The organism is Pseudonocardia sp. EV170527-09 (assembly GCF_008369905.1).
Classification (GTDB): Bacteria; Actinomycetota; Actinomycetes; order Mycobacteriales; family Pseudonocardiaceae; genus Pseudonocardia.
Map to the genome: position 1 here is coordinate 1 of NZ_VRMC01000037.1, position 54,895 is coordinate 54,895.

Here is a 54,895-nt window from a genome sequence, read left to right on the forward strand (position 1 = left end):
GTCGGCCATCCCCGCCGGCCCCTCGGCCCGGTAGCGGTCGGACCACTTCTTGGCGGTCCGCGCGGAGACCATGAACATTGTCGCGGCCGCGGTGTGGGTCCAGCCGTGCTCGACGACGAGTTGAGCGAGCCGCAGCCGGGCGCGCGGGGTCAGAGCGGCGTTAGCGTGGGACACGAAGGCCTCCGGTGGGTGAAGCGGTTCCTAGACAGCTCCACTTCACAACCGGAGGCCTTCGTCTGTCAGCCAGACTCACCGCCCCCGGACGGGACAACCTCCCTGGACATCACACCTAGTGCAGGGAGAGGTTCGCTGACCATGGACCGCATCGTCGAAGCTGACCGGATCATCGTCGGTCCCGTGGGCGAGGTTCTGGATCGCGCCGCCGTGCTCGTGCGCGGCGACCGGATCGCGGGGGTCGGCCCTGCGGATGAGCTCGCGATGCGCTGCCCGGGCGCCGAGCGATTGCGCTTCCCGGGGGCGAGCATCATGCCCGGCCTGGTCAACAGCCACGTGCATCTGGCAGCAGACCTCAGCCGTGAGCCCTTCGGCACGGTCCGACGAAGCCCTCGCGATGAGGTCCTCGCCCTGGTGCGAGCAAATGCGCAGGCCTGCCTGCGCTCGGGCTGCACCACGGTGCGGGACCTGGGCGATGCCCACGGCGTGGTCGCCGAGGTCCGCGACCAGGACCGGGCCGTCGCCTCATCCCCGACTCCCCGCATCCTTGCCGCTGGTGCTCCGCTCACCATCTCCGGCGGGCACTGCTGGTTCCTGGGCGGGATCGCCGACACCGACGCCGAGATCCGCGCAGCCATCGACGCGCGTACGGCGGCGTCCTCTGACCTGATCAAGGTGATGGCCGGGGGCGGTCAGATGACACCGGGCGGGCCGAGCGAGTTCGAGTCGCAGTACACCGTCGCGCAGCTCCGGCTCATCGTCGAGCACGCCGCCTCGCACGGGCTCACGGTCGCCGCCCATGCCCACGGCACAGCAACGATCCTGGACTGCATCGAAGCCGGCGTCGCGACGATCGAGCACTGCGGCTGGCGTTCCGGGCCCATGCAGCGGGACCGCCCCGAGGAAGCCGTCCGCCGCATGGCGGCCCAGGGCACGATCGCCGGCGACACCACGCCCCCACAATGGCGCCGCATGGTCGAGCGGATCACCTTCCCCGACGGGTTCCGGTTCGGCGACCAGATCAGCTGGATGACCGACCACGGCGTCGCTCACGTCATCGGGACCGACTCCGGCATGCCCAACGCCGTGTTCGATGAGTTCCGCACGAGCCTGGAGCTCTACGAGGAGCTGGGCTTCGACCGCGCCCGCATCATCGAGACCGCGACGACCGGAGCTGCACGCCTGCTGGGACTCGGCGCGAGCACTGGCGCGGTCCGCGAGGGCCTGGACGCAGACCTGCTCGTCGTCGACGGGAACCCTCTCGACAACCTCGATGTCCTGCACCGCCCGAGCCACGTGATCGTCCGCGGCCGCGGCTACTCCCAGACAGACCTTTCGCCCGCCGGCACAGCCACCGAACCAGTGGCATAGCAGCCCCGAGCCCGGACCTACGCATGTGAGGCAGCCGCGCAGGTCGGAGTGGCACAGCGGGCCCAGCTGACAAGAAATGTACTATCTACATGCCTGCAGGTAGTACAGTTAGTGTACGATTTGCCTGTGTCTGGCGGGCGAACGATGACGGCCTCGCTGCTCGTTGCCGCCTGCGCTCTGACTGCCCCAGGCACCCCGGTGGTCGACTGGCCGACCAGGCCGTCTGTGCACGAGGTAACGGCCTCACATCATGGATCCGGAGTAACGGCCAGGATCTTCGCCACTCAGATCGAGCGACAGCTGCCGTCTGATAGAGACACCATCTCGATCGATGGGGTGGAACTGCCCGACCCGTTGAAGTCGGACGCCGGGAACGTCGTGGGGTCTGCAGCGGCTTGGGAGCGTGAGCGGCGCCCTGAGCTGTTGAAGGCCTTCCAGGAGAACGTCTACGGCACGACCCTGCCGGCCCCGACCAGGACGACCTACCGCGATGCCGGCGGCGGCAACGGCTCGGCGAAGAAGGTCACGATCACGGTCACCGGGCCGGCGGGCAGCGCGAGTTTCACCCTGCGCCTGTTCGTCCCGTCCTCGGGTAAGCCGAAGGGCACGTTCCTGCTGATCGACCACCGCGGCTCGGTCGGTGACGATCCGAGCTCGGGCGGGTACGCCCCGGCCTCGAAGATCACCGGCGCCGGGTACGCGCTGGCCGCGCTCAACGCCAAGGAGGTAGCCCCGGACGACGCGGGCTCCTACCGCGACGGTGTGATCAACGCGTTCTACCCGGCAGGGCAGGATCTCCCGGCCGATGCGGGCCGGACGATCAGCGCGTGGGCCTGGGGGCGAGCCGCGCGATGGACTACCTGCAGACCGCCGACGCCGCGAGCATGGGTATCGCCCCGAGCAAGGTCGCGGTGCTCGGGCACTCCCGTGGTGGGAAGGCCGCGTTGTGGGCCGGCGCCCAGGATCCGCGGTTCCCGGTGGTCATCTCGAACAACTCCGGCTCCACCGGCGCGAAGCTCGCCCGCCGCGACTCCTCGGGCGAGTCGATCTCGGCGATCAACTCCCAGTTCCCGCACTGGTTCCCCGAGACCTACAAGCGCTTCAGCGGAAACGCCAGCGCCCTGCCGGTGGATCAGAACGAGCTGCTCGCGCTGATCGCGCCGGGCCGGGTCGTGGTCGCCTCGGCCGCTGACGACGGCAACGCCGACCCCCAGGGCGAGTTCCTGTCCTACCTCGGTGCCGCCCGGGTCTATGCGCTCTACGGGCTGGGGGACACCGGGCTCCCGTCGACGAGCTGGCCACCGACAGCTGGGAAGAGCTTTCGGGGGCCGAGTATGAGCTACCACCTGCGATCCGGGGGGCATGGCCTTGAAGACGCCGACTGGGACATCTACCTCGGCACCGATCTGTTCGAGCGCTAGCGCGACTCGGGCCAGCTTCGGTGGACCCGTGGCCCTTTCCGGCGCGCTGGCCACTGTTCCTCGAGGAGGAGATTCGTGCTGATCGACAGACGTCGGTTTCTACGTCGTAGCGGGCAGGTCGGTCTCGGCATCGCGGGGACCGGACCTGTCCATGGGCTGCTCGGCCGAGCGGGCGGCGCTGCGCGGCCTGTCGCGGCGGCCGGGTACGGGCCGCTCGTCGACGACCCGAAGGGCATGCTCGCGCTGCCCGATGGCTTCTCCTACCGGGTGGTCACCCAGGCCGGGAAGACCCGCCTGTACTCCGACCACGCCTCTCCCGGGATCCACGACGGCGCCGCGGCATTCGCCGCACCGGACGGGAACGTGCTCGTGGTGCTCAACCACGAGGTCCGCGGGGGCGCCGACGACGACGGCGCCGTCCCGCACCTGCGCGGCTACACCTGGCGCGACGACGCAGGCGGCGGCTGCACCGTCGTCAAGACCACCCCCGACGGCGAGCTCATCTGGGAGACCGTCGCCCTCGCCGGGACCTCCACCAACTGCGCCGGAGGTGTCACCCCCTGGGGAACCTGGCTGACCTGCGAGGAGACCGACAAGAACGGGCACGGCTACGTCTTCGAGGTCGACCCCGTCGACCTCACCGCGAACCGTGACCCGCGCCCGATCAAGGCGCTTGGCCGGTTCGTGCACGAGGCCTGCTGCGTCGACCCCGACACGCTGACCATCTACCTCACCGAGGACACCTCGAACCCCTACGGCACCGTCTACCGGTGGACCCCGCCCTCCGGATTCCGCGGCCGCAGCGGCGCGCTCAAGGCCCTCGACGCCGACGCGGGTGAGCTGGCCGCGATGGTGGCCACCGACCGGGCCGGGAAGCTCGTCGAGGATTTGGACCAGGCCGACGCCGTCGGCACCTCCTACGGCGTGAAGTGGGTGCCGGTCGCCGACCGCGACGCCACCCGGGGGGCGGTGCGCTCCCTCGATGGGATCACCCGGGCGAAGAAGCTGGAGGGCGCCTGGTGGGGCGACCACGCGGGTGTCGCCGGCGCGTACCTGGTGTCCAGCTACTCCGTCTCACACCGCGGCCAGATCTGGCACTACGACCCGGCCTCCTCCACGCTGACTCTCACGACAGTGTTCGCCGTCGACGTCGACGGCGAGAGCGTCGAGGCCCCGGACAACATCGTCGCCGCCCCGTTCGGCGGACTGATCGTGTCCACCGATGGAGACGGCGACAACCACCTCGCCGGCGTCACGGCCGACGGTCATGTGTTCGCGATCGCGCGCAGCCAGATGGGCTCGGAGTTCACCGGGCCCACCTTCTCTCCCGACGGGCGAGTGCTGTTCGCCGGTATTCAGCAGCCCGGCACCCTGTTCGCGATTACTGGACCGTGGTGAGGTTGGTGAGGAATCGGATCTGGTGGACCCTACGTCGCGTTCTTCCAAGGACCGTTGCTCGTCCCCTTGGCCTGCACGGCGGCGGGGCGTGCGGTTAGCCAGCGGCAGGCCCGTGGCGCTGTTCGCGATGACCGGCCCCCGGCAAGAGCCGACCGCAGAGTCTCGAGTTCGAAGAGAGTGGCGTGCAGCCGGTGGCGCGGATCGAGATTGCGGGCGGCGGCGGGGGCGCGTAGCGCCCCGAACAGGAGCCCAGCCAGGGCCATCGTCGCCGCGGTGATCTCGTCGACGGCGGGCTGGTCGAGGCCGAGGTTGCCGGTCGAGACCCATGCTCAGGCTGGGGGCGGAGATGGTGCCGGCGAGGCCGAGCCAGTTCCCCCCGGTCCTTGGTGGAGCTGGTGGAACAGGCAGAGGTGGGGGAGGGGCCGGAGGACCCCCGGGGGGGAACGCGCCGTGTTTGTAGCAGCGCACGCAGAATCCGGTCGTCGTTGCAGGTGAGCGGCCTGATTCTGGGCACGGCGAATTTGCCCCGTGTCTGTGGTGGTTGGCTCCCGGCCCAGGATGTATCCTGGACACGCGAAAGCGCCCCTTCTACGCAGTGGGGTAACGGCCCCGGTTCGCCGGGGCTACGGCGTCAGACGGATGCAGGTCCGGTCTGATGCGAGAACGAACCGAGGCGGCCCCCGGCCAGGGGGGCCGCCTCGTTCTCGTTTACGAGGCCTTGGTCAGAGGCCGCTCCGGAGTCGTGTACTGGGCGGGGATCTGCCCGGGGAACTCGTTGCGGTACCGCAGCCCGAGGTGGAGGAGTGCCCCCCGCCACGATGGAGATGCTGCGGTCGGGCTCGCTCGCGATCGCCCGGCCGGCACCGTTGTCGTCAAGCGGGATGCCCATGGTGAGCCCGGTGAAGTCCGTATGCGAGACGCGCCGTCGATCTCAATAGCACCACTGTCTTGCTCGCAGGGCGCCGGCGGACCTCGACGGCGAACTTCGACGTTTCTGCACCCGGGCTGGGCCATGGTTACAACCACGACGGGCCGGTCTTGAAGCTGGCAGCCCCGAGAGACTGGTCGAGATGATCAGGTCACGGACGATCGCTCGTTGTCCGCCTCGTTGAGCCGATAGAGATCGACGTCATCGCTACCGGCGCTTACCCCAGCTCTTCTCGCAGTTCGACGAGACGACGGCTGTAGCTGCCACGAACTGCGGCGAGGTCCCCGGGGTACTTCGGTGACAGGCTGCGCTGCTGGTGCGTGCAGTCAGCGATGCGCCCTCGCAGGTGCGAGATCCGCTCGCGGTCAGGCTCCGGCTTCTGGCCTTCTCGCTCGAGCAGAGCGACGTAGCAGGCGAGGACCTCGTTGATCGCCTCCTGCGCGGCCTCGTAGCTGACCGCGGCATCGCTGCTCCACTGCTGCCGCGGGAAGTCAGCATTCATGCGCGGTGCTCGCGGTCGATGACGCGGGACGGCAGGTCCTCGGAGGTCATGCGGGGCAGTGTGCCACCGTCAGCTCGTGGTGCCGACGGCCGCGACGCCCTTGGCGCGGGTGCCCTACGAGGTGGAGCACAGCGTGGCCACCGAGCGGATGCCTTTCCGAGCCGCGCGGTGATGCGTGCGGTCACGACAGAGTCGGGCAGGTCGCGGCGCCGTTGTCTCGGACCAACGAGGAAGTTGTCGTATCCGGGTGCCGTCACGGCTGTATGGCGGTAGCGTTGCGGGCAGAATCGGGAACGGCACGCGTCTGGTGGCTGGGTAGGCGCGTCTCTTCGCTGTGGCCAGGAGACGCCGATGTCCTACCGTAGATTCTTTCGTTCAGCGCGCCCGAGCTTCCTTGTTCTCGCTCTCATCGGGCGCCTCCCGTATGCGGTTGTGCCCCTCGGCACGATCGTGCTGCTGCAGGCCAGTTCTGGCAGCTTCGCCTTCGCTGGGCTCGCGGCGGGCGCGCAGAGCATCGCGATCGCTCTTGGCGGTCTGTGCGTAGGCGCGGTGGCCCGCTGGATCCCGCCGCGGCGGATCGGGTTCTGGGCTGCTCTGCTCAATGCAGCCAGCATCATGCTGTTGCTGCTCGCTAGCCGTAACGCCGGACCGCTCGTCATCGTCGCTGTGGCGGTCCTGGTTGGGCTGACTCAGCCCCAGGTCGGGCCCTTGGTGCGGGTGCACTGGTCTGGACAGCTACGCGGCGGCGACAACCACCTGGTCCGGACCGCGATGTCGTACGAGGGTGCCGCTGATGAGGCCAGCTTCGTGCTCGGGCCGGCGATGGTCGGTCTCCTTCTTCTAGTTCCTACCGCCGCGTGGGGGTTCCCGCAGGCAGGTCCGCTGCTTGGCGCCGCGGTCCTGCTCGTGGTCGCCGCCGCGCCGCTCGCTCGCCAGTACGCTGACTTGCCGCGCGAAGACACCACCTTCGGGACCGATCCTGGCGGGCGGACGACGGGTACGTCGGCCGCGGATGCCACGCCTGTGTCGGACTCGGCTGCGGCCGGACCCGGAGTCAGGTTGCATTGGCCGTCTCTGATGACGTTGACCGTGGCGATGGTGAGCGTCGGGGTGATCTTCGGGGTGGTGCAGACCGGTGTCGCTGCTTACGCCGAGGCTGAGGGCTCCCCGGAGCTGGCCGGTCTCTACTTCGCTGAGCTCGGGATCGGGAGTGCGGTCGCGGGCGCGGCGTGTGCCTGGTTGCCTCGCTGGTTCGGTCTTGCCCTTCGCCGCTGGCTGTTCCCGCTCGCTCTAGTGCTCGGGATGCTGGTGCTTCTCTGGGGCGCGGTGGCTGGTTCGCTGCCGGTCGCGATCGCGGTCGCCGGCCTGGCCGTCGGTCCCTACATGGTGACCTTGTACTCGCTGACCGAAGCCCAGACACCGTTGCCGTCCATGGCGACGGCGATGGCCGTGCTGTGCGCTGGCGGGCCTATTGGGACCGCCGCGGGCCAGTTCGGGGCCGGCCTGATCGCAGACCGCGTCGGCGCCACGTCGGTGTTTGTGATCGCCCCGATCGCCGCCGCTGTCGGGCTGGCCGCGTCACTCGCGAACACCCGTACCTTTAGCTCCCGCCTGCTCGAGGGGGGTACGGCCTCGGGCCGGGCCGTCGACAGCGAAGCCGACGTTGGCTCTCGTGATGCCGCCGACGTTCGCCCCGGGGATCGGGAGGCTGGCTGATGTACGAATCGCCGATCGCGGCCCGTCGAGACACGAGACAGCCGTGCCGGGCGAGCTCATCTCAGCCTGCGCCACGTGTGGTCATCGGAAGTGGGCGACCGATACCCGCCGACCTACAGCGGCAGGTTGCGGCGAAAGTCCAGGTGGTCGGATCGGCTATGAGTCCAGGCGAGATGCTCCGGCAAGTAGAGGCTCTTCGACCGGACGTCGTGATGTACCTCTGTGACGGCCACGAGTATCAGTCGATCGATGACCTGCGGCGACTCCGCGACGAGGGCCGCCACCAGTGCGATCTGGTGTTGATCGTCGCTCGCCCCACCTTGGCCCTCGTGCTGGCAGGCGTGCGGCTTGGCGTGGTCTCGTGCCTGACCTTGCCGCTCCGCGCAGAGCAGCTCGCCGAGCATGCCTCGCTATGGCGTCAGCGGGCCGAGCTCCTGACCAGCACCGGATATCTGGATGTCCTCGACACCGAGCAGGTCGAGCGCTTCTTCCCGCTCACCGTGCCTCGCCACGTCACACCTCGCACCGAGACTCCAACGCTGAAGAAGGTGCGGGAGGTCATTCGCGCCACGCAGAGCTACGTAACTGCTCGACAGGTAGCCGAACACACCGGCCTTTCGGCCGTCTCCGTTCGACGATACCTCCGTGAACTTACCGAGCGTGGAGACGTCGCCACCGCAGTCCAGTACGGCAAGACGGGCCGGCCCACAACTCTATTTCGGTGGTCGAGCTCCAACGAGCCCCACGAAGACCCTGCCCCGACGCACATCCAACTGGGTTCTACGACCAGGCGAACATGAGTCTCATTCTACTATGTTTTCCAACTTCGGAAAGTTGAACAACTGGTACGCTCAGGTGCATAGCTGATCGAACCGTTGCGGCACGAGGCTTTCCAGGTATAGACATCGAACCACGCTCGGTGTCGCCAGGTCACCACACGAACGCGCGTCCTCAGCTCTAGGAGTAGTCATGCCGAATATTGCGGTTATCGGGAGCCAGGACGTCGACCTGTACGAGTGGTTAGATGATGCGCGGCCGCTTGTAGTCCCAACCCGCGACAAGGAGGTCCGCGGCACTGTCGGAAAGCTACATGGTGTCGAAATCGCTTTCATTCCGCGTAACGGCGACGGAGTCCCTCGACCTCCTCATGTTATCGACTACCGTTCGAACATCGAAGCCCTCGTTAGTCTGGGCTGCCGTCAGGTCCTCACTACCTCGATGGCCGGTACCGTTCGAACTGCGATTCCACTGCGGAGTCTGCTGCTTCTGGATCAGTTCATCGACTTCACTCGAAACCGGCAGTTCTCGTACTTTCGTGACGGTGATCCGTTCGGATTTGCCGACATGACCGAACCGTTCTGTCCGAGCCTGCGTGAATCGACCTTGGCGGCCGCAGAGAAAGCCGGCGTCGACATCTCACCATATGGTTGCTACGTCTGCGTCCCCGGTCCACGTTTCGAAACTCGCGCCGAGGTTCGGATGTATGGGCAGCTGGGCGCGGACCTCATCGGCCACACGACGGTGACCGACGCTGTTATGGCACGCGAGGCGGGTCTGTGCTTCGTGACCGTTGCAGGTGTGATCACGATGGGCGCCGGCCTCGGGGAGCATGCCATGAACGCTCACGAATGGCACGAGTCTCGGCGCAGCTGCGCCCAGCGCTTCCGCCTGATCGTGGACCAGCTCGCTCACGCTACCAGCATCGGTGAAGTTGACTCGAACGGCTGTGGATGCCGGTCCGCGGCGCCGATCGAGCGATGAACAAACCTCATGTGGTGTGGGACTGGAACGGAACGCTCCTGATAGATAACCAAATCACGATCTCAGCGGTTATCCACGCAATTCACGTGCACACCGGGCGCGCGATCACTCATCGCGACCACCAGATACATTTTCGGCGTCCGATCCGCGTATTCTTCGAGACTCTAGCAGGTCGCAGGCTCTCCAATCACGAGTTCGATCAGATCACCAACACCTTCACCAGAAGGTGTAGAGAGCTCACCCCAGCTTTACCACTACACCCGGATGCCGCGGCTGCGCTCGCCCAAATAAGAGCAGACGGATTCGCCCAGTCGCTACTCTCGATGCATCCTCACGATGAGCTGACCGTCGCAGTCGCCCACTTGGGACTTCGTCGCTACTTCAGTCTCGTTCAGGGATGGCGAGGTGGGTCAGATACCAAGGCTGACCACTTGCGAGCGCATCTTACGACTCTAGGTCGGCTGTCGAACCCCAGCTCCGTCGTCGTCATCGGGGACACTATCGACGACTATGCAGCCGCCGAAGTGAACGGGTGCAGGTTCATCGCTGTCGGCGACCCAGAATCCTCCCTTCACGACCACACTCGATTCGCAGAGCGGGGTGTGTCAGTAGTGTTCGGCCTGAAGGAAGCAGTTGAATCGGTCCGCAAGTCTCTGCATGTCAACAGCTGATAGGAAGGCCATGTCCGCTTCGTCGCGGGATGCTTCAACGGGCTCACAGTGTGCCCGCCTCAACATCGCACACGTGCAGTCCGCCGTCGGGCGCGATACGTTGGTACAGCGGTACTCACCCGACCCACTAGCTGCACTCATGAAACTGTACGATGCGGTCCAGGGCATACGCGAATCGGAATCAAGAGGTCTCAAGAACACGCCATTCCTTGAGTCGGCTCTCGGTAAGGCCTACCTTGCGAGTCTATGGTTGGCGGAGGAGTACGGTATCGCATTACGCCCTGCCTATCGTCGGGCCGGACTGAGGCCATCCATTACCGACATGGAAGACCGCAATCTGCAGCAGACGCAGAGCGGGAAGCCGAGGTCCCGGCTCGAAAGTGCCGCTGATATTGAGGTGCTCGCACAGCAGATCGCCAGACTGGTCGGGCACTTCGAGATCGGACTGGATGAGCCAGACGACAGCGAAGGCCTTGCGGATCTGCTCACCGCATTTCATAGGCACTTGCTGCTCCTGGCGGCGATCGGTGATGTGGATCTGCCCAGCCTGATTCGCGACCAGTGTCGGAACCAGCCGGGTGGGGGAGCTTCTCTGAGTAGACGAGGATGGTTGAGCCCCCAGCAAGCACGATCCGTCCGTCAGTTCGCTCCCGTTATCTCAGGGACCCACTGCCCCTTTGCTCCAGCAGCGCAGCTATGGGGTCTGGACCCATCACCTAACGAGTCGATTGACGATCTGGCGAGACGGCTGGGGAATGAACTCGCCAGGCTGGTCCGTGTGTCGAGTCGTGAAGCGCTGGATGGGCTGGTGGTCGCATTCCCCGCACACCGCTTCGGCTCTACCGTGGAGACTGCTGGCGTGACACTCCAGCGCCTGCTCGCGCGATTGTTGCTGGCAGATCCGCTCGAACCCAGATCGTGGGAGCACGAGAGCATCCGAGATCGCTCCTGGCGATTCCGGTTCAACGGTGAGGATTTCTTCGTCCCTATTTTTGCCCCATTCTACCCGCCTAATCACCCACGGTTCACCTACAGCGCTCGCGAGACAGCGTTCGTGCTCTTCCAGCCCAACGTTTCGTTTCATCGGCATCTTGGCGCATCAAAGATCACTCGTGCGGTTATCCGGACCCAGTTCGCGGATGGGCTACAGGAGTACGAAGACCGGGGATACCACCTCGAAGCACACCGGTTCTTGCCTGGCCTTTCCGGACAGGCCGTCGACTGGTTCGATACCCCGAGCCCGTTTCCCGCGGCGTCAGAGATGCCGATCCAAAGCGGAGACGGCACCCGATGAAGGCCGTGAAGGTACTCAGTGGAAACGCTATCAAGCTTGCGGAGATACGTGCTCTGTTGGAGCACCCGATCGAGGCAGTCGACCATGTCGAACCCGAGATTCAATCAACAGACCCATCGTCAGTCGTTCTAGAGAAGCTGAACTGTGCGACTGCAAGAGCCCTGTCCGAAAGTGGATTCGTTGTACTTGCCGAAGACACCGCGCTGCACCTTGCTGGATGGAACGGTCTTCCTGGGGCACTCGTAAGCTGGTTCGTGGACGAAATGGGCCCCGAGAAGCTCGCGAGACTCATCGTCGAAAGCCCGCTCTCCGACCGCGCGACAGCAGAAAGTGCCGTTGGGGTTCGCTACGGCGAAAGGGTGGCCACCTGGACCGGGAAACTGAGCGGCCGGATCGTACACCCGAGGGGCGACCTGGGCGGCTGGACACCAATCTTTGAGATTGCTGGCTGGGGTAGGACACTTGGGGAGCTCGATCTTACAGAACGTCTGCGCGTCACGATGCGCCGTGAACCGCTGCTTCGCGCTAGCAGATGGGTACAACGACACTGCAGTACTGAGGAGGGCCGGGCGTAATGCTCATCATCGATACTGACCCGGGTGTGGATGATGCGTTTGCGCTGGCTGTTGCGCTTTCGCGACGAGAAGAGGTAGCTGCGATCAGCTGCACGTTCGGCAATGCCAGCGTGCTCAACACCCATCGGAATGCTAGAGTGCTGACATCTCTATTCGGGGCAGCAAACGATGTCGAGGTGTTCTCTGGAGCCTCGCGCCCTTTCGGTACTGCAGCGGCCCCGGGAGACGCGAGTCATGTACATGGCCACGACGGGTTTTCCGGGCTCGGTCGTACAAGTTCAGGAGTGCTGCTCGGGCGTCCCCCGAACACTACAGGGGCAATCGATGCCCTGAGGCACGTCCTTGAGACATCGACTGAACCAGTTGACCTGGTTGCCCTCGGGCCCTTGACAAACTGCGCCGCGCTGCTGAGGGAAGCCCTACCGACTGTCAGATCCAAGCTGAGGCGGGTCGTCGTACTTGGCGGAGCGATCGAGAGAGGGAACGTCACACCCTACGCCGAGTTCAACTTCTGGTGCGATCCGCACTCTGCCGACTTCGTTCTCCGGCAAGCCGAAGTACCAGTACTCTTGGTGCCTATCGATCTGACGCTAGCTGTCGCGGGTTTCACTCAGCAGTTTCTTGAACGGCTCAGGGCCGTCGGCGAGGCCGGGGCATTCCTTGAGCAACTCGCCTTGCCTCTACTGCAACACTACCGACGATCGATAGATCGCGATGTAGTCGTGCTGCACGATATCGTGGCAACACTTGAGGCATTGAACCCAGGGTCCGTGCGGACACGGCCCGTCTGCGCCCGTGTCCGCGCCGACCCTGGCCCCGAACAGGGGCAGTTGCGTCTGCGCGCTCCATCGACCTCCGACGGCGAGCCTGGCGGTGACTCTACTATCGAGATCGCCGAATCACTCAGTCCGGAGGTAGACCTGGAGACCATACTTACTCGATCGGTCGAGATCGTATCCAAATTCAGGTCAACAACTTCCAGCTGCTAGTGCCTTGCCTCGAAACGTTGGCGATTGCCCGAGCCGAACTCTGGCAGTGGGAGGCCCGGTTCTCGGCGGGTGGGGGGATCGCACTGCAGCTCGGGTGTTCGTCCGGGAGCTCGATCCGGCCGAGGCATAGCCTCTGGTCAAGATCATCCGCCGGCCTCACCCTGAGAAACTCATGCAGCTCAGCCACGACTGACCGTCGAGCAGGGGCAGGCAGCCGTGCATCAGATGCAATAGTAGGCAGACCGTCTGTCATAATTTGTATTATCGGCTCGGAATCTCGCCCGCCCTCGTGGACTACGTTAGGACCATCGCCGCAGTCGGACACGCCGTGATGTTTACGGCAGTTCAGAGCGTGTTTAGGAAGATCATGTCGAGGGTGTGCGCACGTAATCCTGCTGGCGGATGTGCAGTGAGCCGGGTCCGCTCGACCACCCATCGCCAGGAAAGAACAGCGAATCCGCGCTGTTCAGCCCGGTTTGCGGGCGGCCTCGACGCAGGTACGCCCGACTATCGCCAGGTTCGAGACGAATGTGACACACCACTCGCTCCTTGACTTGGACGCGGCGGCAGAGTTTCGAATCCGGGGGGTCCGCATCACGAACCGGTAGGAGCCCGCCATGATGACCGACCTGACCACCGTCGAGGAGTTCTTCGCCCCACCTGCTCGCATCGACGCCCGGATCTCACCTGACGGTATGACAGTCGCCTACCTCGCTCCGTGGCGGGACCGGCTCAACGTGTTCGTCCGCGGCCTGCACACCTCCTCCGGCGAGTGGCCCGACGCCGACGCCGCGGACGATCCGGAAGCTCGGCGGTTGACCTCTGACGATCGTCGCAGCATTGACACGTTCTTCTGGACCACGGACTCTCGCTATCTGCTCTACCTGCAGGACTCCGACGGCGACGAGAACCACCACCTGATGCGTGTCGACCCGGCCCGACCCGACGACGCCGCGGTCGATCTCACTCCGCTACCGGGCGTACGCGTCGTCGGCACACAGTTCTGTCCTGACCGGCCTGCGTCGGCGTTCGTCCAGCTCAACACCCGCCGTCCCGACCTGATCGATTTGCACGAGGTCGATCTCGAGACCGGTCGGTCGATCCCGGTCGCCGAGAGCGACGGGGACGCCATTGGCTGGCTTCGCACACCCACCGGGCGTGTCCTGCAGCTCGGCATGACCGAGAACGGCGTCCACGTGCTCTCCGAGGAGACCGACGGCGCGCCCCGCACGATCAGCCGATTGTGCGGGCTCGACCACCCGTTCGGCCTCGTGCCGTGCGTCCCCACCCCGGACGGGTCGGGGCTGTGGATCGGGTCGCCCCGCGGCTCCGACCGCACCCGACTGGTCCGGCTCGACCTCGACACCGGCGAGCAGACCGGCGTCGACAGCCACCCTGTGTTCGACCTGGACACCCCCCGCCCCGAGGCCGACCCGCGCTTCCCTTCGTCGCTGATCGTGCACCCGGTGACCGGGGAGCTACTCGGTGCCCGCTACCTCGGCGAACGACAGGTGATCCACGCCCTCGACGCGCACTTCGCCGCCGTCCTGCCCCGACTAACTGAGCTCTCCGACGGCGACCTCGCCCACGTGTCCTGCGACGGCCAGGCGCAGCGCTGGGTCGTGGACTTCACCCACGACCGTGATCACCGGGCCACGTGGTTCTACGACCACACCACAGGCGCCGCGCAGCGCCTGTTCCGGCCCCACCCCCACCTCGACCCGGCGCGGTTGGCACCGGTCACCCCCGTCACCGTCCGCTCCCGCGACGGCCTGGACCTGCCCTGCCACCTGACGCTGCCGGTCGGGACCGACCCTCGGAACCTGCCGACTGTGGTGCTGCTACACGGCGGGCCCTGGTACCGCGACACCTGGGGCTACGACCCCGAGGTCCAGCTGCTGGCCAATCGCGGCTACGCGGTGCTGCAGGTCAACTTCCGCGGCTCCACCGGCTACGGCAAGGCCTTCACCCAGGCCGCGATCGGTGAGTTCGCCGGTCGCATGCACGACGACGTGATCGACGCCTTGGACTGGGCTATCGCGCAGGGGCACACCGACCGCGACCGGGTCGCGATCTACGGGAGTTCCTACGGCGGGTACGCCGCCCTCGTCGGGGCCGCGTTCACGCCGGACCGCTTCGCTGCTGCGATCAGCTACACCGGCATGTCCGACCTGACCGATCTCACCCGCTCGGTCGTCCCCGTCGCACGCAAGGCCGTCTACAACAGCTACGGCCGCTACATCGGCGACCCCGACGACCCGGCCCAGGAGGCCGACATGCTCGCCCGCTCTCCGATCAGCCGGATCGACGACATCACCGCCCCGGTCCTGTTGATCCACGGCGCGAACGACGTCCGCGTGCATCGCAGCAATGCCGACCGGGTCGCCGCGGCTCTGCGGGCCCGCGGTGCCGAGGTGGAGTACCTGCTCAACGACCGCGAAGGTCACTGGTTCGTTAATCCGGACAGCAACATCGAGCTCTACCGCACTCTGGAGCAGTTCCTGGCCCGCCACCTAGGCGGATACGTCCCGAACGACGGCTGACCGGAACCCGCCCCTCCTCGCCGAAACGGCCGGTCCTGAACCGCGACCACGATCGGGCTGCGGCGGCCGGACGGCGTCACTGCCCGCCGACGGCACTGTCTGCTCGTACAGCTGCTTCTACCGCGCCCCCGATCCTGGTCAGCGCGGCCAGGTCCCGGCGCTCCAGGTGGTCCAGAAGGTACTCGCGGACCGCGACGACGTGCCCCGGAGCCGCGGCCACGACCACCTCCCAGCCGGCCTCGGTCAGCGTTGCGATAGTGCGCCGCCCGGCTCCGGGGACACGCGCCCGGATGATGAGACCACGCCCCTCCATCCGTCGGACTACGTGGGAGAGCCGGGACAGCGACGCCGCGGTGCGGGCGGCCAGTTCGCTCATCTGCAGGGTGCGCTCCGGTTGCTCGGACAGCACCGAGAGTGCCATGTACTCGAAGAACGTCAGGTCCGACTCGCGTCTCATTCGGGCATCCAACGCCGCCGGCAGGCTGATCATGATCGCCGAGTTGGCCAGCCATGCCTGCATCTCTGCGTCGTCCAGCCAGGGCGGGGCGTCCTGCTCATGCGCGTCCGTCATCGGTCCAGCCTACGCATTTATTGACACTTCAAGTTCAGCCGGGTACATGTTGAACCATCAAGTTCGCGCTCCGGGAGGGTCTTCGTATGCCACACACGTCGTTGGGAGATCTCGCGGTTTCCCCCGTCGGCCTGGGGGTGATGGGAATGTCGGCGTTTTACACCGGAGCCACCCGCGACGACGCCGCCGCGATCCGCACCATCCGGCATGCACTCGACCTCGGTGTCACCCACGTCGACACCGCCGAGGCGTACGGGCCGTTCGTCAACGAGGAGCTGCTAGGGCGGGCCCTGCGCGGTCGCCGAGACGAGGTCGTGCTGGCGACCAAGTTCGGCCTGGTCTCACACACCGGACGCCCGGTACCCGACGGTAGCCCGGACGGCCTCACCACCGCCGTCGAGGGATCGTTGCGGCGGCTCGGGACCGACCACATCGACCTCTACTACCAGCACCGAATCGACCCCACCACGCCCGTCGAGGACACGGTCGGTGCCCTGGCCGGGCTCGTGGCGGCGGGGAAGATCCGGTACATCGGGCTGTCCGAGGCGAGCCCGGATTCGATCCGTCGGGCGCACGCCGTCCACCCGCTGGCCGCGGTCCAGACCGAGTACTCGCTGTGGACCCGCGACGTCGAGACCGGCGTCCTGCCCACGCTGCGGGACCTGGGGATCGGGCTGGTCCCCTACTCCCCGCTCGGACACGGCTTCCTCACGGGTGCCGTCCGGTCGCTCGACGACCTCGCCCCCGACGACTGGCGCCGCACCAACCCCCGCTTCGCCGGCGGAAACCTCGCCCGCAACCTGCACATCGCCGACGAGATCCGCGACGTCGCCGACGAGCTGGGCGCCACGCCCGCGCAGGTCGCGCTGGCCTGGCTACTGGGCCAGGGCGACGATGTCGCCCCCATCCCGGGCACCACCCGCCTCGATCGGGTCGAGGAGAACGTCGCCGCCGCCGACGTCCGACTCACCGCCGCACAGACCGCGCGCCTCGACGCACTGCGTCCGGCCGTTGGAGAGCGACACAGCGAACCGGACATGGCGGCTATCGACCGCTGAGTCGATCCACCACCCTTCACAAACGGAGCACACGACCGTGACGAACAATCCGATCCGCGTCGGTATCATCGGCGCCGACACCCGAGCGAGCTGGGCAGGCGCGTCCCACGTTCCCGCACTCGCCGCGCAGCCAGCCCTCACGCTCGCCGCGGTCGCGACCCGCCACTCCGAAAGCGCCCGCGCCGCCGACGAGGCGTTCGGCGCCGACACCTGGTTCGCCGACCCCTACGCCATGATCGCCGACCCCGGCGTCGACCTGGTCACGGTGGCCGTCAAGGTCCCGGCGCATCGCGAGCTGGTCCTCGCCGCGCTCGCCGCGGGCAAGGCCGTGTACGCGGAGTCCCCGCTGGGGACGAGCGTCGCCCAGGCCGAGGAGATGGCCGCCGCGGCCGGGTCGTCACACACAGCGATCGGCCTGCAAGGCCGGCACAACCCGTCGGCACGGCGCGCGGCGGAGCTCGTCGCGTCCGGCCGGCTCGGCCGGCTCCTCTCCGCCCGGGTCGTGGGCACGACCTTCGGCAACGGCCCCGAGTCCACAAGCGACTACGCCTACTTCGACCAGGCCGCTGCCGGCGCCGGACTGCTCCCGATCGGGGCAGCGCACGTGCTCGACGTGGTGGAGGCGATCCTGGGCGAGATCACCGAGATCAGCGCCCGCACCGCGACCCTGTGGCCGGAGGTGACCCTGACCGACTCCGGCGCGACCGCGGTCCGCGAGGTTCCCGACCACCTCGACGCGATCATCGTGACCGCCTCCGGCGCCCCCGTCGGGGTGCAGGTTCTCGGCGGTGTGACCCCGCCCGAGGCCGGCTTCAGGCTGGAGGTCCGCGGCACCGACGGGTGGCTGAGACTGACCGGTGACCACCCGGCCGGGGTCCAGGTCGGGGACCTCGCACTGGCGTCGGACGTCGAGTTCGCCGCTCCGGACAGCCCCGCCGCCACCGGCATCGGCCCGACCGCCGCCGAGATCTGGAACGGTGCATCCATCAATGTGGGCGAGGTGTACTTCAGCCTGGCGCGCGACATCCTGAACGGCACCCACCATACCCCGGGATTCGGGCACGCTGTCCACAACAGCCGTCTGATGGCCCGAGTCGAACAGGCCGCGAGAACTGGTCATCGGCAGTCGTGACGTATAGGGCAACCGATGCGGAGCTCTGGCAGCGGACGTAGGTTCGGGCATGGGCATGCCGGACGGCGGTGCCGGCCCATAACCCCGATCCGGGGTCGTCCTCCTCCCCTGAATCGGCCGACCGGCCATTCAACCACGACATCACTCGACTGGAGAATCCGAGATGCCAGCTGTCTTCGTCCATGGCGTGCCTGATACTCACCGGATCTGGGACACCGTCCGCTCCCATCTTCGACGCGATGATGTTGTGACGATCGACCTCCCCGGATTTGGGGCACCCCTACCAGCCGGATTCACGTCGACCAAAGAAGAATATCTCGATTGGCTCACTGAGAAGGTCGACGAATTCGGCGAACCCGTCGATTTGATCGGTCACGATTGGGGCTCTCTGCTCACGGGCCGTCTCGCATCTATCCGACCAGATCTGGTGCGGACATGGACAGGAATCAGCGGACCGATCGATCCGGAGTATCCGTGGCACTATCTTGCCAAGATCTGGCAGACGCCGGGTGAGGGCGAGCAGTGGATGGCGGACCTCGACCTCGAGGCGTTCGCAGCGAGCCTCACCGAGGCGCAGATGCCGCGCGACGCGGCCTACGAATCGGTCCGGCATCTCGACTCCACCATGCGAGCAAGTATTCTCGCCCTTTACCGTTCGGCGATCGAGGTCGGGGCGGAGTGGAAGCCAGGTTTGAGCGACGTGACCGCACCAGCGCTAGTGATCTGGGGGCTGGACGATCCGTTTCTTCCTCACCGCTTCGCCGACGAGCTCGGTAATGCCACAAGCGCACGTGCCGTCTTCAAGCTGCGCAGCTCGCACTGGCCGATGCTGGAGCGTCCGGCCGATGTCGCGCGCGAGCTCGAGGCCCACTGGGCGCACGTGTAGAATCTGCGGTTGAGCCACTCGGGCTCACTCCCCGCGGGCGCTAAACGAACGGCAATCGTTGCTCGCTCGCCATGGAGCCCGAGTACCCACGCACTTGCCCGGAAACAAACTCTCGTGATGCAACCCGGAGAACGTTGCCGGAATCCTCAAGGCGGAGCATCCTGATGACGAATTCAGCAAACGCCCGGATCGGCGTCGGCCTTGTCGGGGCAAGTGCCGATCGGGGTTGGGGCGGAATTGCACACGTCCCGGCGCTGCAGGCGCTCGACGCGTTCCAGATCCGCGCTGTCAGTACGACTCGTATCGATAGCGCGAAGGCGACCGCTCGTCGACTGGGCACCGATCTCGCCTTCGACACACATGAGGCTCTGGTCGTGCGACCGGAGGTCGACCTGGTGGTCGTTGCGGTCAAGGTGCCGGAGCACAAGCGGATTGTTTCCGATGCACTGGCCGCGGGCAAGATGGTTTATTGCGAATGGCCGCTCGCAAGAAACCTGTCGGAGGCCGCAGCCCTGGAGGGGCGTGCCCGCGAGCGGCGGCTGCGGACGGTTGTCGGGTTGCAGGGCGGCCTGCACCCACCGATCCTTTTCCTTCGCGACCTTATCGCGCAAGGCGTGATCGGCACGCCGCTCAGCACGAGCATCAGAGCGCATCTGACCGACGACATGTGGGTCGGGCGATATGACCCGCCGGTCGAGTACATGGCTCACGCAGAGCATGGCGCCACGCTTCTGAGTATCATGCTCGGCCACGGGCTCGAGCCGCTTGCGCGCGTGCTCGGCACGTTCGAGAGTCTGTCCGCCGTCGTCGCCAATCAGCGCGGTGACGGCGTCCGCCTCTCCGATGGAGCGTCGCTGCCGAAGGACGCGCCGGATGAGATCGTCGTCGCCGGCGTTCTCGAAGGCGGGATCGTCACTTCGCTGCACTACAGTGCCGGGCAGTCTGCTGGCTCGGCGATGGTATGGGAGATCCAGGGCACCGAGGGCAGTGTGCGTGTGGCGTCGACGTCGGGCTACCTCCATTTCACTGATTTCACCATCACGCTGCGCCGCGGCAGCGAGCCTGTCCAAGTGCTACAGGTCCCCCCCGCTTATGCGGCTCCTGAACTGCAACTCGACGCACCCGCAGCGGGGGTCGCCCGCCTCTACGCCCAGTTCGCCGCCGACCTCCGTGACGGAACCGCCAATGCGCCGGATTTCGCGGTCGCGCTCGACCGCCACCGGGTACTCGAGGCGATCACACGGGCCGCTGAAAAAGGCCATCGGCAGCATGTGTCCCGCTCCGACCGATGAACTCCGATTTGTGAACCCGGGCGAGGCCCTGCCGCATGACCCGAAGAGATGGTGATCCGCAAGCTGCCCCTGACTCGATCACTCAGAGCTGACCCGCAACGTGTCGAAGCTCTGCGGTCCCGATGACCTGGCCCCCGTACTCGATCGGGTCACGGGATGCCCGAAGTGATCGCTCGCATCAGACGGGGTCGAGGTCGTCGCGATGGACGGGTTCACGGCTCCACCGCCGACGACGGCCCCGACCATCCCCCCAGACGGAGCGCGAGTGCCAACGCCTCCTGAAGAAGCCGCTGGCTTCGAGGAGCGACCGGGGACGAAGATCGCGTCCGACTGCTTCGAATCAGGACCCGCCGAAGACCGCCACTCCGCGGACAAGGGCGGCCGCGACCTCGACGGATCGGATCTCGACCCTGAGGACGACCGCCCCCTCGGACGAGGAGACCACGAAGAACGACCGCCCGCGCACCACAGCGTCGCGGACGGCAACGCCGAAGCCAGCCGACGAGATCGCTGTGTTGCCGAGCCGACGTGCACGACGAGCGACAAGGTGTGAACCGATGTCTGCACCGGCCGACAACCTGATCGGCGCGTGGATCTCCGGTCTTTCCGACGCCTGCGATGGCCAGCACGTCAATGGTCCGCCGCAGCCCACGGGGTCGACCGGGGACAGTCGCTGGTCGCGGATCGCTGGGTCTCGCGTTCCTGGCCGTGGCAGGAGCTGACATCGCCCTCGATGCTCTGGTGCCGTCCTTGCAGATCAACGTTCATAGACATACGGCTCACGTCACCCCCCATCGCCGTGAGTTGTCGCCCGACAGAGTCAGGTGTCGATCACCGATGGAGGAGATATGGCCGTCGACCTTGCCCAGGACAAGCACGTCCAGGCACTCGCCGACCGCACCGCACGGTTCGTCCGCGAGGTCGTGATCCCGGTCGAGGAAGCGCACGACGGCGTTCTCCCGTCCGAGGCCGCCCGAGTCGAACTGCAGGAAGCGGCCCGTGGTGCAGGGGTGTTCGCTCCGCATGCGGCGCCAGCCTTCGGAGGGTACGGCCTGGACATGCGCGCACGTGCCGCGGTGTTCGAGGAAGCGGGCTACTCGCTGCTCGGCCCGATCGCGTTGAACATCGCGGCGCCCGACGAAGGCAATGTTCACATGCTCGAGCGGATCGGTTCGGAGGGGCAGAAGGCCCGTTACCTGGCACCGCTCGCAGCGGGTGACGTCCGGTCGTGCTTCGCCATGACCGAGCCGGCCCCCGGCGCGGGCTCCGACCCCGATGCGCTGCGGACGACCGCATCGCGGGTTGAGGGTGGCTGGCGGATCGACGGGCGGAAGTGGTTCGTCACCGGAGCCGATGGTGCGGCGTTCACGATCGTCATGGCCCGCAGCTCCGGCGGACCCGGCGACCGCGGCGGCGCCACAATGCGACCGCGGCGGCGCCACAATGTTCGTGGTCGATGCGGACAACGCGGGGATGACGATCGGGCGCCACATCTCCACACTCGACGGGTCGCTGTTCGGCGGGCACCTGGAAGTGGAGTTCGACGACTGCCGGGTCTCCGACGACGCCGTTCTCGGCGAGGTCGACCAGGGTTACCGCTATGCGCAGGTCCGCCTCGGGCCGGCTCGCCTGACCCACTGCATGCGGTGGCTCGGCATCGCCCGCCGCGCACAGGACATCGCTGTCGAGTGGGCCGCGGAACGGAGCATGTTCGGGGCGCGACTGGCTGACTCCGGCATGGCCCAGGCGATGCTCGCCGACAACGAGATCGACATCGCCGCCGCCCGCGGCCTAGTGTTGCAGGCCTGCTGGGCCCTCGACCGAGGTGAGCCGGCCGCGATTGAGGTCTCGATCGCCAAGACCTTCACGGCCGAAGCGGTGTGGCGGGTCGTCGACCGTGCGTTGCAGCTCAACGGCGGCCGCGGAGTCTCGGCGGACGTCCTGCTGGGCCGGTTCCTGCGCGAGGTCCGCCCGTTCCGGATCTACGACGGCCCGTCGGAGACCCACCGGCGATCGATCGCCACGCGCGCGGTCGACCGCTACCGGATCGGGCGTTCCCGGGCGGGGTGACGTCGACACTCCACCCCGGCGCGAGCCGGTTCCCGCAGGCGAACCCCGGTTTCACGTGGGTGGGCTTCCCGTCGTGAACAGAATAATATACTGTGCACTTTGCTCGACCGTTGCGCCCCCGGCTCGTGACCGAGCACGGGGCTGCGGATCCGGTCGGCACCGAGGAGAGGAATTCGCGATGACGTCGAACCCGACACCGTTGTCGGAATCGGTGGACCTGCTCCTGGACCGAGCAGCGATCCATGACTTGATCACGACGCTGTTCCACTGCGTGGACACGAAGAACTTCACCGAGGCTGCGGAGCTCTTCACCGACGACGGTCAGATCCTGCTGCCGTTCGCGAGCTATCCGGTGACCGAGCTCGTCCAGGTGTCGGAACGCCTCTTCGCTCCGTTTCACGCCACCCACCACATGGTCGGCAACGTCGCCATCACCGTCGACGGCGACTCCGCCTGGTCCCGGCACTACGTCCGCGCGACACATGTCCCGGACGCCTCGGACACGGCACGGCACGCGGACGTCGGCGGTTGGTACGACTGGCTCTACCGGCGAACCCCCGACGGGTGGCGGATCGCCCGATACGAGCTCACCTTCGTCTTCTCGGACGGCATCGCGTTCGAACCGTCCACATGAGATGCGGAGGTGATCCGCTGGCGCCGCCGCGGCGGGTCGAGGGGAGGCCATCGGTGATGTCCGACGCAGGAGCCGTGCCCGCCGACCGGGCCGAGATCCTCTGGACGCCATCGGACGAGCGACGGGCGGCGAGCGGACTGGCCCGCTACCTCGGCTGGGTGTCCGGGCGGATGCCCGAACCGGTCGACGATTACCCGTCGCTGTGGAACTGGTCGGTCCGACCCGGGAGCGGGTTCTGGGCCTCCTTGGCCGAGTTCCTGGACATTGCTGCGGACGGCGACTGGTCGACCGAGCGGGAGTCGGCGGCTTCCGCGTTCTCCGGCGCAGGATGGTTTCCCGATGTCCGGCTGAACTACGCCGAGCAGGCGCTGCGCGACGACGCCGACGGGCCCGCGCTGATCCAGGTCAGCGAGGACCGTCCGACCGTCACGGTCTCGTGGTCCGAGCTACGCGGACAGGTGGGGGCCTTCGCCGCCCAGCTGCGCGGGTGGGGGGTCGAGCCGGGAGACCGGGTCGCCGGATACCTCCCCAGCGTCACCGAAGCCGTCGTCGCGCTCCTCGGAAGTGCGGCGGTGGGAGCGGTCTGGACGTGCTGCGCCCCGGACTACGGCACCGACGCGGTGCTCGACCGGCTGACCCAAGTACACCCCCGGGTACTCGTGGCCGCAGACGGCTACCGGTTCGCCGGGCGGGACAACGACCGCGTCGCGCAGATCCGGCAGCTCGCGCAACGGCTCCCGGATCTCGAGCAGGTCGTCGTGGTCCCCCGGATCCACGACACTGTCGACTGCGATCTGCCGGTACCGGTGACCGGGTGGAGCGAGATCGTGACGCAACCGACCGAACCGGTCTTCACACGGCTTCCCTTCGACCATCCGCTCTGGATCCTCTACTCGTCGGGGACCAGTGGGCCCCCGAAGGGGATCGTGCACTCCCAGGGCGGCATCGTGCTCGAGCACGCGAAATGGCTGGCCCTGCACGCCGACGTGCGCGCCGGGGACCGGTTCTTCTGGTTCAGCTCGACCGCCTGGGTGGTGTGGAACGCCGCGGTGGCCGCATTGATGGTGGACGCGACCGTCGTCCTCTACGACGGATCACCGAACCGGCCGCGCCCGGACCGGCTCTGGGAGATCGCCGCGGAGACCCGCGCGACCCAGTTCGGCACCGGCGCCGGCTACCTCACCGCGTCCCGGCAGGCAGGACTGGTCCCCGGCCGGGACCACGACCTGAGCGCGATGCGCTCGGTCCTCTACTCCGGGTCGGTGCTCCCGGTGGACGGCTGGCGCTGGGTCTACGAGGCGGTCGAGGCCGACATCTGGCTCGACGCGCCCTGCGGCGGGACCGACGTCGGCACCAGCTATGTCGGTGGTAATCCGCTGTCGCCGGTGTACGCCGGGGAGATGCAGTGCCGGTTGCTCGGGGCCCGGGTGGAGTCCTGGGACGAGCAGGGGCGGCACGCCACCGACCGTGTCGGGGAGTTGGTCGTCACCGCGCCGATGCCGTCGATGCCGGTGCGGTTCTGGAACGACCCGGGCGGGCACCGCTTCCGGGAGGCCTACTTCGACGTCTACCCCGGTGTGTGGCGGCACGGCGACTGGATCACGATCACCTCACGCGGCACCGCCGTGGTGCACGGCCGGTCGGACTCGACCCTCAACCGTCACGGGGTGCGGCTCGGCAGTGCCGACATCTACGCCGCCGTCGACCGGATCCCCGAGGTCGCCGACAGCCTGGTCATCGGCGCCGAGCTGGACGGCGGCGGGTACTGGATGCCGCTGTTCGTCTCGCTCGTCGACGGGATCGAGCTCGACGAGGGGCTGCGCGCCCGGATCGCCGAGGAGATCCGGCGGTTCGCCTCCGTCCGGCACGTGCCGGACGAGATCCTGCTCGCCCCCGGCATCCCGCGAACCCTGACCGGCAAGCGCCTGGAGGTACCCGTCAAACGGCTGTTGCAGGGCCTTCCGCGCGACCACGCGGTCAACGCCGGCGTGGTCGACCGCCCCGAGGTGTTGGCGTGGTTCTCCGAGGTTGGGGCACGACACAGAAAGGCGACGACATGCGCATCCTGAACCTGGCCGGCCGGCTGACCATCGACGTCGACGGCGAGCGCGGGACCGACGTCGAGACGGCCAGCAACGGCCGGTTCGGGCCGGATCCCCAGTCGATCTACCGGCAGTGGGACGAGTTCCGTGACTGGGCGGCGGAGGATCGGTCCCCCGCCGGGACCGTCCCGATCGACGCCGACGCCCTCGGGCCGCCGTCTCCGGCGCCCCGTCAGGTCTTCGCAATCGGCCTGAACTACCGGGAGCACGCGATCGAGGCCGGTCTCGAGCTGCCCCAGACCCCGATGGTGTTCACCAAGTTCCCGTCCAGCGTCACCGGGCCGGGCGGGGTGATCGACCTGCCGGACGGGTCGGTCGACTACGAGGTCGAGCTGGTGGCCGTGATCGGGCGGGAGGCCTCCGGCGTCCCGGCGGGCGAGGCCTGGGCGCACGTGGCCGGCCTGACCGTCGGGCAGGACCTCTCCGAGCGGGACCTGCAGATGGCCGGATCGGCACCCCAGCAGTTCAACATGGGCAAGTCATTCCCGGGATTCGCCCCGACCGGCCCCGTCTTGGTCACCCCGGACGAGTTCGCGGACCCCGACGATGTCGAGATCAGCTGCGCGCTCAACGGTGTGCTGGTCCAGAAGACGCGGACCAGCGACATGATCTTCACGCTCCCGGCGATCGTGGAGTTCCTGTCCTCGGTGGTGACCCTGTACCCGGGAGACCTGATCTTCACCGGAACCCCCAGCTGCTGATCGGGCCGGGCGACGACCTGGTCACCGCCGCCGCCGGGATCGGGCAGATGCGGCACACGTTCCGCCACGCCGGCGGCCGCAGCTGACCCGCCACGACCATCAACGGAGATGAGACCCCGATGAGCAGCAGGCCCTACCTCGCCCACGTCGTGTTCCAGACCGGCCGGCTGGAGGAGATGCGCGACTGGTATGCCACGGTCCTCGGTGCGCACACCGTCCACCAGGGGCACGGGCTGTGCTTCATGACCTTCGACGACGAGCACCACCGGATCGCCCTGATCCAGCCACCGGAACCGCCGGAGCCCAGGAGCCCCACGGCCTCGGGGATGCACCACACCGCCTACACCTTCGACCACCTCGACTCGTTGCTGGCGCGCTACACCGAGCTCAGGGACCGGGGCATCGCGCCGGCCGCGCCGGTGCAGCACGGCGTCACCACCTCGCTGTACTACCAGGACCCGGACGGCAACTTCGTCGAGCTGCAGGTCGACAACTTCGGCACGTCCGAGGAGACCACCGCCTACATGCAGGGTCCGGAGTACGACGGGGATCCGGTCGGCGTCGGGTTCTCCCCGGACCTGATGATCACCGAACGGCGTGCCGGCACGCCGGCCGAGACGCTGCAGACGCGGGCCTGGGCGCTGAGCACCACGCCCGGGCTGCCGTCGCCGGTCCACGCGCTGTCGTCCTGAGCCCGTCTCCGAGCCCGAAGGAGATGCCGATGGCTGATCTCGAGGTTCCTGTCCTGATCGTCGGCGGTGGCGGCTGCGGCCTGTCCGCGTCGCTCTTCCTGTCCGAGCTGGGTGTCGAGTCGCTGCTGGTGGAACGACACGCCGGCACCTCACACCTTCCCAAGGCCCACTACCTGAACCAGCGCACGATGGAGGTGTTCCGGCAGTACGGCGTGGCCGACCCGATCTACGCCGCCGGCGCCGGTCCGGAGCACTTCGGCCGTGTGCACTGGACCACCTCGCTCGGCGGCGACGGGCCGCTCGACCGGCGCGTCTTCCACACCATGGACGCGTTCGGCGGCGGCGCCCTGCATGACACCTACGCCGCCGACAGCCCCACCCTGTCGAGCAACCTGCCGCAGATCCGGCTCGAACCGATCCTCAGGCGGCACGCCGAGGAACGCGGGCCCGGGACCGTGCGGTTCCACCACGAGCTGCTCGCCCTCGGCCAGGACGACGCCGGCGTCACCGCCACCGTCCGGGACCGCACCACCGGTACCGCGTACGAGGTACGCGCGCAGTACGTGATCGGCGCGGACGGCGGAAAGACCGTCGGCGAGCAGCTCGGGGTCACGCTGCGCGGGCCCAGCGGAATGCTCGACATGGTCGGATGCCATTTCAAGGCCGACCTCTCCGCCCACGTCGACGGCACCAGCATGATCACCTGGTTCATCGACCCCGACGGCGCGGGCGCCTGGGGCAGCGGCGGGATGGTCCCGATGGGCCCGACCTGGGGGAAGCACTCCGAGGAGTGGCAGCTCAGCTTCGCGTTCGCCCCCGGCGACCCCGCGCGCTTCGACGAGGACGCGATCGTCCCACGGCTCCGACAGCTGCTCCGGCTGCCCGACCTGGAGATCGACGTGCTGTGCGTCAGCCACTGGGTCCTCGAGGGAGTGCTGGCCGACCGCTACCGGGTCGGCCGGGTGTTCCTCGCCGGCGACGCCGCCCACCGGCACCCGCCGACCACCGGCCTGGGACTCAACACCGCGATCCAGGACGCCCACAACCTGGCCTGGAAGCTCGCCGCGGTCCTCGACCGGCGGGCCGCTCCGGAACTGCTCGACAGCTACGAGCTCGAACGGCAGCCGATCGGGGCCCGCAACGTGGACTGGGCGATGTTCACCTTCCTCAACCACATGGTGATCGACGCAGGGATCGGCCTGGTGCCCGGCCAGGCCCCGGAGGCCGGCCGCGCAGTGATGGAGGCGTTCTTCGCCGACGGACCGCTCGGCGAGACGCGGCGCGCGCGGGCCGCCGAGGTGATCAACACCCAACGCACCGAGTTCCAGGCCCACGACCTGGAACTGGGCTTCCGCTACGACCAGGGCGCCGTCGTCCCCGACGGATCCGAGCCTCCGGACACCGACCCGATGGGGACGACCTACCTGCCCACGACCCGCCCCGGGCACCGGCTCCCGCACGCCTGGCTCGAACGCGACGGGCGACGGATGTCCACCCACGACCTGGTCGACCGGTGCGGCTTCCTGCTGCTCACCGACCCGGACGGCGCAGACCCATGGTCGGCGGCGGCCCGGGCGGCGGCCGAGAAGTTCGGCGTACCGGTCGACGTGGCCGTCGTCGGGGACGGCACCTCCGACATCGACGGCGGCTGGGCCCGGGTCCGCGGGGTCGGCGACGGCGGCGCCGTGCTGGTCCGGCCGGACAACCACGTCGCCTACCGGGCCGCCGGGCCCGTCCCCGACCACCACGACGCCCTGCTGGGGGCGATCGGAGCCGTTCTCCACCGCTGATCGCGCTGTCCGACAGAACAATGGAGTGATGTCATGAACAGTCTCGAATCGAAGGTCGTCATCGTGACCGGGGCCCTGGGCGGGATCGGTGGGGCGACCGCACGACTGCTCGCCGACGGGGGTGCGCACGTCGTCGCGAGCGACATCGTCGACACCGGTTGCGGCGATCTCGTCGGCGAGCTCTCCGCCCGCGGACCGAAGGCGACGTTCCTCACGGCGGATATCGCTCGGGAGGACCAGGCCCGCGCACTCGTCGAGCACGCCGTCGAGCGGTTCGGCCGACTGGACGGAGCCTTCAACAACGCCGGGATACCGCAGCACGGCAAGCCACTCGTGGACCTCACCTCGGACGAGTTCTCGACCGTGCTCCGGATCAACGCGCTGGGCGTGTTCCACTGCCTCAAGCACCAGATACCCGCCATGGGCGACGGGGGCTCGATCGTGAACACCTCGTCCGGGCTGGGAGTCCTGGCCATGCCGGACGCTGCCGACTACATCGCTTCGAAACACGCCGTGTGCGGCCTGACCCGGGCGGCCGCGGTCGAAGCGGCGCCTGCCGGCATCCGGGTCAACGCGGTCCTGCCCGGGATCGTCGGCACCCCCATGGTGGAGGCGGTCTACGGCTCACTGGATTCTCCCGAGCTGCTCGACGGGGCACGGTCACTGCACCTGCTCGGCCGCCTGTGCGAGCCCGACGAGGTCGGTCACGCCGTACGCTGGCTGCTGTCCGACGAGGCGTCGTTCGTCACCGGTGCTCTGATACCGGTCGAGGGCGGCGTCACGGCCGGGCGTCGACTCGCACCGAGCTGAGCCGCGCCGGGAGCGGGGATCCGGCCGTCGGCGACGGGCTACTGTTGTCGGGTCCGCGGACCGCGCGCCGCCGACACGACGAGCACACATCTGCGCGGGCAGGAGCATGGCGTGGCAACGGACAGTCTGGGAGATCTGACCCGAGCGGGTCGCGTCGCCGAGAAGCTGCGCAACTTGATCCAGGCCGGCGAGCTGACACCGGGAACGCTCCTGCGTCAGACCGAGGTCGCCAAGCGGTTCGGGGTGAGCACCACGCCGGTCCGCGAGGCCTTCGCGCTGCTCACGCGGGAGGGCGTCGTCCAGCAGGACGCGCACCGCAGCGTCGTCGTGTTCCAACCCGCCGCGGAGGACCTGGCAGAGCTGTACGAGATCCGCCTGGCTCTGGAACCGCTGGCCGCTGAACTCGCGGCCCGGACCATCACCGACGAGCAGGTCGACGAGCTGGAGGCCCTCGTCACGGAGATGGAGACGGCTCCTCCGGACCGCTACATCGAGCTCAACGGCCTCCTGCACGACAGCATCTACGGGATCGCGAACCGGCCCCGGCTGTTCGACATCCTGACCCGTCTCCGGATCGCCTCGGTCAGCTACGCGAAGCTCACGGTGACCCGAGACGGGCAGGAGGACCCCGCCTACCGGCGGGCAGTGCAGCAGCAGCACGAGGAGATCGTCGCCGCACTCAAGGCGCGCGACGGCGAGGCCTGTGCCCGCGTCGTCCGGACCCACCTGCAGACCACAGCCGACCAGATCACCGCATTGATCCACACCGGCAGCTCCTCCCGCTGACCGGGCGGAGCATCCTCCACCAGCCGGCGACCGCTACCCCGACCCGGAACGGCATGTCCGACACCTCGCGCGGACCGAGCTGTCGATACCAATAATGCACAGTACATTCCATCTGTCGCGGTGAGCCGTGGCTCGTCGGCCCGATCAGGCCACATGCCGGTGCACCGACCCTCGACGAGGAGGCCACCCAGTGGGACTGCTTGAGCTGTCCGCCCTGACCGTGCAGTACGGAGGGGTACGCGCGATCGACGCGGTATCCCTGGACGTCCCGGAGGGCGCGTTCGTCGGACTGATCGGTCCGAACGGCGCCGGCAAGACGACCTTCATCGACGCCGTGACCGGCCTGGTCCCGTCGTCCGGGTCAGTCCGGTTCGACGACCAGGAGATCGCACGGCTGCCCGCGCACCGACGGGCCCGGGCCGGGCTGGCCCGCACGTTCCAGAGCATCGAGCTGTTCGACGACCTGAGCGTCCGGGAGAATCTCCTGGTCGCCGCCGAGCGGGCGTCCTGGCTGTCGATGGTGCGGGCAATGGTCCGTCCGGCCCCCTCGCCCGACGCGGAGGATCGCGTCGAGCGGGCGCTGGACTGCCTGGGAATCACGGACCTGGCCGAACTTACGCCGGACGAGATCTCGCTGGGCCGGCGCAAGCTGGTCACGGTGGCGCGGGCGCTCGCCGCGGACCCCCGGATGGTGCTGCTCGACGAGCCCGCGGCCGGGCTGGACTCCACCGAGAGCGCCGAGCTGGGGCGTCGGCTGCGGCAGCTCACCGACGACGGAAGGACCGTGCTGCTGGTCGACCACGACATGGGCCTGGTCTCGAGCGTCTGCGACCACGTCTACGTGCTGGACTTCGGCCGGATCATCGCCGAGGGCACCGCCGCGACGGTGCTGCGGGACCCGCGCGTGGTGACGGCCTACCTCGGGTCCGAGACCGCGCCGTCCGTGGAGCGTGTGCCGTGACCGCGCCCGTGCTGCGGATGGCCGACGTGACCAGCGGGTACCGGGGCATCCCGGCGATCCGGGGCGTCGGGCTCGAGGTGCTGCCTGGGGAGATCGTCGCAATCCTCGGGGCGAACGGCGCCGGGAAGTCCACCACGCTCCTCACCCTGGCGGGCGTGCTGACTCCGTTGTCCGGAGTCGTCGAAGCCCTCGGTCAGCCGGTCGTCGGAGGCCGGCCGCACCTGGTCGCGCGGCGCGGCCTGTGCCTCGTGCCCGACAGCCGGGCCCTACTGCACGGACTGACCGTGCGCGAGAACCTCGCGGTCGCGCTGAGCCGGTCCACCGCGCGCATCGCCGCGGACAACGCCGCGCGCGGACTCTCGCTCCTGCGGCCGAATCCCGGTGAGACGATCGTCGTCACCGGGGCGAGCGGAGCTCTCGGTGGCGCCGCCGTGCAGTTCGCCCGGCTGCAGGGGCTCACCGTCATCGGAATCTCCGGACGGTCCAGCCTGGAGTACGTGGAAAGCCTCGGGGCGACCGCCGTGGAGCACGGCGACGACCTCGCGGACCGCGTGCGTGCGGTCGCGCCCGGCCCGATCGACGCAGCACTGGACACCGCGGGGAAGGGACTCGTGTCCACGCTGCTCGACCTGCGAGGCGGCACCGGGCGCGTCGTCACCCTGGCGGATCCGGCCGCGGCCGCCCAGGGCGTCACGTTCAGCGCGGGACACCCCGGGAACCGGGACAGCCGCCCGGTGCGGGAGGCACTGGAGCACATCGCCGCGGGGCGGTGGCGCACCCGGATCGCCCGTACCTTCCCGCTGCACCGGGCGGCGGAGGCCCACCGGACGCTGGAGGCCGGGCACACCGGAGGCAAGCTGCTGCTGGTCCCATGACACCCGGGACCCGGAGCCACGATCGGGGCCAGGGGATCGATCCGGCGGCTCCTCCCTTGACCGTGCCCCAGGGGCACGCTGTGTGCTGGTGCCACAGGTCGTCCCGTCGCCCCGTCGACGGAAGAACTCGGGAAGGTTCTCATGTACAGGCCGGTCTCCGGTCGTCGTTCCGCCGCCGGCGGACCACGGCACTCCACACCCGACGGTGTGACCCAGCTCCTCCCCACCGCGGTCAACGGCACGCGGCCGTTCGGCGCGCACCTACGGATGAGCTGGTGGAAACCGCTGGTGCTGCTCGCGGTCCTGCCGGTGGTCCTGCTCGGCTCCCAGGTGCTGGCCTGGTCGGTCGTCGGCGCCATCGAGGGTTCCGACGATGCGTTCTCCACCGAGTTCACCCCGCTGAAGTCGCTGGCGGCCAACCTCGCCATCGGGGCGACGGGTGTGGTCGCGGTCCTGCTGCTCGTATGGATGACCCGGGTTCCGTGGCGGATGCTCCTCAGCCCGCTGCGCCGGTTCGACCGGCGCCGGCTCGGCTACTACTCGGCCTGCGCGGCCGTCCTGGTGGCGGCCGGCCTCGGGACCGTGGCCGTGGTCGGGCCCGAGGCCACCGGGTGGACCGGTTTCGGGATCACCGACACCACCCTCGCGCTGCTGGCCGTCACCCTGCTCACCATCCCGATCCAGGCGACCGGCGAGGAGCTGATGTACCGCGGCGTCCTGCTCCCCGCGACGGCGAGCTGGGTACGCGCCGTCCGCCCCGCCCTGGCCGTCGGCCTCGTCGTGTCCTCGCTGGTGTTCGCCGCGCTGCACGGCTCGGCGGACCCCTGGTTGGCCGGATACATCGCGCTGATCGCGCTGAGCACCGGACTGATGTCCATCATCAGCGGGGGGCTGGAGGCGCCGATCGCCTTCCATGTCGTCAACAACCTGCTGGCCGGCATCGGCAACAACGTCATGGCCGGGGGCGGCACCGCGGCCGTCGACCGGTCCACCGAGACCGGCGGCCCACCATTGCTCATCCTCGGCGCGGTCAACATCGCGATGGTGGTGGTGGTCTGGCTGCACGAGAAGCGGCGCAGATCCGCCCCTCGCCCGGCGCACTGAACGGTCACCCGCGGTCGTCGACCCGGGTGTGCAGGAGAGACATGCCATCGGACACCGGAGGATCGTCATGAACGTCGGCGCGGGCTGGGGCCGGCCCAAGTGGTACGAGACCGACGCTGGGACCGCGCAGAGGGCCCGGCCCGGCCGAGCCGGACCGCCGGTCGTGCTGATACCCGGAACGCCGTACTCCTCCTCCCCACGGCGCGGCATCGCACCGCCGCTCGCCCGGATCCCGCACTCGACGTCGGGCCGGATCGACGACGCCGGTCTCCTCCTGCAGGAGGACGCCCCGGCCCGGCTGACTACGCACCTCCTCCGATGACGGCGCCCGGTGCCCCGGCCACGCTCGTCGGACGGCGGGCGGAGATCGCCGCCCTGACCGAGGTGCTCGACCGGGCCCGCCGGGGCACCGGGGGCGCGCTGGTGCTCTGGGGCGAGCCGGGAATCGGGAAGACCGCGCTGCTCGACCACGTCACCGCCATGTCCCCCGACATCACGTCGTGGGCAGTCCGACCGTCGCGCTGCGAGTCCACGACCCCCTTCGCCGGCCTGTACACGCTGCTCCGGCCGGTCGAGCACCTGATCGGGACCCTCCCGGTCTCCCAGGCCGCCGCTCTCCGCGCTGTGCTCGCGGGTGCGGCGGGCGGGCCGGGACGGCTGCTCACCGCTGTCGCGGTGCTGTCCCTGCTGTCGACGCCGACCCTCGACCATCCGCTGCTGATCGTCGTGGACGACGCGCACCGGCTCGACGCCGACACCGCGTTCGTGCTCGGCTTCGTCGCCCGACGGGTGCGGACCGATCCGGTCGCGGTCCTGGTCGCCGACCACGACGCGCCCGCGGGCGGACCGTGGGAGGGGCTCGAACCGCTCCCGGTCGGCCCGCTCACCGACGACGACGCCGCCCGGCTCGTCACCGCCGCCCACCCCGGCATCGACCGAGCCGCGGTCACCCGGGCGGTCGACGCGGGCGGGGGCAACCCGCTGGCCCTGCACGAGCTGCCGACGATGAACGGCGACCTCACCGGAACGGTGCCCGTGGGCCCCCGGCTACGGAAAGCCTTCGCCGAACGCCTGCAGACCATGCAGCCCCCAGCACGCGAGCTGGTCGTGCTGCTGGCCGCCGCCCGTACCGACGGTGACCAGCTCACGCTCGCCCGGTCGACCCGTCCCCGCGACGGCGAGCAGCAGGTCTGGGAGGAGACGGCCCGGTCGGGACTGCTCGCCGGGACGCCCGACCGGCCCGCGCTGCGGCACCCGGTCGTCCGGGCCGCCGTCTACGCCGGCGCCTCCCCGACCGATCGCGGGACCGCCCACCGGACCCTGGCCGCCGCGCTCCCCCCGGGCGGTCGCGGACATCTCTGGCACCGGGCCGCGACCGTCCACGACGTCGACGAGGAGATCGCCGGATCGCTCGAGCGGACGTCGCCGACGGGAGCCGGCGCGGTACCGATCCTGCGGCGGGCCGCCGAGCTCTCCCCCGACCCTGCCGCGGCGACCCACAGGCTCGCCCGCGCGGCCGTCGCCGCCTGGCACGGCGGGGACGCCACGACCGCGCGCCGGTTGCTGGCGGACGCCCGGGGCCTGACCGACGAGGACCAGGCCACCCGCGCCAGCCGCGGCCTGCGCGGGGTGCTCGAGCTCGCCGAGGGATCCTTGGAACGAGCGCACCGGTCACTCACTCGCGATCTGGTCGAGCTCAACGATCCGCACAGCGGCGTGGAGCTCGGCGTGGCCGCCCTGCACGCGGGATGGTCTGCGGCCCGCGACGACCTGGTACGCGAGACCCTCACTCGTCTCGCGAGCCTGGCGACCCCCGGGCTGCCGGACGTCCTCCCCGTCGTCCGGACATGGTGGACCCCGGCGACGGACCCCGTCGGAGCCGTACCGCCGACCGATCTCGGCGACGTCATGGCGCGCATCGCCGAAGTGGAGTCACAGCTGCTCCCTGCCTCGCTGCTCGGACTGGCCTGGGGCATCGACGAGCCGCTCGCCGATGCCGTGCACACCCTGCTTAACCGACACCGCCGGCACGCCGACCGCACCTCGCTCGCCGCGGCACTGGCCCGGAGTGCGCGACTCGACATCGCCGCGGGGCGGTGGGACGCCGCCCGGGACGCAGCCGCCGAGGGGCTCGCGTCGGCCGAGCGGATCGGCGCCGAGCACATCGCCGCGGAGTGCCGCAACTGCCTCGGATGGCTCGCCGCCGTCCGCGGCGACCGCGACGACGTCGCGGCGCTGGCCACGCGGACCCTGCAGCTCGCCGGGCCGCGCCACGACCGTGCGGCCGGCGCCTCGGCGCACTGGAACCGCGGGATGGCCGAGCTCGGGGCCGGTCGCGCCGACGCGGCACTCGACCTGTTGTCCCGCCTGGACGAGCGCGGGCATCCTGCGGCTCATCCGGTCGTCGCGCTGCTGGCCGGCCTGGACACGGTCGAGGCCGCCGTGCAGGCGCGAAGGCCGGAGATCGGCGAGCGCCGCGCCGGGACGCTCGACGCGTGGGCACAGCGCACCGGCGCGCCCTGGGCGAGGTCCACCGCGCACCTGGCGCGCGCGCTGCTGGACGAGCCCGCCGCCGAACGGTCCTACCGGGCGGCGCTGGACGAGCCCGGCGCGTCCCGGCGCCCGTTCGACCACGCCCGGGCGCACCTGCTCTACGGCGAGTGGCTGCGGCGACAGCGGCGCCGCCGCGACGCCCGCCGGCAGCTCGACGCCGCCGTCGAGACGTTCGATGCCCTGGGAGCCCGCCCGATGATCGAGCGGACCCGGCGCGAGCAGCGCCTCACGACGGCGCCCGCCCGCCGTGCCCACGGCGCAGGAACGGGAGCGGCGATCTTGACGGCGCAGGAGTTCCGGGTGGCCCAGCTCGCCGCCGAGAACCTGACGAACCGGGAGATCGGGGCCCGGCTGCGGATCAGCGACCGCACCGTCGGGCATCACCTGTCCCACGTGTTCGCCAAGCTCGGGCTCCGCTCCCGCCGCGACCTCGCGGCCGCCGATCTCGCCGAGCGGCGATGACGGAAGGCGAGGAGACAGGGAGACGGCAGATGGAGACGGCACGGCATCACGACGACGGATAACACGGCCGATGCCCGCCCTGCCGGGCCTTCCTAGCGTGGTCTCGACACCGACGAGAAGAGGCCGGCAGATGTCGAACCCCGCGGCAGCACCTGATACCCACCACTGTCACGACGGCGGTGGGGTCGCCGCCCGGACCCGGATGGAGTCCCGTGACCCCGCCACCGGGGAGCTCCTGGGTACGTTCGTCGACGGTGGCGCCGCACAGGCCGGGGCCGCGATCTCCGCCGCGCGGCACGCGTTCACCGCCACGCAGTGGTCGCGGGACCGGCATCTGCGTGCCGCTGCGCTGGCGGAGATCGCCGACCGGCTCGACGCCCGCAGCGACGAGATCATCGACCTGCTGTCCCGCGAGAACGGCAAGACGCTGAAAGAGGCGGCCTTCGAGGTCGGCCCGTCCGCGGCCAAGCTGCGCTACTACGCTGCGCTGGCGCTGTCCGACCACGGCCGGGCCGCCGAGGTCCGCCCGGGGATGTACTCGATGACCCTCAAGGAACCGGCGGGCGTCGCCGGGATCATCGTGCCCTGGAACTCGCCGGTGATCCTGTCCACGCGCTCGTTCGCGCCCGCCTTGGCCGCCGGATGCACCGTCGCGATGAAGATGCCGGCGCAGACCGGCCTGGTCAACGAGCTGCTCGCCGAGATCATCGGCTCGGCTCCGAGCCTGCCCGCCGGAGTCGTCACCGTCTTCACCGAGAGCGGGTCCGACGGTGCGCGCCTGCTGGTCTCCTCCCCCGACGTCGACGTCGTGAGCTACACGGGGTCGACCACGGTCGGGCGCCAGATCATGGAGGCTGCCGCCCCCACGCTCAAGGGCCTGTCCCTGGAGCTGGGCGGCAAGACACCCCTGATCGTGTTCGACGACGCCGACCTCGACGCCGCCGTGCCCGTGCTGGCCAGAGCCGTCACCACGTTCGCGGGGCAGTTCTGCATGGCCGGCAGCCGGGTCCTCGCGCACCGCGGCATCGCCGACGAGCTGCGCGGGCGACTCGTCGAGGCGTTGCGCGCGGTCCGTGTCGGCCCCGGCACCGACCCGTCGTCGGACATGGGCGCCATGATCGACGAGGCGAACGCCGTGCGGGTCGAACGCGTCGTCGCCGACGCCGCAGTTCACGGGACGGTGCTGCTGCGGGGCGGCCGGGAGGGGACGCTGCTCGCCCCCTCCCTGGTCGAGGTCACCGACGTGACGGCGCCGATCGTGCAACGCGAGGTGTTCGGCCCGGTCGCGACGTTCGAGGTCTTCGACCACGAGCTCGACGCGGTCGAGCGCGCCAACGCCACGGACTTCGGCCTGGCAGCAGGGGTCTGGACCCGGGACGTGGACCGGCCGCTGCGGGTCGGACGCGGCCTGCGGGTGGGGACGGTGTGGACCAACACCTGGGCGGTCGTCCACGACCAGTTCGAGGAGGGCGGCTACAAGCAGTCCGGCGTGGGTCGGCTCAACGGCCTGCGCGGGCTGGAGGAGTTCCAGGAGACCAAACACCTCGTGCACACCGCGCCGTGACCGCGGCCGACGGACCGGAGCCCCGCACCGGCGCGGACGGCCGGGAGGTACCCCGGACGGTCTCGGGCATGGAGACCTGGTGCCGTGCTCCCTCCGCCGCGGCGACGGTCGCGCCACCGCGCTGGAAGATGGCCGTCGCCTCGGGGATCGCGGTGTTCCCGGTGTCGCTGGCGGCGAACGGGGTCCTCACCCCGTGGCTCGGGACGCTCCCGCTCCCGCTCCGTGCCGCGCTGTTCGCCGTCCTGTTCAGCACCGTGATGACCTACCTGATGATGCCCGCCGTGACCGGCCTGCTGCGCCGGTGGCTCTACCCCCGCCGTCCCGTCCGGGACGGCGATTGACGACCGCTCCCGGCACGGACCCGCGCCGGGAGCGGTGGCCGGCACCGGACTCAGGCGTCCCGCACGGTCGCCTCGAGGACCGAGTACCCGGACACGCTCGACCGCGCGACCCGGTCCAACGCGAAGCCCGACCGGTCGAGCAACCTGGCGAACTCCGAGCGCGTGCGTTCGCGGCCACCCGCCATCGTGAGCATCGCGAGATCGGAGATCTTGCCGAGATGGGGCTCGTCCCCGTCCGGCAGGACGATCTCGACGACCACCAGACGTGCTCCGGCAGCCGCGGCCGCCCGGATCCGTCCGAGGATGCGCAACGCGTCGTCGTCGTCCCAGTCGTGCAGCACAGTGGACAACAGGTACACCTGCGCTGACGGCACCGACTCGAAGAAGTCCCCACCCAGCACCTCGACCCGGTCGGCCAGGCCCGCCGTCGCGAGCTGCTCGTGCGCGGTCGCCGCGACGGCCGGGAGGTCCACCAGCCATCCGCGCCGGTCGGGTTCGTCAGCGACCAGCGCGGCCAGCACCGATCCGTCGGCGCCACCGATGTCGGCGACGGTGCCGGGCGGGAGCCGGTAGCCCTCCAGCACCTCGGACTGCGCGCCGTGGGTGACGTCGGCCATGGCGGCGGCCAGCGCCGGGACGTGCTCGGGGTGGGCCTGCAGGAAGTCGACGAACGGCATCCCGTTGACCAGGTCCGACGCGGTGCGCCCGGTACGCAGGACGTCGATCAGCGCAGCGAAGGGCGCGTAGTGCGTCTCCATCCAGAACAGGGCGGTGCCGTACACCGACCCCCGGGTCCCCGGAGCGAGCGTGGCCCCCAGCTCGGTGACCGCGACGGTCCCGCCCGGCTGGTGGGTGAACACTCCCTGCCCGGTCAGGGTGTGCAGCACCCGGCCGAGCAGGTGCTCGTCCACCTCGGCGCCCGCCGCCAGGTCGGCCACGGTACGGGGCCCGTCCAGCAGGGCCTGCGGAATTCCCAGCCTCGCCACGGCGTGAAGCGCCTGGGCGATCTGGAACCCGGCGAGCTTCTCGGTCATGAGCGCGCCGAGCTCGGCGGCGGAACGGCTGTCCATGATTCTCGTGCACCTCGGTCGTGGTGATGTCGTGATCGTTCGGGGCCCGGCGGTGCGGCGGCGGCTCATCCTGAGCCGGGCAGGTGCCGCTTCAGGGCGACGGCGAGCGCCTCGATGTCGCGGGACTGGAGGAACAGGTTGCCGGGCCCGGTGAACTCGGCGACCAGCCCCTCACCAGAGGTCATCGAATTCCAGGCGCTCTTCGCGGCCTTGCGGATCTCGTAGCGCAGCGACGCGTCCCAGGCGACCAGATGCCCGGTGTCGACGACCAACTTCTCCCCCGGTGCGAGCTGCTGGGGCAGCAACGCCCCGAAGGCACCGAGGAACGCGACCCCGTTCCCGCTCGCCTGCACGACCAGAGCGTTGTCCGAGGCGAAGAACGCCCTGGCGCCGCCCCACCGGGTGTCCACGACCACGTCCTGGGACGCGGCGAGGTAGGCGTGGCCGGCGATGTCGTACGCCCGGCCGTTCAGCCCGACGGCGACTAGGTCACCGGGAGTCGGCGGCGCGAGCAGCAGCCGGTCCCGGCCCTCCCGCGCGGCGAACGTGGACACCGACATCGAGCGGCCGCCGGCGGAGCGCTTGACCGCGCTCCACAGGCCGCCCTCGACCGCGGTCGTCAGCTCGATCCCCGGACCCATGGCGACCATCGCGCCGGCCTCGGCGCGAACCGAGCTCCCCGGGTCCAGGACCAGGGTGGCGAGCGCGTTCGTCGGGCGGAAGTCGATGCTCCAGGCGAGGCCGCGGATCCGGCCCCGGTCGTCGAGCACGGTCTGGTTCGTCATCGGGTTCTCCTGTTGCGGTGTCACCGTCCGGCTCGGGCGACGACGCGATCGTGTGGCGGCTGCGCGGGTCCGCCCGCGGGGCGCGGAAGGGGGCTCAGGGCTCGCCGGCGGCCGCGTCGGTCTCGTGGGCGTCGGTCTCGTGGGCGTTGATCTCATGGGTACGCCGAAGCACGTCGATCTGGGCGCGGTTGAACAGCGCCTCCACGGCGTGCCCGACGACCTTCCGTGCCGCGTCGGCCCGCCCTGGCGTGACGGCCTTGGGCTGCCACGCCACGAAGCCGTCGGCACCGGGCCCCGTCACGAGCGAGATCCGTTCGGCGAGGGCCTGTCGGCGGTCCTCGTCGGCGTCCTCGGGCAGGTCCCGGAACGCCTCGTCGAGCTCGTCGTTCGGGGCGGCTTCGAGAAGCTCCCGGACCGCGGTCATCGACTCCTCGGAATGGACCTGGGCGCAGATCGTCAGGAAGGCGCGGTCGTTCTCCCGCAGCCGTGGTGCGACGGCACCGAACTCGGTGGGGACCTCGGGTGTCGCGCCGGGAAGCGACAGCGCGGACAGCTCGCTGCGAATGGCCTGCAGGCGTTCGACGGTTCTCGCCAGCTCGGCGTCGACGGCCTGGAAAATCGACGCGTGGCCGCCGTCCCGCGTCACCTCGTCCACCTGCGCCAGCGGGACTCCCAGATCGGTGAGGCGCTTGATGTGCAGCAGCCGGGTCAGGTGGTGGACCTCGTACTTCTTGTAGCCGTTGAGCGCCCGGTCGGGTTCGGAGAGCAACCCGATCTCGTGGTAGTAGCGCACCGCCTTCACGCTGGTGCCGGTGATCTCCGCGATCTCGCGGGTACTCCACGTCACCGGAGCACGCCGTTCACCACCATGTGGTCCTCCCCGTCGGTCGTCGTGGCTCGACGAGACACCGTGCCCCTGGGGCACACTCAAGGGCGGCCGGCAGGGCCGCCGCCCCGGAGCCGGACCGCACCCGGTTCCGGTGGGACACATGACTCTCCTCGGCCGACCGGTCCCACTCGCCACGGCGCCGCATCGGCACGGTCACCAAGAGCACGACGGCCAGGCGAGGAGCGTGACCCGATCACGCACGGGCTCACCCGGTCCGCTCGGCGGTGACGATCTCGCGGGCGCGGGGCGCGACCTCCCGGCCGAACAGCTCGAGTGCGCCCGGCTCGTCGGAGGCGAGGATGAACCCGGACGTCCCGTGGGTCAGTGCGATGTCGGCGATCTGCTCGGCCCACTGCGCCGGTGGCCCGCCGAAGAGCCCGTTCGCGGTGCCGGTGAACGTCCCGGTGATGTTGAGGTAGCGGGTCACCGCGCGCGGGTCGCGGCCCTCCGCGGCGGCGCCGTCGTCGATGTGGGAGTTCATCTCCTCCAGCGACGCCGGGCCGTCCGGCAGGAACATCAGGGACGGCAGCCATCCGTCGGCGATCCTTCCGGTCAGCTGCAGCATCCGGGGCTTCAGCGCCCCGATCCGGATTGGGATCGGATGGGCCGGCGCCGGGCCGCGTTTCGCGCCGTCGACGTGGTGGAACCGGCCGGCCACGCGCAGCGGGCCGGGCTCGTCGGCCGCCCAGATCCCGCGCATGACCGCGATCGCCTCCTCGGTCGCCTGTACGGCCTCACGGGGTGCGAGACGCGGGCCGCCCATGGCGACGACGGCGTCCCAGAACGCCCCGGCGCCCAGCCCCATCTCGACCCGGCCACCGCTGAGCAGGTCCAGGCTCGCGGCGGCGCGAGCCAGTACCGGGGCCGGGCGCAACGGCAGGTTGAGCACGTTGCCGCAGATCCGGACCCGTTCGGTGCGGGCGGCGACGAACGACATGAGCGTCCAGGTGTCGGTGAATGCCGCTTGGTACGGGTGATCCTGGAAGGTGACCAGGTCCAGTCCGGCCCGTTCGGCGACGATCGCGAGGTCGACCGGGCGCATCGGGGGCGTGGCGACCGGGGTGAGGAAGCAGCCGAAGGTCAGCTCGTGGCCGTAGTCGCTCATCATTGACTCGTTTCCGGGGCGGGGGTCAGGGCGAAGTTGTCGTCGAAGACACCGTCGGGGTCGTAGATCGCCTTGAGCGCCCGGAGCCGGGCGAGGGTCCGGGCGGGCCACGCCTGCTCGATCCGCTCGGGTCGCAGGCTCGTCTCGAAGCTGAGGTAGAGCCCGTCGAGGAACGGCGCGAGCGACGCCCACTGCGCGTCGACGGCGTCGGGATCGCTGCCCATGACGACGAGTGAGAAGTTCTGCGCCCGATGCGGGTAGGCGGTGGTGTCCGGGGCGACGTCGGCGACCGCGCCGCCGACCGAGCGCAGTTGGAACCAGTGCACGACGCCACTGCGCAGCACCCGGGCGGCGACGGCTGCGAACTCCGGCGTCAGGTGGTGCACGAGCCCGCTGCGGGAGACCGGCTCACCGCGCGAGACCGGTGCGTCGTCGCTCGCGTTCGCCATGACGTCGGCGTAGGAGGTGATGGCCACCTGCTGCTCGTACACCGGGGCGAGATCGGCCAGCGGCTGCAGCCGGGCGAGCACGGTGTCCGGATCAGCTGAGTCGACGACGGTGCGGCTGAGTGCCACCGCGGCCCGTCTGCCCTTCGGCGGGGGCATGATGAGGAAGCTGGTGAGATCGCGCGGGGACTCCTCGACCACCCGGCCCCACTCGACGAGATAGCCCGCGACGTCGAGTGTCACCTGGGTGAGCGCAGCGAAGGCCACCGGGCCGACCTCGTCGGCGACGAACTCGAACGCGGTGACGATCCCGAAGTTGGCCCCGGCGCCGCGGACCGCCCAGAACAGGTCGGGGTTCTCCGTCTCGCTCGCCCGCACCACCGAGCCGTCGGCCAGCACCATCTCGACGGCGCGGAGGCGGTCGATCGTCAGCCCGTGCCCGCGGGCCAGGTAACCGATCCCGCCTGCGGTGGCCAGTCCACCGACTCCGACGCCGCCGTAGTCGCCCGAGCTGATCGCCCAGCCGTACGGGGCGAGGGCGTTCGCGACGTCGGCCCAGCGGGCTCCCGGTCCGATCCGGACCCGGCGCGACGCCTCGTCGAGCACCGCGACGCTGCTCATCGGCGACACGTCGATGACGATGCCGCCGTCGTTGGTGGAACGTCCGGACAGCCCGTGCCCGGCGCTGCGCCGGGACAGCGGCAGATCGGGGTGCCTGCGGGCGAACGCCAGGGCATCGACGACCTGTTCGACGGTCGCGGCCCGCAGGATGATGCCCGGCGAGCCGCCGCGCAGATAGCCCCCACGCAGCCGGGCGTAGGCGAGGTCCCCGGGTTCGACGACGACCGGGCCGGCCGGGACGCCGTCGTAGTCGATACCGGTCCGGCGTCGGGCCAGCGCCGAGGATCGGCGCAGGCGCGCCCCGGCCGCACCGTGTGGGAGAGCCGCATCGGCGCCCGCCCGGACCGCGGGGACGACGTCGCGGGCGAACCGACTCAAGGCCGCCATGGCGTCGCAGGCGGGAGCGAGGTCGAGCACGATCGTCCCCACCCCGTGCTCGACGACGAGTTCCAACAACGCGGCCGCCCCGCCGTCGGTGCCCGTGGCGGGAACGGTCACCCACCGGCGGATCTCACGCGGGTCGCGCCCGGCCGCCCGGGCGGCGGCGTCGACGAGGAGCCGGCCGGCGGCGAGGTCCCCGGGGGCGCTCAGGGGCGCCGACCAGCCGTCGGCGCGGGTTCCCGCCAGCCGCGCCAGGTCCGGGTCGCGCGGGTCCGGGCCGCTCACCGTGATCGGCACGTCGTGAGCCGGTGCTGCCTTCTGAGCACCGGCGAGCCGGTGCCGCCGCCCGTCCACGCGGGCGAGCCCACGGTCGAGGACGGCCCACAGCCCGGCGACCACGTCGATCGTCTCCTCGCCGTCGTTCCCGGGCTCCCCCACCGTGATCCCGAGCTCGACCCGGCCCCCGCTGAGATGGTCGAGACCGGCGGCGGTCCGGGCGAGTACCGCCGGGTTCCGCGCGGCGCCGTCGTGTCCGTCGGTGCCGAGCCGCACGGCGCCGGTGACGGCGGCGATCCAGGACAGCACCGTCCACGCCTCGGCGTCCGGACGGGTCGGCCGATCAGGGACGACGACAAGGTCGATCCCCAGCTCCTCGGCCGCCCGGGCGAGCCGGACCGTCACCGCCGGGTCGGGTCCGCCCGGCAGCCGGACACCGAACTCCAGACGCTGTCCGTAGTCGGGCTCGATCACGAACGGCCACACTCCCCCGGCCCGGCGGTTCACCTGTCGTCGGCAGACGGTAGGGGCGTCGCCGTCCCGGCGGATCGGCTGGTCGATCCGTCGCCGCCCGCGCCGGGACGGCCCGACGCGATCCACGGGCCGTGCACTACACGGGCACCGCGCGCCGACAGCGGATAGGACGGCTGATCCGGATTGTCCGAATCGCTCCTAGCGTGCCGGACGGTAGGCAGCACCCAGCCCACGTCAGCGTCAGCGTCAGCGTCAGCGTCACCGTCACCTTCACCGGAAGCAGGCCATGACTCACGTGATCGATCTCCCCGCCGCCCGTCGCCCCGGGACCGCCGGATGAGCGTGGCCGCGCGGGCGGCCGTCCTGGAGACGAAGGACGGCGCCTTCGAGATGCGCGACATCACCCTCGACGAACCCCGCGCCGACGAGGTGCTCGTGCGCATGGTCGCCACCGGCATCTGCGCGACCGACGCCCACGTCCGCGCCCAGCGGATCGCGACCCCGCTGCCGGCGGTGCTGGGCCACGAGGGCGCAGGCGTCGTGGAACGGGTGGGGGCCGCCGTGACCTCGGTCCGGCCCGGTGACCACGTCGTCCTGTCCTACCACTCGTGCGGGGTGTGCCCGCCGTGCGTGTCCGCGCACCCGGCCTACTGCGACCGGGTCTGGGACGCCAACTTCGCCGGTGCCCGGCTCGACGGGACCAACGGTCTGCACGCGGTGGACGGGGTCGAGCCCCGCGGGCACTTCTTCGGGCAGTCGTCGTTCGCGACGTACGCGCTGGCGCACCGGCGCAACACGGTCAGAGTTCCCACCGACGTGGCGCTGGACGTGCTGGCGCCGCTCGGATGCGGGTTCCAGACCGGGGCGGGAGCCGTGCTCACCGCACTCGGCGTGACCCGCGGTTCGTCCTTCGCGGTGTTCGGGACCGGCCCAGTCGGGCTGGCAGCGATCATGGCCGCCCGGATCGCGGGCGTCGCGACCATCGTCGCCGTGGATGTCGAGCAGGCCCGGCTGGACCTGGCCCGGGAGCTCGGCGCGACCCATGTCGTCGACGCGGGCCGGGTGGACGACCTGGCGGCGGCCCTGCGCGCGGTCGTCCCTCGTGGGACGGACTTCGCCCTCGACACGAGCGGCCGCACGCAGAACCTCACCGCCGGGGTCGACGCGCTCGCTCCGATGGGCCGTTTCGGTTTCGTCGCCTTCCACGATGGTGCCGACGCGATGGTGGACGCGTCGAGGCTCGCCGTCGGGCAGAGCCTGCACGGGATCATCCAGGGCGACGCGGTGTCGGCCCTGCTGATCAACGAGCTCATCTCGCTGCACCGTGACGGGCGTTTCCCGCTCGACCGGCTCATCACCTACTACGACTTCGCCGACATCGGCACGGCGTTCGACGACATCGCCTCCGGAGCGGTGCTCAAAGCGGTCCTGCGCTTCCCCAACCCTGCCTGATCCCCAGCGGCACCTCGAGAACGACCAGGAGAACCACGCCATGTCCCAGAAGCCCATCGTCGCGACCGACGAACCGGCGTTCTTCGCCATCGACCACTACGGCTTCCCGCGCGCCGGACAGGACGACCCGGCCGACCCCGCGACGTACTACCCCCCGTACTTCCGCAGCGAGCGATTCCAGCGGCTCGGCTACCACGTCCAGCAGCTGCGCGGGGGATTCCACTGGGTCACCAGCGGCGGCTACGACGCCGCGTTCGTCGTGACCGACGACGGCGTCGTCGCCATCGACGCGCCGCCGACGATCGGGGAGAACATGCTGGCCGCGATCGCCGACGTCACCGACAAGCCGGTCACCCACGTCGTCTACAGCCACTGGCACGCCGACCACATCGGCGCCGCCGCCGTGTACGGGCCCGATGTCGAGATCGTCGCGCACCGGATCACCGGGGAACTCCTCGAACGCTTCCCCGACCCGCTGCGCCCACCGCCGACGACGGTCTTCGACGACGACCTGACCCTCGTCGTCGGCGGAACGACGCTTGAGCTGTCCTACAAAGGGGAGAACCACTGCCCCGGCAACATCTTCGTCTACGCCCCGGCCGAGAAGGTGCTGACCGTCGTCGACATCGTCAGCCCCGGCAGCGTCACCTTCATGCACTGCGACGCATCCCAGAACATCATGGGCTGGTACCAGGCCCACGAGCAGATCCTCGCCTACGACTTCGACTACTTCGTCGGTGGCCACCACATGCACTTCGGCACCTACGACGACGTCCGGACCTGCGTGGAGTATTTCGCCGACGTCCTCGACGGCGCCACCGCGGCGGTCGAGCGGTTCAGCCGCTCCGACGCCCTGCTCACCATCCTCGACGGCGCCGGATGGGACCGGGTCTTCGTCGGCACCGAGAACTGGATCAACTCGATGGCCAACCACGCCACGAAGTACGTGCTGGAGAAGGAAACGAGCACCGGGCAGCTGTGGTGGGAGCGTCTGGCCGGCGCGACCAGCCAGACCAAGTACCACGCCTACACCGTGCTCGAGTCGATCCGTCTCGAACGACCCCGACCCGACTACCGGCTCCGCGGGGAGAACCCGCCGGTCTTCCTCACCTGAGTCCGCGAGAACGGAACGCGACCCGAGACGGAGCACCGATGACCACCACCGCACCCCGCTGTCCGCCGCCGCCCGAGCTGATCGGGATCGCGGACTTCTTCGCCGACCCGCAGTTCGCGAACCCGTCGATCTCCCCCGACGGCACCCGGATCGCCTACCTCGCCCCGCACCGGGGCCGGCGCAACATCTGGGTCCGCGGCGTCGACGACACGCACGAGGACGCCGTCCCGGTCACCCACGACACCCGCCGCGGCATCACCACCTACTACTGGACCGACGACCCCCGCTGGCTGCTCTACCTGCAGGACACCGACGGCGACGAGGACTGGCACCTGCACCGGGTCGACCTCGACGCCCCGGACGCGGCCGCGGTCGACCTGACACCGCTGGATCCCGGGTCCCGGGTGATCGGCGTCGAGCCCCACCACCCGGTGCCGGGCGCCGTGCTGGTCTGGATGAACAAGCGGCCGATGTACATCGACGTGTTCCGGATCGACATCGGCACCGGCGAGACGGTCCTGCACCACGAGCAGGAGACGCCGGGCGACACCGTCCTACTGGACCGCGACGGTGAGCCCGCCTTCCGGACGGTGCTCGCCGAGGACGGCACGCTCGAGATCCACGCGATCGACCCCGACACCGGGGACGAGCACCTGCGCAGCCGTCTGGGCGGCGTCGAGTACCCGACGGGCGTCCAGCCCCAGCAGGTGACCGCCGACGGGGCCGGCCTGCTGGTGGGGTCTTACCAGGACTCCGACGATCTGCGGCTGGTCCGCATCGACCGCGACACCGGCTCCGAGACCGTCGTCGCAGCCGTCGACGGACACGACCTCGACACCAGCGGCGTCATGCTGCCCGACGTGCTGCCGCCCGCGGTGTACACGAGCCGGCGCACCGGCGAGGTCCTCGCCGCCCGGTTCGTCGGCGACCGCCCGCACGTCGAGGCCGTGGACCCGCACTTCGCCGAGGTGTACGCCGCGCTGCGGTCGCTGTCGGACGGGGTGCTGGCCACGGCGTCCTCGGACCTGTCCGAGACGCGCTGGGTCGTGACCTTCACCCACGACCGCGATCCGGGAGTGACCTGGTATCACGATCACTCCACCGGGGAGAGCCGGCAACTGTTCCGCAGCTTCCCGCACCTCGATCCGGACACGATGGCGCCGATGATCCCCGTCGGCTTCCCGGCCCGCGACGGGCTGCCGTTGCACGGCTACCTCACCCTCCCGGTCGGGATCCCGCCCCGCGACCTACCGCTGGTCCTCCTCGTGCACGGCGGGCCGTGGACGCACGACTCCTGGCGCTTCGACCCGGAGGTGCAGTTCCTCGCCAACCGCGGCCACGCGGTGCTGCAGGTCAACTTCCGTGGATCCACCGGACACGGCCGCCGGCACATCACCGCCGCGATCGGCGAGTTCGCCCGCGCCATGCACGACGACCTGGTCGACGCCGTCGACTGGGCCGTCGCCCAGGGCTACGCCGACCTCGACCGCGTCGGCATCTACGGCGGGTCCTACGGCGGCTACGCCGCGCTGGTCGCCGTCGCCCTCGCCCCCGACCGGTTCGCCGCTGCCGTCGACTATGTCGGCATCTCCGACCTCATGCGGTTCCTCCGCACCCTGCCACCGTTCGGCCGTCCCTACTTCGGGAACAGCTTCTACCGCTACATCGGTGACCCCGACGACCCCGGGCAGGAAGCCGACATGCTCGCCCGGTCCCCGATCACCATGGTGAGCCGGATCGTCACCCCACTGCTGGTCGTGCAGGGAACGAACGACGTCCGCGTCCCCCGGGAACAGTCCGACACCCTCGTCGACTCGCTGCGCGGGCGCGACGTACCCGTGGAGTACCTCGTCGCCGACGACGAGGGCCACGGCTTCACCAACCCGGAGAACCGGATCCGGCTCTACCGAGGCGTTGAACGACACTTCGCCGAGCACCTCGGAGGGCGCGCAGCAGCCGGTCGGCAGTCGACGGGTGTGGTCTAGATTGTCCGCTTCGGCGACCCGGAGTCGGCATTCGCGCTCCGGAGGCGTCCGCATCCCGCCCCGGGGACCGGCCAGGTGCTGGTGCAGGTGCAGGCCACCTCCGTGAACCCCTCGACCTGTAGGCCCGGCGCGGCGGCTACCGCGACCAGACGCCGCTGCCCGCGGTGATCGGCAACGACGTCTCCGGCCTGGTGGTGCAGACCGGCCCCGAGGCGGACGAGTTCGGGCCCGATGACGAGGTCTGGTACATGGCGCCGCTGTTCGGCGAGCACGGCACCTACGCCGAGTTCCACGTGGCCGACCAGGCACTGGTCGCGCGCAAACCCGCACAGCTGTCGCACACCCAGGCCGCCGGGCTCGTCCTGGAGGGGATGACGGCGTGGGAGGCCCTGGTCGAACGCGCTCAGGTGCAGCCCGGCGAGCGAGTACTGGTACACGCAGGAGCGGGCGGAGTCGGCCCAGTCGCCATCCAGATCGCCGCCGCGCTGGGAACCGAGGTGGTGACCACCGCACGGGCCGGGGACTACGAGTTCGTCACCGGGCTGGGTGCCGACGTCGCGATCGACTTCTCGACCACCGACTACGCGCCGCGCTGGGGCGGCGCCGACGTCGTGATCGACACGGTAGGCGGCGACACTCTCATGCAAAATACCGGGGCGCTCGCCGACCGAGGCCGCCTGGTCCAGCGCCGACTCCGGCCGGTGATCGGCGCCGTACTGCCCCTACCGCCTGCATCTCGGCGACGATGCCGCGGACCTGCCACTTCGGGAGGGCCTCGTCGGATCCGGCGTAGCGGCATCGCACGAGCCCACACCCTGTTGGAACATGGCGCCCCGGTCCCGGGCCCGAGTCGCCTGCGCGGCAAGATCATCATATCCCACGAGATCTGACGTGATCCGGGTTCGGAACCTTCGGGCTCGGGACGGTGGCCCCGGAGAGTGGGTCAGGACTGCGGCGTGGAGCCCTCTGCGCGCTGCGAGTCAATCACTGGTGTCGTGACTGGACCGGTGTGACGCGTCCGGAACCACACGGCCACGACCGTCGCGATGACCACGAGACTGGGCGTGATCATGGAGATACCGGTCGCAGCGTTGTTGACAGAACGGTCAAGACCGCCCGCGAGGTCCGAACTCATCGCGATGGCGAAGACGAAGCTCAGCGTGTTGAAGGCGACGTGGATGACGACCGCGATCTCGATACCTCCGGTACGCCAAGTGATGAGAGCGGCGGAGACAGCGAGGATGAAGTACCAGAGATACAACCACGGATTGCCGGCGAGGTGGATCGAGGCGAAGACGACAGTGGACACCGCGATTCCAAGTACGAGCGAGGATCGGGGGCCACGCCCCCAGCTTCCCGCTACCCGGAAAATTAGCCCACGGATTCCGTACTCCTCGCCTGCGGCCTGTAGCGGCATGAGGAGCAGCGTCACTGCCAACATCCAGAGAAGGTCGCTCTGCACCCACGCGGTCGACTCGGCAGGGAGGATGTAGTTGCTGACGACGTTGAGGCAAACGAACGCTGGCGCGATGACGAACAACGCACGGGTGAAGAGGTCCAGCCGGAATCGTGAAAAGACCGAGTGCAGCGAGGCACCGGGCACACCGTAGAGCCAGCGCTGAATGAACATGCTCCAGGGAATGATCAAGCCGGTGGCCAGCAACCCAAAGGCGTGCATGGCCGGGGTGAGGAGGCCCCGCCCGGACGCGGACTGGGGGATGCCGAACGTCTGGTCCAGCCACCGTGCCAGAACGGCGAAGCCGAGAAACATCGCCCACATGCCCCCGACGAGGAGCACGATGGCGAGAAGGCCACGCCCAAGCTGCCGCTTCTCCCCCGCCAGGACACGGTGGTACTCCACCCCGGCCGGCACGGTGTTCGTGCGCGCAGCGATGTCACTGGGAGGAGACGTGCCAGCATCGAGTGCACGCTGTGGACCGTCGATCTGCATGAGCACTATCCGTTCTGTAGCGCGAACGAGTTCCGGGAGCCGATCACAGGTCACGCTGCCGCTGGACGTGTGGTACTCCAGCCGGCTCCGTAGGTGAGGCGACGCAGGAGTGCTTCGGCCGGTCCGCGCCGTCCCCAACGTTCCAGAGCAGCGGCGATGATCATGGTGACCACCCAGGTGGCGAGAGCGACCGCGGCGGCCGTCGCCGCGCTGAGTCGACCGCCGAGATCGAGCAACGACGGCTCGGTGGCGACGAACCAGACTGGCGACTGCGCGATGTAGAACGTCATCGACCGGCGACCAACGCGTTCGTCACCGGTCCGCGTCGCTGACCGAAGCGGTCGGCCACGAGTGCGATGGTGGCCATGTAGGCCAGGCCCCCCGCGATACCGGTCGCCGCGAACACCGCCTCGGCCAGGGCACCGGCGCCGACCGAATCCGGGGCCCACAGACCCACCGCCTGCAACGCGACCGGCTGGGCGCCCAGGGCCGCCACCGGGAAGCCGATCAAGACGACCCGGATCAGGACGCTCCGATAGCGGGCGGGCTGCTCAAGCAGTCGCATCCGCCCGGCCCAGATCCCGATCAGGACCGCGGGCGCGACGCTGAGCCCGGCGATGGGCAGCACGATCAGAGCGGACGCACGCAGCGCCGCGCTGTCGAGCAGGGTCGGCCCCACAGCCAACGACGCCTCGGCGGCGGCGAGCAGTTGCAGAGCCGTGGCGGCCGCGACCCCAAACGCGAGGGTGACCCCAAGCACCCACCAGAGCCGGCGGTTCGACCAGGTCACCGCCGCGGCGAACAGCAGGGCGAACACACCGTAGGAACCAATGACGTCACCGCTGTAGAGCAGGACGACATGGGCGACACCGAACACAATCAGCCAGAGCCCGCGCCGACGGATCAGGCGTCGCGCGTTGGCAGGATCCCCGCCGGGACCGGCCTGGCGGCGGGTCATCTGCACGAGGCCGTACCCGAATAGGAGCCCGAACAGGGGCGCGGCCCGTCCGTCGACGAACGAGGTCAGCAGCCACTGGACCACGACGTCGACCGGGCCCCACCAGCCGGTCTCGTGAGCAGGTTTCCCCCCGCATGCAGCATCCGGGAGTGGGCGAGGGCGATGAGCAGCAACATCACTCCCCGAGCCAGGTCCGGGGCGAGGAGGCGCTCGGAACTCGGTGTCGGGGAGGCCCACCCGATCGTCGGCTGACCGCTGCGTGACATGACCCAAAGCTAGGAACCCAGCTCATCCCCACACATCGGTCAGGCGTAGAAATCCACTCCAACGGAGGATGGGGAGGACCCCGACGTTCGACCGAGCCTGTCGCTTCCGGTCGCTCCGATCACAGTGAGCACACGCGGGTACGGATGTGTCGCCGAGCGAGGTACGTGGCAATGACGGCCTCGAACCGGAACGGGTCACCGCCATCGGTCACGACTGTCCCCTTCGGAACGACGTTCTCATCGTCGTCGCGGTAGGCCAGCTCGATTAGCACGCAACCGGCGAGCTTCTCGGCCTCGGTAAGGCCTGCCAAGTACCCGAAATCCACGGAGATACATCTGGATGAGCGAGTACGCGTGCTGGTTATCGGCCGATCTGGAGGACGGCGTTATCGGTGAAGACGTCGTCGACGCGGATGTAGGTGGTGATGGTGTCCATCGAGCGGTGGCGGGTCTGGTGGGCGATGGCGCGGTCGGTGGCGCCGCGCAGGTGGGCGTAGGTGACGAACCCCGCTCGGAGACTGTGTGCGCTGTAGGGGCCGCCGGACAGGCCGGCGCGGGCGGTGGCAGCCTGGATGAGGTTGTTGATCGACTCGGGGTGCAGGGGTTGGTCGAGGACGCGGTTGCCGGTGGAGACCTTGCGCAGGATCGGCCCGGTGGTGATGGCGGCGAGGTCGAGCCAGGTGTCCAGGGCGGTGAGCGGGCAGTGGTCGGGGTGCTCGGCGCGGGGTAGACCGATGAGTTCTGCCTGGTCACCGGTCTGGTTGGTCTTGGAGCGGTGCAGGGTCAGGACACGGCCGCGGCGGCCGCTGCGCAGCTCCCGTTCGGGGCCGAGCTGTTCGACGGTGAGCCCGGCGAGCTCGGCGCGGCGTAGAGCGCCCCAGAATCCGACCAGCAGCAGCGCCCGGTCGCGGGCGCCGGCCAGCGACGGTTCGTCGGGCCGGTTCTTCCAGGTGCGGGTGACCGGGCAGGCGGCGACGGCCTGGTCGAGCAGCGGTGGCATGAGCGGGGCGGCCTGCCCAGGTGGGGCTCCGTGGCTGCGACGGATGCCTTCCCAGACGGCGGTCACACGGGCGGTGACAGCGGGGTCGGGCAGGTCGGCGGCGCGGTGTGCGGCGCGGATCCCGGACAGGTGCTTGGCGATGGTGCGGACCTTCGCCCCGGCCTGGGCGAGGGCGACCAGGTACGCCGACACCGTCGCCGGCGCCGCGGGCAGCGGCGTCACGTCGTGGTCGGTGCAGAACGCGGTGAAGCCGGTCCAGACCGAGCGGTAGCCGCGGCGGGTGTTGTGCGCGCGGGCGGCGGCGACGTAGGCGGCCTCGTCCGGCGACAGCGGCGTGTCGACCGCGGCCGAGGCAGCCGGGACGGCATCGAGCTCGGCGTGCGGCACTGACGAAGCCTATCCGCTGCTTGGCGGGATCTCGGCGATGATCCCGCTAAGCAGCTGACCTTCTGTTTCGTTTCGTTGTAACGATTCGATTGACAGAACGATACGGAACCGCTAGTCTGGGTTGGTGAGTGAGCAGCCCTCCCCCGGCGAGCCGGCCGATCGCAACGGCGACACCGGGGCGCCCCCGGTCGCCCCGACTGCTGGGGCGACGGGCGGTGTCGAACCGGCGGGCAGTGCGTCGGCGGCCACCGGGCCGGTCGAGTCCGGCGAGACCGCGTCGCCCGGGCCCGGCGGTCCGGCGGGGCGGGCACGCACGGGGACGCTGGAGCTGGTGGCGTGTCAGTTCCCGGGGGGCTGCGCGAACAGCATGGAGTACGCCGGGGCCGGGCGGCCGCCGAAGTACTGCTACCAGGTCGTGGGCGGGGTGATGCACGACCGGGTCAACGCCAAGCGGGTCGTGGACGGCGGCGTCCCTGCTCGCCGGCGTCGGGAGCCCGACGACGCCCCTGCCCGGCCGATCGCCCGCGCAGGACAGACCGTTGCCGAGCAGGTCACCGCGCTCATCACGCGCCTGGAGGTGAGCGGTGCAGAGCTGCGCGAGGCACTGGGCACCCTGGCCGATCCCGACGCGGTCGCCGCGGAGATCGCCGCTGTCCGGCGCGCCGCGCGCGCTGAGATCGACCAGGCCCAGGCCGCGACCGACGAGGCCCGCGCCCAGGCCCGCGCCGCCCGCGACGACGCCGCGGCCGCGCGCCGCTCGGCGGCCGCCTCGGACGCCGAGGCCGCCGACGCTGCCGAGGCCCGCGACACCGCCGAGCTCGCCCGCGACACCGCGATCGCCGCACGCGAGGCCCTCGAGGCCGAGGCCGCGCAACTCCGCGCCGAGCTGGAGCAGCGCGACACCGAGCTGACCGCGCTCCACGCCGAGCTGGCCGCGATCCACTCCGAGCGGGACACGCTCACCGCCGCGCGCGACACCGCGATCGCCGCGCGCGACACCGCGGCCGCGGACGCCGCCCGGGTCACCGCCGAGCTGCAGACCCTGGCCCACGAGCACACACGCACCGAGACCGAACTCGGCGAAGCCCGCCGGCAGATCGAGTCGCTCACCGCCGGACGCGACACCGCGGCCACGGAGCTGGCCGCGGTACGCCGTGCCCTGGACCGGGCCGAGACCGACCGCGCCCGGTTGGCCGACGAGCTGCACGAGGTCCGCGAACAGGCCGCCGAGCACCGGGCCGGACGCGCCGCCGCGGAGAGCAGCCTGGCCGCGCTGCGCGAGCAGCTCGCCCACGACGTCGACCGCGAACGCGCCTACGGCGAGCAACGCCTCGCCGACGCCGAGACCCGCCACGACGCCCAGCTCGCCGAGCTACGCACCGAGCTGGCCCGAGCACGACGCCGAGCCGCCGGGTGGACCGAGCAGGACCTCGACCCCACCGACAGCGACAGCCCCGGCGACGCGACCGACGACGTCGACGGGAGCAGTGAGGCCGGGGCTGCTGGCTCGCCCCGCCCTGCCGGTGCACGACGTGCCAGGCCCCGCGCCGCGCAACGCCGCACCGGTCCCGCCCAGCCCACGAAGCCCGCGCCCGGCGACTCCTCCGACGCCTCAGGGGACCTCCCGTGAACGCCTTCTCCCCCAGCCCCTTCCCGCGCCCGCAGCCCCCCGGAGCACAGGCCCCAGGGCGCTGGACTCCGCCTCGGCGCGCCCGGTGATGGCCTCCCCCGCGCGCCCCGGCCGGGAGCAGTCCCTGTGCTGCGACCAGTGCGGCCAGGCCCCGGCCGACCCCCTGCAGCAGATCCTGATGAGCGCAGTGTGGCTCGTCCCCGGCCCCGCCGGCCCGACCACCGCGTGCTACTGCCGCGCCTGCCCGCCCGCCGGCCCGATCACCGACCTGACCTGCCTGCGCTGCGGCGACGGCCCTCTGCTGGTCGGCGACCTCGCAGCCGACCCTGCCGGTCCCGACGACGCACTGCCCGCGGCCGCGCAGCAGTGGCTCACCGC

The 54,895-nt window shown here is 69.9% G+C and carries 48 protein-coding genes and 2 pseudogenes; 36 read left to right on the forward strand and 14 right to left on the reverse strand.

Annotation, left to right across the window (positions count from 1 at the left end; translation table 11 throughout):
* The coding region (locus FVA95_RS13505) for a leucine zipper domain-containing protein (RefSeq protein WP_149662471.1) at nucleotides 1-174 on the reverse strand (174 nt) is incomplete at its 3' end.
* A gap of 141 nt (nucleotides 175-315) precedes the next feature.
* Here FVA95_RS13505 and FVA95_RS13510 point away from each other — a divergent pair.
* Nucleotides 316-1,545, forward strand: coding sequence for an amidohydrolase family protein (locus FVA95_RS13510; RefSeq protein ID WP_240051463.1), 1,230 nt, complete (start codon nucleotides 316-318; stop codon nucleotides 1,543-1,545).
* Nucleotides 1,546-2,027: 482 nt separating this feature from the next.
* Here FVA95_RS13510 and FVA95_RS32880 read toward each other — a convergent pair whose 3' ends face one another.
* Nucleotides 2,028-2,231 (reverse strand): hypothetical protein, encoded by a 204-nt coding sequence (locus FVA95_RS32880; RefSeq protein WP_240051464.1) that lies wholly within the window; start codon nucleotides 2,229-2,231, stop codon nucleotides 2,028-2,030.
* 141 nt (nucleotides 2,232-2,372) lie between these two features.
* Here FVA95_RS32880 and FVA95_RS32885 point away from each other — a divergent pair, with 141 nt between their 5' ends.
* Nucleotides 2,373-2,966, forward strand: a complete 594-nt coding sequence (locus tag FVA95_RS32885) for a S9 family peptidase (RefSeq protein WP_240051465.1) — start codon at nucleotides 2,373-2,375, stop codon at nucleotides 2,964-2,966.
* 75 nt (nucleotides 2,967-3,041) lie between these two features.
* Nucleotides 3,042-4,364, forward strand: coding sequence for an alkaline phosphatase PhoX (locus tag FVA95_RS13520; protein ID WP_149664528.1), 1,323 nt, complete (start codon nucleotides 3,042-3,044; stop codon nucleotides 4,362-4,364).
* Between the two features lie 1,145 nt (nucleotides 4,365-5,509).
* On the opposite strand, the gene FVA95_RS13525 is transcribed toward FVA95_RS13520, so the two are convergent.
* The gene (locus tag FVA95_RS13525; protein ID WP_149664529.1) at nucleotides 5,510-5,794 is read right to left on the reverse strand and encodes a hypothetical protein; all 285 of its coding nucleotides are present in this window, start codon (nucleotides 5,792-5,794) and stop codon (nucleotides 5,510-5,512) included.
* A 432-nt stretch (nucleotides 5,795-6,226) separates the two neighbouring features.
* Between FVA95_RS13525 and FVA95_RS13530 the strand changes: the two genes are divergently transcribed.
* The 8 genes from FVA95_RS13530 to FVA95_RS13565 all read left to right on the forward strand — a co-directional run bounded on the left by FVA95_RS13530 (nucleotide 6,227) and on the right by FVA95_RS13565 (nucleotide 15,343).
* Entirely contained in the window at nucleotides 6,227-7,510 is a 1,284-nt protein-coding gene (locus FVA95_RS13530) for an MFS transporter (RefSeq protein ID WP_149664530.1), read from the forward strand.
* 212 nt (nucleotides 7,511-7,722) lie between these two features.
* A complete protein-coding gene (locus FVA95_RS13535; RefSeq protein WP_149664531.1) occupies nucleotides 7,723-8,310 on the forward strand; it encodes a FaeA/PapI family transcriptional regulator in 588 nt (195 codons plus the stop codon).
* A 169-nt stretch (nucleotides 8,311-8,479) separates the two neighbouring features.
* Nucleotides 8,480-9,271 (forward strand): MTAP family purine nucleoside phosphorylase, encoded by a 792-nt coding sequence (locus tag FVA95_RS13540; RefSeq protein WP_149664532.1) that lies wholly within the window; start codon nucleotides 8,480-8,482, stop codon nucleotides 9,269-9,271.
* A complete protein-coding gene (locus tag FVA95_RS33925; protein WP_368667327.1) occupies nucleotides 9,268-9,942 on the forward strand; it encodes an HAD family hydrolase in 675 nt (224 codons plus the stop codon). Before FVA95_RS13540 ends, FVA95_RS33925 begins: the two co-directional genes overlap by 4 nt.
* 73 nt (nucleotides 9,943-10,015) lie before the next feature.
* Nucleotides 10,016-11,236, forward strand: a complete 1,221-nt coding sequence (locus tag FVA95_RS13550; RefSeq protein ID WP_161992302.1) for a YqcI/YcgG family protein — start codon at nucleotides 10,016-10,018, stop codon at nucleotides 11,234-11,236.
* On the forward strand, nucleotides 11,233-11,811 hold the full coding sequence (locus FVA95_RS13555) for a non-canonical purine NTP pyrophosphatase (protein WP_149664535.1): 579 nt from the start codon (nucleotides 11,233-11,235) through the stop codon (nucleotides 11,809-11,811). The genes FVA95_RS13550 and FVA95_RS13555 overlap by 4 nt, the downstream gene beginning before the upstream one ends.
* Complete coding sequence (locus FVA95_RS13560) at nucleotides 11,811-12,800, forward strand: nucleoside hydrolase (protein ID WP_149664536.1); 990 nt, start codon at nucleotides 11,811-11,813, stop codon at nucleotides 12,798-12,800. The genes FVA95_RS13555 and FVA95_RS13560 overlap by 1 nt, the downstream gene beginning before the upstream one ends.
* Nucleotides 12,801-13,417: 617 nt before the next feature.
* Complete coding sequence (locus tag FVA95_RS13565; RefSeq protein ID WP_205015850.1) at nucleotides 13,418-15,343, forward strand: S9 family peptidase; 1,926 nt, start codon at nucleotides 13,418-13,420, stop codon at nucleotides 15,341-15,343.
* 76 nt (nucleotides 15,344-15,419) lie between these two features.
* On the opposite strand, the gene FVA95_RS13570 is transcribed toward FVA95_RS13565, so the two are convergent.
* On the reverse strand, nucleotides 15,420-15,914 hold the full coding sequence (locus FVA95_RS13570) for a MarR family winged helix-turn-helix transcriptional regulator (RefSeq protein WP_149664537.1): 495 nt from the start codon (nucleotides 15,912-15,914) through the stop codon (nucleotides 15,420-15,422).
* A gap of 86 nt (nucleotides 15,915-16,000) precedes the next feature.
* On the opposite strand from FVA95_RS13570, the gene FVA95_RS13575 reads away from it, so the two are divergent.
* The 19 genes and pseudogenes from FVA95_RS13575 (at nucleotide 16,001) to FVA95_RS13660 (ending at nucleotide 37,727) form a co-directional block, all read left to right on the forward strand.
* Nucleotides 16,001-16,972, forward strand: a complete 972-nt coding sequence (locus tag FVA95_RS13575; protein ID WP_149664538.1) for an aldo/keto reductase — start codon at nucleotides 16,001-16,003, stop codon at nucleotides 16,970-16,972.
* A 37-nt stretch (nucleotides 16,973-17,009) separates the two neighbouring features.
* A complete protein-coding gene (locus tag FVA95_RS13580; protein WP_149664539.1) occupies nucleotides 17,010-18,104 on the forward strand; it encodes a Gfo/Idh/MocA family protein in 1,095 nt (364 codons plus the stop codon).
* A gap of 163 nt (nucleotides 18,105-18,267) precedes the next feature.
* Nucleotides 18,268-18,990 (forward strand): alpha/beta fold hydrolase, encoded by a 723-nt coding sequence (locus FVA95_RS13585; RefSeq protein WP_149664540.1) that lies wholly within the window; start codon nucleotides 18,268-18,270, stop codon nucleotides 18,988-18,990.
* Between the two features lie 164 nt (nucleotides 18,991-19,154).
* On the forward strand, nucleotides 19,155-20,282 hold the full coding sequence (locus FVA95_RS13590) for a Gfo/Idh/MocA family protein (RefSeq protein ID WP_149664541.1): 1,128 nt from the start codon (nucleotides 19,155-19,157) through the stop codon (nucleotides 20,280-20,282).
* Nucleotides 20,283-21,130: 848 nt separating this feature from the next.
* A pseudogene (locus tag FVA95_RS32890) lies at nucleotides 21,131-21,640 on the forward strand (acyl-CoA dehydrogenase family protein); the annotation flags it as partial.
* A gap of 91 nt (nucleotides 21,641-21,731) precedes the next feature.
* Entirely contained in the window at nucleotides 21,732-22,352 is a 621-nt protein-coding gene (locus FVA95_RS32895; RefSeq protein WP_240051466.1) for an acyl-CoA dehydrogenase family protein, read from the forward strand.
* Between the two features lie 178 nt (nucleotides 22,353-22,530).
* Nucleotides 22,531-22,986: a nuclear transport factor 2 family protein gene (locus tag FVA95_RS13600; protein ID WP_149664542.1), complete on the forward strand. Its 456-nt coding sequence runs from the start codon at nucleotides 22,531-22,533 to the stop codon at nucleotides 22,984-22,986.
* A 56-nt stretch (nucleotides 22,987-23,042) separates the two neighbouring features.
* Nucleotides 23,043-25,055 carry an acetoacetate--CoA ligase gene (locus FVA95_RS13605; protein ID WP_149664543.1) on the forward strand — a complete coding sequence of 671 codons (2,013 nt, stop codon included), beginning with the start codon at nucleotides 23,043-23,045 and terminating at the stop codon, nucleotides 25,053-25,055.
* Nucleotides 25,043-25,789 (forward strand): fumarylacetoacetate hydrolase family protein, encoded by a 747-nt coding sequence (locus FVA95_RS13610; protein ID WP_149664544.1) that lies wholly within the window; start codon nucleotides 25,043-25,045, stop codon nucleotides 25,787-25,789. Before FVA95_RS13605 ends, FVA95_RS13610 begins: the two co-directional genes overlap by 13 nt.
* Before the next feature lie 119 nt (nucleotides 25,790-25,908).
* On the forward strand, nucleotides 25,909-26,481 hold the full coding sequence (locus FVA95_RS13615) for a VOC family protein (protein WP_149664545.1): 573 nt from the start codon (nucleotides 25,909-25,911) through the stop codon (nucleotides 26,479-26,481).
* A gap of 29 nt (nucleotides 26,482-26,510) precedes the next feature.
* Nucleotides 26,511-28,271: an FAD-dependent monooxygenase gene (locus tag FVA95_RS13620; protein WP_149664546.1), complete on the forward strand. Its 1,761-nt coding sequence runs from the start codon at nucleotides 26,511-26,513 to the stop codon at nucleotides 28,269-28,271.
* A gap of 33 nt (nucleotides 28,272-28,304) precedes the next feature.
* Nucleotides 28,305-29,081 carry an SDR family NAD(P)-dependent oxidoreductase gene (locus FVA95_RS13625; protein ID WP_149664547.1) on the forward strand — a complete coding sequence of 259 codons (777 nt, stop codon included), beginning with the start codon at nucleotides 28,305-28,307 and terminating at the stop codon, nucleotides 29,079-29,081.
* Between the two features lie 111 nt (nucleotides 29,082-29,192).
* Nucleotides 29,193-29,867, forward strand: a complete 675-nt coding sequence (locus FVA95_RS13630; protein ID WP_149664548.1) for a GntR family transcriptional regulator — start codon at nucleotides 29,193-29,195, stop codon at nucleotides 29,865-29,867.
* A gap of 190 nt (nucleotides 29,868-30,057) precedes the next feature.
* Nucleotides 30,058-30,828, forward strand: coding sequence for an ABC transporter ATP-binding protein (locus FVA95_RS13635; RefSeq protein WP_205015851.1), 771 nt, complete (start codon nucleotides 30,058-30,060; stop codon nucleotides 30,826-30,828).
* Nucleotides 30,825-31,703 carry a zinc-binding dehydrogenase gene (locus FVA95_RS13640; RefSeq protein ID WP_205015852.1) on the forward strand — a complete coding sequence of 293 codons (879 nt, stop codon included), beginning with the start codon at nucleotides 30,825-30,827 and terminating at the stop codon, nucleotides 31,701-31,703. The genes FVA95_RS13635 and FVA95_RS13640 overlap by 4 nt, the downstream gene beginning before the upstream one ends.
* Before the next feature lie 207 nt (nucleotides 31,704-31,910).
* A complete protein-coding gene (locus tag FVA95_RS13645) occupies nucleotides 31,911-32,807 on the forward strand; it encodes a CPBP family intramembrane glutamic endopeptidase (RefSeq protein ID WP_205015853.1) in 897 nt (298 codons plus the stop codon).
* Between the two features lie 318 nt (nucleotides 32,808-33,125).
* A complete protein-coding gene (locus tag FVA95_RS13650) occupies nucleotides 33,126-35,822 on the forward strand; it encodes an AAA family ATPase (RefSeq protein WP_149664550.1) in 2,697 nt (898 codons plus the stop codon).
* Between the two features lie 202 nt (nucleotides 35,823-36,024).
* A complete protein-coding gene (locus FVA95_RS13655) occupies nucleotides 36,025-37,386 on the forward strand; it encodes an aldehyde dehydrogenase family protein (RefSeq protein WP_240051467.1) in 1,362 nt (453 codons plus the stop codon).
* Between the two features lie 68 nt (nucleotides 37,387-37,454).
* Nucleotides 37,455-37,727, forward strand: a complete 273-nt coding sequence (locus FVA95_RS13660) for a hypothetical protein (RefSeq protein ID WP_149664552.1) — start codon at nucleotides 37,455-37,457, stop codon at nucleotides 37,725-37,727.
* Between the two features lie 50 nt (nucleotides 37,728-37,777).
* On the opposite strand, the gene FVA95_RS13665 is transcribed toward FVA95_RS13660, so the two are convergent.
* The 5 genes from FVA95_RS13665 to FVA95_RS13685 all read right to left on the reverse strand — a co-directional run bounded on the left by FVA95_RS13665 (nucleotide 37,778) and on the right by FVA95_RS13685 (nucleotide 43,774).
* A complete protein-coding gene (locus tag FVA95_RS13665) occupies nucleotides 37,778-38,797 on the reverse strand; it encodes a methyltransferase (protein WP_149664553.1) in 1,020 nt (339 codons plus the stop codon).
* 65 nt (nucleotides 38,798-38,862) lie between these two features.
* The gene (locus FVA95_RS13670; RefSeq protein WP_149664554.1) at nucleotides 38,863-39,582 is read right to left on the reverse strand and encodes a TIGR00266 family protein; all 720 of its coding nucleotides are present in this window, start codon (nucleotides 39,580-39,582) and stop codon (nucleotides 38,863-38,865) included.
* Nucleotides 39,583-39,676: 94 nt separating this feature from the next.
* Nucleotides 39,677-40,429, reverse strand: a complete 753-nt coding sequence (locus tag FVA95_RS13675) for a MerR family transcriptional regulator (protein WP_161992303.1) — start codon at nucleotides 40,427-40,429, stop codon at nucleotides 39,677-39,679.
* Nucleotides 40,430-40,676: 247 nt separating this feature from the next.
* Nucleotides 40,677-41,576 carry an LLM class flavin-dependent oxidoreductase gene (locus FVA95_RS13680; protein WP_149664556.1) on the reverse strand — a complete coding sequence of 300 codons (900 nt, stop codon included), beginning with the start codon at nucleotides 41,574-41,576 and terminating at the stop codon, nucleotides 40,677-40,679.
* Nucleotides 41,576-43,774, reverse strand: coding sequence for an LLM class flavin-dependent oxidoreductase (locus FVA95_RS13685; RefSeq protein ID WP_205015854.1), 2,199 nt, complete (start codon nucleotides 43,772-43,774; stop codon nucleotides 41,576-41,578). The genes FVA95_RS13680 and FVA95_RS13685 overlap by 1 nt, the downstream gene beginning before the upstream one ends.
* Before the next feature lie 336 nt (nucleotides 43,775-44,110).
* On the opposite strand from FVA95_RS13685, the gene FVA95_RS13690 reads away from it, so the two are divergent.
* From FVA95_RS13690 to FVA95_RS13705, 4 genes are all read left to right on the forward strand, one after another.
* Nucleotides 44,111-45,226 carry an NAD(P)-dependent alcohol dehydrogenase gene (locus FVA95_RS13690; protein ID WP_149664557.1) on the forward strand — a complete coding sequence of 372 codons (1,116 nt, stop codon included), beginning with the start codon at nucleotides 44,111-44,113 and terminating at the stop codon, nucleotides 45,224-45,226.
* A gap of 40 nt (nucleotides 45,227-45,266) precedes the next feature.
* Nucleotides 45,267-46,340 carry an MBL fold metallo-hydrolase gene (locus FVA95_RS13695; protein ID WP_149664558.1) on the forward strand — a complete coding sequence of 358 codons (1,074 nt, stop codon included), beginning with the start codon at nucleotides 45,267-45,269 and terminating at the stop codon, nucleotides 46,338-46,340.
* A gap of 38 nt (nucleotides 46,341-46,378) precedes the next feature.
* Nucleotides 46,379-48,325, forward strand: coding sequence for an alpha/beta fold hydrolase (locus FVA95_RS13700; protein ID WP_193564349.1), 1,947 nt, complete (start codon nucleotides 46,379-46,381; stop codon nucleotides 48,323-48,325).
* A gap of 164 nt (nucleotides 48,326-48,489) precedes the next feature.
* Nucleotides 48,490-49,215 carry a zinc-binding dehydrogenase gene (locus tag FVA95_RS13705; protein ID WP_149664559.1) on the forward strand — a complete coding sequence of 242 codons (726 nt, stop codon included), beginning with the start codon at nucleotides 48,490-48,492 and terminating at the stop codon, nucleotides 49,213-49,215.
* 53 nt (nucleotides 49,216-49,268) lie between these two features.
* Here FVA95_RS13705 and FVA95_RS13710 read toward each other — a convergent pair whose 3' ends face one another.
* The 5 genes from FVA95_RS13710 to FVA95_RS13730 form a co-directional block, all read right to left on the reverse strand.
* Nucleotides 49,269-50,276 (reverse strand): CPBP family intramembrane glutamic endopeptidase, encoded by a 1,008-nt coding sequence (locus FVA95_RS13710; protein WP_149664560.1) that lies wholly within the window; start codon nucleotides 50,274-50,276, stop codon nucleotides 49,269-49,271.
* Nucleotides 50,277-50,326: 50 nt separating this feature from the next.
* Nucleotides 50,327-50,566 carry a DUF418 domain-containing protein gene (locus FVA95_RS33490; protein ID WP_149664561.1) on the reverse strand — a complete coding sequence of 80 codons (240 nt, stop codon included), beginning with the start codon at nucleotides 50,564-50,566 and terminating at the stop codon, nucleotides 50,327-50,329.
* Entirely contained in the window at nucleotides 50,563-51,318 is a 756-nt protein-coding gene (locus FVA95_RS33495) for a DUF418 domain-containing protein (protein WP_149664562.1), read from the reverse strand. The genes FVA95_RS33490 and FVA95_RS33495 overlap by 4 nt, the downstream gene beginning before the upstream one ends.
* A 301-nt stretch (nucleotides 51,319-51,619) precedes the next feature.
* Nucleotides 51,620-51,826 (reverse strand): hypothetical protein, encoded by a 207-nt coding sequence (locus FVA95_RS13725; RefSeq protein WP_149664563.1) that lies wholly within the window; start codon nucleotides 51,824-51,826, stop codon nucleotides 51,620-51,622.
* Between the two features lie 35 nt (nucleotides 51,827-51,861).
* Entirely contained in the window at nucleotides 51,862-52,887 is a 1,026-nt protein-coding gene (locus FVA95_RS13730; protein WP_149664564.1) for a site-specific integrase, read from the reverse strand.
* A gap of 124 nt (nucleotides 52,888-53,011) precedes the next feature.
* Between FVA95_RS13730 and FVA95_RS13735 the strand changes: the two genes are divergently transcribed.
* Nucleotides 53,012-54,517, forward strand: coding sequence for a hypothetical protein (locus FVA95_RS13735; RefSeq protein ID WP_149664565.1), 1,506 nt, complete (start codon nucleotides 53,012-53,014; stop codon nucleotides 54,515-54,517).
* Nucleotides 54,518-54,695: 178 nt separating this feature from the next.
* A pseudogene (locus FVA95_RS13740) lies at nucleotides 54,696-54,895 on the forward strand (hypothetical protein); the annotation flags it as partial.

What these genes read in the sequence shown, in the direction of transcription:
- FVA95_RS13555 (WP_149664535.1), top strand. Translation starts at nt 11,233, where the DNA reads ATGAAGGCCGTGAAGGTACTCAGTGGAAACGCTATCAAGCTTGCGGAG.
- FVA95_RS33925 (WP_368667327.1), top strand. Translation starts at nt 9,268, where the DNA reads ATGAACAAACCTCATGTGGTGTGGGACTGGAACGGAACGCTCCTGATA.
- FVA95_RS33490 (WP_149664561.1), bottom strand. Translation starts at nt 50,566, where the DNA reads ATGACGTTCTACATCGCGCAGTCGCCAGTCTGGTTCGTCGCCACCGAG.
- FVA95_RS13585 (WP_149664540.1), top strand. Translation starts at nt 18,268, where the DNA reads ATGCCAGCTGTCTTCGTCCATGGCGTGCCTGATACTCACCGGATCTGG.
- FVA95_RS13670 (WP_149664554.1), bottom strand. Translation starts at nt 39,582, where the DNA reads ATGACGAACCAGACCGTGCTCGACGACCGGGGCCGGATCCGCGGCCTC.
- FVA95_RS13690 (WP_149664557.1), top strand. Translation starts at nt 44,111, where the DNA reads ATGAGCGTGGCCGCGCGGGCGGCCGTCCTGGAGACGAAGGACGGCGCC.
- FVA95_RS13570 (WP_149664537.1), bottom strand. Translation starts at nt 15,914, where the DNA reads ATGACGGACGCGCATGAGCAGGACGCCCCGCCCTGGCTGGACGACGCA.
- FVA95_RS13510 (WP_240051463.1), top strand. Translation starts at nt 316, where the DNA reads ATGGACCGCATCGTCGAAGCTGACCGGATCATCGTCGGTCCCGTGGGC.
- FVA95_RS13540 (WP_149664532.1), top strand. Translation starts at nt 8,480, where the DNA reads ATGCCGAATATTGCGGTTATCGGGAGCCAGGACGTCGACCTGTACGAG.
- FVA95_RS13575 (WP_149664538.1), top strand. Translation starts at nt 16,001, where the DNA reads ATGCCACACACGTCGTTGGGAGATCTCGCGGTTTCCCCCGTCGGCCTG.
- FVA95_RS13535 (WP_149664531.1), top strand. Translation starts at nt 7,723, where the DNA reads ATGTACCTCTGTGACGGCCACGAGTATCAGTCGATCGATGACCTGCGG.
- FVA95_RS13525 (WP_149664529.1), bottom strand. Translation starts at nt 5,794, where the DNA reads ATGAATGCTGACTTCCCGCGGCAGCAGTGGAGCAGCGATGCCGCGGTC.
- FVA95_RS13560 (WP_149664536.1), top strand. Translation starts at nt 11,811, where the DNA reads ATGCTCATCATCGATACTGACCCGGGTGTGGATGATGCGTTTGCGCTG.
- FVA95_RS13700 (WP_193564349.1), top strand. Translation starts at nt 46,379, where the DNA reads ATGACCACCACCGCACCCCGCTGTCCGCCGCCGCCCGAGCTGATCGGG.
- FVA95_RS13680 (WP_149664556.1), bottom strand. Translation starts at nt 41,576, where the DNA reads ATGAGCGACTACGGCCACGAGCTGACCTTCGGCTGCTTCCTCACCCCG.
- FVA95_RS13650 (WP_149664550.1), top strand. Translation starts at nt 33,126, where the DNA reads ATGACGGCGCCCGGTGCCCCGGCCACGCTCGTCGGACGGCGGGCGGAG.
- FVA95_RS13620 (WP_149664546.1), top strand. Translation starts at nt 26,511, where the DNA reads ATGGCTGATCTCGAGGTTCCTGTCCTGATCGTCGGCGGTGGCGGCTGC.
- FVA95_RS13565 (WP_205015850.1), top strand. Translation starts at nt 13,418, where the DNA reads ATGATGACCGACCTGACCACCGTCGAGGAGTTCTTCGCCCCACCTGCT.
- FVA95_RS13710 (WP_149664560.1), bottom strand. Translation starts at nt 50,276, where the DNA reads ATGCAGATCGACGGTCCACAGCGTGCACTCGATGCTGGCACGTCTCCT.
- FVA95_RS13655 (WP_240051467.1), top strand. Translation starts at nt 36,025, where the DNA reads ATGGAGTCCCGTGACCCCGCCACCGGGGAGCTCCTGGGTACGTTCGTC.
- FVA95_RS13665 (WP_149664553.1), bottom strand. Translation starts at nt 38,797, where the DNA reads ATGGACAGCCGTTCCGCCGCCGAGCTCGGCGCGCTCATGACCGAGAAG.
- FVA95_RS13590 (WP_149664541.1), top strand. Translation starts at nt 19,155, where the DNA reads ATGACGAATTCAGCAAACGCCCGGATCGGCGTCGGCCTTGTCGGGGCA.
- FVA95_RS13615 (WP_149664545.1), top strand. Translation starts at nt 25,909, where the DNA reads ATGAGCAGCAGGCCCTACCTCGCCCACGTCGTGTTCCAGACCGGCCGG.
- FVA95_RS13695 (WP_149664558.1), top strand. Translation starts at nt 45,267, where the DNA reads ATGTCCCAGAAGCCCATCGTCGCGACCGACGAACCGGCGTTCTTCGCC.
- FVA95_RS13600 (WP_149664542.1), top strand. Translation starts at nt 22,531, where the DNA reads ATGACGTCGAACCCGACACCGTTGTCGGAATCGGTGGACCTGCTCCTG.
- FVA95_RS13660 (WP_149664552.1), top strand. Translation starts at nt 37,455, where the DNA reads ATGGAGACCTGGTGCCGTGCTCCCTCCGCCGCGGCGACGGTCGCGCCA.
- FVA95_RS13625 (WP_149664547.1), top strand. Translation starts at nt 28,305, where the DNA reads ATGAACAGTCTCGAATCGAAGGTCGTCATCGTGACCGGGGCCCTGGGC.
- FVA95_RS13605 (WP_149664543.1), top strand. Translation starts at nt 23,043, where the DNA reads ATGTCCGACGCAGGAGCCGTGCCCGCCGACCGGGCCGAGATCCTCTGG.
- FVA95_RS13610 (WP_149664544.1), top strand. Translation starts at nt 25,043, where the DNA reads ATGCGCATCCTGAACCTGGCCGGCCGGCTGACCATCGACGTCGACGGC.